We start from the raw sequence: 56,001 nt of genomic DNA, 5'->3' as shown, positions 1-56,001 counted from the left end.
GCCGCGAGCACCTGCGCGCGGGCGTCCAGGACCAGTGCCGCGGGGAGCAGACAGCGCAGGGTGCTGCCCACGATGTTCCCGCCGACCGTGGCGGTCCGGCGCACCGCCCCGGTGCCGATGCCGGACGCGGCCCGGCGCAGCACCTCCGGCACCCGCTCGTCGATCCGGTGCAGCAGGACCGCCGCGCCGAGCTTCCCGGCCCCGAGGACGTTCGCCTCCGGCACCTCGCGCAGCGACACGGCCTGCTCGGGGAAGCCGTCGCGTTGCCAGGCGGCCCACACGAGCGTGGCGCCGCCGACGGGTATCGCCCCGTCGGTCAGACACTCCTGAGCCTCGGAAAGGGACGTGGGCAGACGCAACAGCACGGTCTTCCTGCTTTCTCCGTACGGACTCGTGGCCACCGCCGCCTTCGAGGTCTTCGAACATACGTGGCAGCGAGCGCATTCTTCCCCGGGGTACGGGGGGAGCATGCAGGGCTCACCGCTTCATTCAGGGCGCCCTCATCGTCGAAAAGCCCTACGGCGTTGTCAGTGCACCGTCGTACCCTTGAAACCGCGAGGCCGCCTCCAGTTGTGCGGCCGTGACGAGGAGGAACCGCAGGCCTTAAGCGCCGGCCCATGACTCAGACACCCACAGGTCACAGCCCCGCGCAGGGGCAGGCGAGAGCACAGTTCACGGTCCCCGCCCAGCACCCCATGGTCACGGTCCTGGGATCCGGCGACTCCCTTCTGCGCGTGATCGAGAAGGCCTTCCCGGCGGCCGACATCCATGTCCGGGGCAACGAGATCAGCGCTACCGGCGAGGCGGCCGACGTCGCCCTCGTGCAGCGCCTGTTCGACGAGATGATGCTGGTGCTCCGCACCGGACAGCCGATGACGGAGGACGCAGTGGAACGCTCGATCGCCATGCTGCGAGCGAGTGAGAACGGGACGAGCGACGGCCAGGAGACCCCGGCCGAAGTGCTCACACAGAACATCCTGTCCTCGCGCGGCCGCACCATCCGCCCCAAGACCCTCAACCAGAAGCGGTACGTCGACGCGATCGACAAGCACACGATCGTCTTCGGCATCGGCCCCGCCGGTACCGGCAAGACCTACCTCGCCATGGCCAAGGCGGTGCAGGCCCTGCAGTCCAAGCAGGTCAACCGCATCATCCTGACCCGGCCCGCGGTGGAGGCGGGCGAGCGGCTCGGCTTCCTGCCGGGAACCCTCTACGAGAAGATCGACCCCTACCTGCGCCCGCTGTACGACGCGCTGCACGACATGCTGGACCCGGACTCGATCCCGAAGCTGATGGCTTCGGGGACGATCGAGGTGGCACCGCTGGCGTACATGCGTGGACGTACTTTGAATGACGCCTTCATCATTCTCGACGAGGCCCAGAACACCTCCCCCGAGCAGATGAAGATGTTCCTGACCCGGCTCGGGTTCGACTCGAAGATCGTCATCACCGGTGACGTGACCCAGGTCGACCTGCCGAACGGCACCAAGTCGGGGCTCCGGCAGGTCCAGGACATCCTGGAGGGTGTGGAGGACGTTCACTTCTCCCGCCTGTCGTCCCAGGACGTCGTACGGCACAAGCTGGTCGGCCGTATCGTCGACGCGTACGAGAAGTACGACACCGAGAACGGTACGGAGAACGGCACCCACAAGGGCGGCCGGAACAAGCGGAAGTAGACAAGCCAGCACCATGTCGATCGACGTCAACAACGAGTCCGGAACCGAGGTCGACGAGCAGGCGATCCTCGACATCGCCCGCTACGCGCTCGCGCGGATGCGCATCCACCCGCTCTCCGAGCTCTCGGTGATCGTCGTGGACGAAGATGCCATGGAGCAGCTGCACATCCAGTGGATGGACCTGCCGGGGCCCACCGACGTCATGTCCTTCCCGATGGACGAGCTCAGGCCGCCCAGCAAGGACGACGACGAGCCCCCGCAGGGCCTCCTCGGTGACATCGTGCTGTGTCCCGAGGTCGCCAAGCGGCAGGGCGAGGAGGCCGAGACGCAGCACTCCATGGACGAGGAGCTCCAACTCCTCACCGTCCACGGGGTGCTGCACCTGCTCGGCTACGACCACGAGGAGCCGGACGAGAAGGCCGAGATGTTCGGCCTCCAGGCCGCGATCGTGGACGGGTGGCGCTCGGAGAAGGGGCTGACCGGCCCGTCTCCCGCCCCGACCGTCTCATGAGCCTGTCCCTGGTCTCCGGCGCGATCGCCTTGGTCGTCGTCGCGTGGCTCGCCGCCTGCGCGGAGGCGGGCCTCGCGCGCGTCTCCAGCTTCCGCGCCGAGGAGGCCGTACGGAACGGCCGGCGCGGCAGTGCCAAGCTCGCGCAGGTCGCCGCCGACCCGACCCGCTATCTCAACCTGGCGCTGCTGCTGCGCGTCGCCTGCGAGATGGCCGCGGCCGCGTTGGTCACCTACGCCTGCCTCCAGGAGTTCCCGGGCACCACCCGCGCCCTGCTGGTCGCGATCGGCGTGATGGTGCTGGTGTCGTACGTCGCCGTCGGTGTCTCACCGCGCACCATCGGGCGTCAGCACCCGCTCAACACGGCGACCGCGGCGGCGTACATCCTCGTCCCGCTGGCCCGGGTCATGGGCCCGATCCCGTCGTTGCTGATTCTCATCGGCAACGCCCTCACGCCCGGCAAGGGCTTCCGCCGCGGCCCCTTCGCCTCCGAGGCGGAGCTGCGCGCGCTGGTCGACCTCGCCGAGAAGGAGTCCCTGATCGAGGACGACGAGCGCCGGATGGTGCACTCGGTCTTCGAGCTGGGGGACACGCTGGTGCGGGAGGTCATGGTCCCGCGGACCGATCTCGTCGTCATCGAGCGCTACAAGACGATCCGTCAGGCGCTCACGCTGGCGCTGAGGTCCGGGTTCTCGCGCATTCCCGTCACCGGGGAGAGCGAGGACGACGTCGTCGGGATCGTGTATCTGAAGGACCTGGTCCGCAAGACGCACATCAGCAGGGACGCGGAGAGCGAGCTGGTGTCCACGGCGATGCGGCCCGCCGCCTTCGTCCCGGACACCAAGAACGCCGGTGACCTGCTGCGGGAGATGCAGCAGGACCGCAACCACGTCGCCGTCGTCATCGACGAGTACGGCGGCACGGCCGGCATCGTCACCATCGAGGACATCCTCGAGGAGATCGTCGGCGAGATCACCGACGAGTACGACCGTGAACTCCCGCCGGTGGAGGAGCTCGGCGACGAGCGGCACCGGGTCACCGCGCGCCTCGACATCACCGACCTCGGTGAGCTGTACGGACTCGACGAGTACGACGACGAGGACGTGGAGACCGTCGGCGGGCTGCTCGCGAAGGCGCTGGGCCGGGTGCCCATCGCCGGGGCCTCCTCGGTCGTGGAGCTGCCGGACGGGCGTGGGCTGCGGCTGACCGCCGAGGCCGCCGCCGGGCGCCGGAACAAGATCGTGACGGTGCTGGTGGAGCCGGTGGACTCCGCGGCGGAGAAGGAGACGGAGGAAGAGTGACCCCCGAGGAGCTGCGTGCCCTGTGCCTGTCCTTCAACGCGGCGGTGGAGGACTTCCCGTTCAGCCCTGAGATCTCGGTCTTCAAGGTGCTCGGCAAGATGTTCGCCCTGAGCTGGCTCGACGCGCGGCCCCTGAAGGTCAACCTCAAGTGCGACCCGGAGGACGCGATCCGGCTGCGCGCCGACCACCCCGGGCTGATCATCCCCGGCTACCACATGAACAAGCGCCACTGGAACACCGTCACGGTCGACGGAGAGCTCCCGGACCGTGTGGTCCGGGAGCTCGTCGAGGACTCGTACGACCTGGTGGTGGCCGGTCTACCGCGCGCCGAGCGGCTCCGGCTCGACCGCCCCTGAGCGCACCCGGAGTCCTACCGCGACCAGGACCGCCGCCGCGAGGACGATCACCGCGTCCAGGGCGAGGACCGTGTGGACGCCGGTCAGCAGGTCGTGCGAGGTGGTGGCGAGGACGCCGAGCAGCGGGATGCCCACGGTGATGCCGACCTGCTGGGTGGAGGTGACCAGGCCGGTGGCCAGGCCCTGTTCCGCGTCCGGGACGCCGGAGGTGACCGTGACGCCGTACGAGATGATCGCGCCCAGGTGGCACATGCTGGCCAGGGAGACGGCGGCTGTGGCGAGCCACACCGACCAGCTTCCGGTGTCCAGGCCCAGCAGGGCGGCGATCAGGGCTCCCTGGCCGGCGAGCGAGCCGACGAGGGTGCGGCGGGGGCCGAAGCGGCCGATGACCTTCGGGGCGTAGGTGCCGGCGACCGCCGAGAGGACGCCCTGGACGCCGAAGACCAGGCCGGTCTCGAAGGCGGACAGGTGCAGGACCTCCTGGAGGTAGAGGGTCAGCACGAACACGACCGTCGACATCATCGAGAAGGTGACCAGACCGCCGATGTTGCCCCAGGCCACCGTGCGGCGGCGCAGCATCGGGAGGGAGACGAGGGGGGCTTCGGTGCGGGACTCGACCGTGACGAACGCGGCCAGGAGCAGGATGCCCGCGATCAGGGTCGTGATCACGTCGGCGCGGGCGAAGCCGTGGTCGGCGGCGGTCGAGAGGGCGTAGATCAGGGAGAGCAGGCCGCCGGTGACGGTGATCGCGCCGGGGACGTCCAGGCGGGGGCGGTCCGGGGTGCGGGACTCCGGGAGCAGGCCGGGGGCCAGGGGCAGCACGATCAGGGCGAACACGGTGAGCAGGCCCATCGTGGAGCGCCAGCCGAAGGCGTCGGTCAGGGTGCCGCCGGCCACCATGCCGGTGGTGAAGCCGAGCGAGAGCAGGGTGCCGGAGATGCCCAGGGCGCGGTCGCGCGCCGGGCCCTCCGGGAAGGTGGTCGTCAGCAGGGACATGCCGGTCGGCACGATCGCCGCCGCGCCGAGGCCCTGCAGGGCGCGTCCGACGAGGAAGGACGCCGGGTCCCACGCGAAGGTCGCGAGCAGGGAGGCCGCGCCGAACAGGGCGAGGCCGCCGAGGAACAGCTTCTTACGGCCGTACAGGTCGCCGATGCGGCCGAACAGGAGCAGGAAGCCGCCGGACGGGAGCGCGAACGCGGTGACCGCCCACTGGAGGGCGGACGGGCTCATGCCGAGGTCGGCGCCGAGGACGGGCAGGGCGACGTTCAGGACGGAGAAGTCCAGCGCGACCATGAACTGGGCGGCGCACAGGACGAAGAGGACGAGTTTGTCGCGCGTCGACAGCCGGGGGGTGTCGAGCGATTCGGTGGTGGGGCTTGGGGTGTCGATCGCCATGGGCAAGAGCCTGCGCGCGTCGGAATAGCCGTGGGGAGCGGCAGGTTGTGCTGGTGGTGGCACCACCAGGCAGACGAGGGGGATGCGTTCGTGCCCGAGGTCGTACCCAAGAGTGAACGGCACCGTGAGCTGCGGGAGTTCCTGATGAGCCGGCGGGCCCGGGTCTCGCCCGCCGAGGCGGGGCTGCCGGACGGCGGGGCGCGGCGGCGGACGCCGGGGCTCAGGCGCGAGGAGGTCGCGGTGCTCGCCGGGGTGGGCGCCTCCTGGTACCAGTGGCTGGAGCAGGGGCGGGACATCTCCGTCTCCCCGCAGGTCCTGGACTCCGTCGGGCGGGTGCTGCGGCTCAGCAACGCCGAGCGGCGGCATCTGTACGTCCTCGCCGGGCTGAACCCGCCCGCGCCGGAACCGGCCGCCGACCACGGTTGTGAGGGGCTGCGGCGGCTGATCGACGCGTGGATGCCGTATCCGGCGCACATCATGGACGCGTACTACAACTGCGTGATGTACAACGACGCCGCCGGCTGGGTGCTCGGCATGCGGCCGGAGAACACGCAGAACTGTCTGGTCGACTTCTTCCTCGACCCGTTGTACCGGTCGCGATCGCACAGCTGGGAACAGAACGCGCGCACCGTCGTCGCCCAGTTCCGGGCCGCGTCCTCCGCGCGCCCGGAGGACGAGGGCTTCCAGGAGATACTGGCCCGCCTCAAGGAGCTGAGCGCCGAGTTCACCGAGCTGTGGGAGCGGCGGGACATCGAGGACGCCGGGGTGATCCGCAAGGAGCTCGACCATCCGCTGGTGGGCCTGCTGTGCGTGGAGTCCACGGCGTTGAAGGTACCGGCCCGCCCCGACCTGACGGTCGTCCTGCACACCCCGCTGGACGAGGCGAACACCGCGGCCAAGCTGGAGTGGCTGGCCTCGCCGGAGGGACGGCGCGGGGCGATGTATCCGGTGGCGGGGTGACGTCCGGGGTGGCCCTCGTCGGAGGAGTGGTGCCTACCGGTCTCGGCGGGTGTCCCCCTGCTGGGTAGCGCCCCGGGCCGTGGTCGGGTCCCCGGCGTGGGCATGGCGCCTGTCCGTGACGGGCGGTGCCGCAGGGGCCGGTGGCCTGCCGTGATCGGGTTTCGCCTGGCGAGCGTGCCCCCAGCAGTGGACGGCGTACCCCATGGCGCGGCCACCCCGCCCACGCTTCGTATGCTCCTGTCATGACCGAGAACAGTGCGCTTGACCCCGAGGACCGCAAGATCGTCACCCTGGCCCGTTCGGCCCGGGCTCGGAACGGGGTGGCCGAGGGGGCCGCCGTACGGGACGACACGGGGCGCACGTATGTGGCGGGGAGCGTCGAGCTGGCGTCGCTGAAGTTGAGCGCGTTGCAGACGGCGGTTGCGATGGCGGTGGCGTCGGGGGCGAAGTCGCTGGAGGCGGCGGCCGTGGTGACGGATGCCGAATCGGCCGCCGCGCAGGACCTGGCCGCCGTGCGGGATCTCGGCGGGCCCGAGACCCCGGTGCTGGTGGCGGGGGTCGACGGCACCGTGCGGAGTACCGTGACCGCTGGCTGATACCCCCGGTAACACTTGGCCGGAATTCCGGCTTGCCGTTCCCCGTCCCACGCGTATCAATGGAACCGGAGATTCCGACGGACCGTCAGATTCCGGCTCGCGAGGCGTACCGCACCACGCTCCGTGAAGCCCGGCCGTCCGTCGGGACGCACCCCCCGTCCATCCCCACATGGCAGTCCCCACCACGGGAAGGGAACCGGATTCCATGAAAGGCAAGCGCATAGGCACTGGTGCGGCACTGGCCGTCGGCACGCTCGCGGCCGCCGGGCTCGCGTTCGCGCCCGCCGCCCTGGCCGTCACCCCGGACACCGCGACCATCGACGCGGACTGTGGCATCTACGGCAGCGGTCAGGCCACGCTCACCGCCACCCAGGACGGCACCGCCGCCACCGTCACCGTCACCTCGGCGATCAACGCGCCGCTCGCGCTCGACGAGGACTCGATCGCCTCGACCCTCACCTTCGTGAACGCGAACGGCGGCACCACCACCTTCACCGGCAACGAGAACCCCGCCACCGCCGCCGGCGATCCCGTCACCGTCGGTCCGCTCAGTGGCACCGTGAACTCCGGTGACAGCCTGGAGTCGTACGGCGGTTCGCTGCAGATCGTCGTCTTCGGGATCGCCGTGACCTGCACGGCGACCGGGCCGCAGTCGCCGGGTCCGTTCGTGTTCGACTGAGCAACTCACCGGACCGCCGCAGAAACTGATGAATCGTCAGTTTTCTGCGGCGGCTCCATTGACTTCTCACGCGATCCACACATCAATGCCCCCAGTGAGCACAGAAGAGAGGGGGCACACCCATGGGTTCGACAACCCGAAGACGCCGCTGGGCTTCGCTGCTCGGGGCGACCGCGCTCGCGGTCACGGCGGGTGGCGCCCTGGCCTGTCCGGCCGGGGCCGCCACCGACGTGGACTTCGCCACGCACTGCATTCCGCCCGCCGTCGCGGGTATTCCGCCGATCGACGGCACCACGACCGCGAAGATCACGGTCGACAACGCCGGCCCCAAGGTGGGCGACACCGTCACCGTGACCTACACGGTGGTCAAGCCCGCCGCCAGCAACCCGACGGCCATCGCGCTGCCGGCCGACATCATGACGCCGACCGGCAAGGTCACCCTCGGCGGCGCCCAGAGCGGTGCCGTGACGGTCGCCGGACCCAAGAAGAACGACCCGGTGCCCGGCAACGGCGCCTTCCCGTCGTTCTCCATGACCGGCACCTTCAAGGTCACCGCCCCCGGCGCGATCACCCTCTCGCCCGGCGACTACAACATCCACACCAGCTACATCCTCGAACTGGACACCCCCTGCACGGTGATCACCCCGCCCGCCCCGGTCTCCGAGACGGTCACCGCGACGGACGCGAACCCCGTCAACGAGCGCGACATCACGCTGGGTTCGGCCTCCGGGAAGCCCGGTGACAGCGTCACCGTCACCGGCAGCAAGTTCACCCCGGGCGCGACGGTCACCCTGGCCGGGCGGGCAGGCAGCGCCCAGACCGCGGACACCGCCACCGCGACCGCCGACTCCTCGGGCGCCTTCAGCGGCTCGCTGGTCGTCAACGACAAGACGACGACCGGTGTCGTGGCGTACGAGGGCAGCGCGTACAGCGACGCCAAGGGCGCCGGGCCCAAGGCGTACGTCGTCATCGACGACACGCCCGTTCCCGCCGGCAGCCAGAAGCTCACCACCACGGTGAAGGCGGGCACCCTGTCCATGTCCCAGGCCGGGGACACCGTCAGCCTCTCGGCGGTGGACTACGGCAAGGGCGGAGCCTCGACCGGTGACCTCAACACGGTGACCGTCAAGGACTTCCGCGGCGGCCCGGCCGGCTGGTCCCTCACCGGCAAGGTCACCGACTTCACCGGACCCGGCGCCAAGATCGACGCCGGTGCGCTGAGCTGGAGTCCCGCCTGCGCCACCAAGGCGGGCAGTCCGAGCACCTGCCAGGCCGGTTCCGCCGGCGCGGTCGGTTCCTCCGGAGCGACCCTCGCGTCCACCCCCAACTCCGCGCTCACCGGCGGTGAGTTCACCGTGGACGCCGGACTCTCCCTGAACGTGCCGGCGTTCACGCCCGTGGGCACCTACTCCGGCGTTCTCACCCTCACGCTCAGCTGACCGTACGGGCGCCCGCACCCGCCCGTCCGTCCTTCTCGCCAACGTGGGGGTCCGCACCCATGCGCAAGCTGTACGTCCTCCTCCTGAGCCTGTTCCTGGTCACCGCCGCCGCGCCCGCGTACGCCGCCGACAACGGCAGCTGGTCCGTGTACCCGGCCGCCTCGCGGATCGCCGAGCGGCCCTACTTCTATCTCTCCGCCGATCCCGGCCAGAGCATCGACGACAAGGTGGTCGTCACCAACAAGACCAGCGAGCCGCTGACCTTCCGGCTCTACGCCGCCGACGCCTACAACACCGCCCGCGACGGCGGTTTCGCCGTGCGTACGGTGGCCGAGAAGCAGCGCGGGGTGGGCGCCTGGGCGAAACCCGCGAAGTCCCGGGTGACCGTCCCCGCGCACGGCAAGGTCACCGTGCCCTTCACGCTCTCGGTGCCCGAGGGTGCCGAACCCGGCGACCATCCCGGTGCGTTGGTGGCACTGGACGAACGGGTCGACAAGGGCGACGGCGCGGTGGCGCTCGGCGTGCAACGGGCCGTCGCCGCCCGGATCTACCTGCGCGTCGGTGGGCCCACCGTCCCCGCGATCACCGTCGAGGACGTAAGCGTCAGCCATCACCAGCCGCTGGTACCGGGGTTGGGGGACAGCGACGCGACGATCTCGTACACCCTGCGCAACACCGGCAACGTGACGCTGAACCCGAAGGTGGAGCTGCGGGCGACGGGGTTGTTCGGGCGTACGCTGCTCGCCCGTGAACTCGCCAAGATCCCGGGGGAGTTGCTGCCCGGACAACGGGTACGGCTGACCGAGCCGTGGAGTGGGGCGCCCCAACTCGACTGGGGTGAAGTGAAGTTGACGGCGACCGCGAAGGACACGCGGGAGTCGTCGAGCGCGTCCTTCTTCGCGTTGCCGTGGCTGGTCGCGGTGGTGCTGGGGGCGGGGGCCACCGTGGGGACCGTGCTGTTCGTCAGGGCACGACGGGCACGGACACCGGTCGCCTAGTCACGGGCCCGGGGGCAGTGGCGGGGGTGTCGGTCGTTCGGTCGTGGCCCGGGCGTGGGGCTGGGGCGCCGGTTGTTCCGTCACCGGCCCGGGGGCAGTGGCGGGGATGTCCGTTGTTCTGTCACCGGCCCGGGGGCAGTGGCGGGGGTGTCGGTCGTTCGGTCGTGGCCCGGGCGTGGGGCTGGGGCGCCGGTTGTTCCGTCACCGGCCCGGGGGCAGTGGCGGGGATGTCCGTTGTTCTGTCACCGGCCCGGGGGCAGTGGCGGGGGTGTCGGTCGTTCGGTCGTGGCCCGGGCGTGGGGCTGGGGTGCTGGTTGTTCCGTCACCGGTCCGGGCGGGGTGGCGGGGATGCCGGCTGTCGAGTCACGGGCCCGGGCGGGCAGGTCGGTTCCTTAGTCACGGCCCAGGGCGCGGCGCAGGACGCCCTTCTTCGGGGCGGGGCGTTTCGCGGGAGGGGTTTCCTTCGAGGCGACGAGCTCGGCGACGGTCAGGCGGAAGTACTCGGTGAAGGTGTGCGGCTCTTCCCAGTCCGGGTGCCAGGCCTCCTCAGTGAGCTCCACCAGCCAGCTCGTCTCGGCGGTCCGGAACACGCGATGGCCGTTCTCCTTGGCGCGCCGGCCTCCCGGCCAGGTGAGGCTCAACTCCTCGGCGTGGGCCAGCGCCTGTTCCCGGCCGCCCTCCACATGGACCCTGTCCTTCAGGACCCAGTTACTTTCGCCGTACCCGGTGTTCCGCTCGACGAACACGTACCACTCGCCCACGAGACCTCCCTCAGAGCGCGTCCGGCCCGCGCTCGCCCGTCCGCACCCGGACGACCGTCTCCACGGGCAGCGCCCACACCTTGCCGTCGCCGATCTTGCCGGTCTGCGCGGCCTTGACGATGGCGTCGATGACCGTGTCGCAGTCGGCGTCGTCGACGACAACCTCGATACGGACCTTGGGGACCAGGTCGACCTGGTACTCGGCGCCGCGGTACACCTCGGTGTGGCCGCGCTGCCGGCCGTAACCGCTGGCCTCGGTCACGGTCAGGCCGTGGACGCCGATCTCCTGGAGCGCGGTCTTGATCTCGTCGAGGCGGTACGGCTTGACGATCGCGGTGATGAGCTTCATGCCTGGGACTTGACCTTCTGGGTGTGGGGGACGGAGGACGCGCCGACCGGGGCACCGTGGCCCAGGACGCCGTGATCGTATGCGGTCTCGGCGTGCACCGTAAGGTCCAGGCCGGTGTGCTCGTGCTCCTCGTCGGCCCGGAAGCCCATGGTCCTGTCGATCAGTTTCCCGATGCCGTACGTCACCCCGAAGGCGTACGTCCCCACGGCGGCCACGGCCACCAGCTGCTTGCCGAGCTGGGCGAGCCCGCCGCCGTAGAGGAGGCCCTCGGCGCCACCGGTCATCGACTCGACCGCGAAGACGCCGATCAAGAGCGTGCCGATGACTCCGCCGACCAGGTGGACGCCGACGACGTCGAGCGAGTCGTCGTAGTTCAGCTTGAACTTCCAGCCGACGGCGTACGAGCAGACGACGCCGGCGGCGAGACCGACGACGAGCGCGCCGAGGAGGGAGACCGAACCGCAGGACGGGGTGATCGCGACCAGGCCCGCGACCGCGCCGGACGCGGCGCCCAGCGTGGTCGGGTGGCCGTCGCGCTTCTGCTCGACGAAGAGCCAGCCGAGCAGGCCGGTGCACCCCGCCGCGAGGGTGTTGAGGAAGGCCGCGGCGGCGAGGCCGTTGGCGCCGAGGGCCGAGCCCGCGTTGAAGCCGAACCAGCCGAACCAGAGGAGCCCCGCGCCCAGGACGACCATGGGGAGGTTGTGCGGGCGCATGGCGTCCTTCTTGAAGCCAAGGCGCGGGCCGAGGACCAGCGCGAGGGCGAGACCGGAGGCGCCGGAGGTGATCTCGACCGGCAGACCGCCCGCGAAGTCGAGCGCGCCGAGCTTGTCGAGGATCCAGCCGCCCGGTCCCCACACCCAGTGGGCGACGGGAACGTATACGAGCAGTGCCCAGACCGGGACGAACACCAGCCATGCCCCGAACTTCGCGCGGTCCGCGATCGCGCCGCTGATCAGGGCCGCGGTGATGATCGCGAAGGTGAGCTGGAAGGTGGCGAAGAGGAGGGTCGGGACGGTGCCCTGGACGCTGTCCGGGCCGAGGCCGTTCATGCCGGCGTGGTCAAGGCCGCCGATGAGGCCGGCACCGATGTCGTCCCCGAAGGCCAGCGAGTAACCGGCCGCCAGCCACACCACCGTGACCAGGGCGATCGACACGAAGCTCATCATCAGCATGTTGAGGACGCTCTTCGTGCGGACCATGCCGCCGTAGAACAGGGCCAGGCCCGGGGTCATCAGCAGGACGAGGGCGGTGGCGGCGAGCAGCCAGGCGGTGTCGCCGGTGTCGATGCCTTGCGCGGCGAGAGGCATGGGGTCTCCAACGAGGTGGGGGCTCGTCAGAGGGTCACCGGCGTGCGTTTCCGGATGCGTACGACTGTGTTTCCGTGACGTTTCGTTGCGTGTGGGTTACCGAACCCTCACGATGCGGCGGAGCTTTGTGGATCAGGGAGAATGGGCCGCATGAGCGTTCGTAGTGAGTCATCCGAGCCGTCGGCCTCGTCGCAGGCACCCCACCGCGCCGGCTTCGCCTGCTTCGTGGGCCGCCCCAACGCGGGCAAGTCCACCCTCACGAACGCTCTGGTCGGCCAGAAGGTGGCGATCACCGCGAACCAGCCGCAGACGACGCGGCACACGGTCCGGGGGATCGTGCACCGGCCGGACGCGCAGCTGATCCTGGTGGACACCCCGGGGCTGCACAAGCCGCGCACGCTGCTGGGCGAGCGGCTGAACGACGTAGTCCGCACCACCTGGGCCGAGGTCGATGTGATCGGCTTCTGTCTGCCGGCGAACGAGAAGCTCGGGCCCGGTGACCGTTTCATCGCCAAGGAACTGGCGGGGATCAAGAAGTCCCCGAAGGTCGCGATCGTCACGAAGACGGACCTCGTCGACTCCAAGACACTCGCCGAGCAGCTCATCGCCATCGACCAGCTGGGCAGGGAGCTGGGCATCGAGTGGGCGGAGATCGTCCCGGTGTCCGCGACCGCGAACAAGCAGGTCGACCTGTTGGCTGACCTGCTGATCCCGATGCTTCCCGAGGGGCCGGCGCTCTACCCCGAGGGCGACCTCACGGACGAGCCCGAGCAGGTCATGATCGCCGAGCTGATCCGCGAGGCCGCGCTGGAGGGCGTCCGCGACGAGCTCCCGCACTCCATCGCGGTGGTCGTCGAGGAGATGCTCCCCCGCGAGGACCGCCCCGCCGACAAGCCCCTCCTCGACATCCACGCCTTCGTCTACATCGAGCGCCCCAGCCAGAAGGGCATCATCATCGGCCCCAAGGGCAAGCGCCTGAAGGAGGTCGGGATCAAGTCGCGGAAGCAGATCGAGGCGCTCCTGGGCACGCCGGTCTTCCTGGACCTCCATGTCAAGGTCGCGAAGGACTGGCAGCGGGATCCCCGGCAGTTGCGGAAGCTGGGGTTCTAGGGCGTCGCCTCCTGCGGGGACAGGTCCTGCAGGCCCACCACCCGCAGCAACTGCAGGCGTTCGTACGCCTCCGTCCCCGGGCGGGCCGTGTGGACGACCAGGAGGTGGTGGTGTTCGTGGCTGACCATGACCTCGCAGTCGAGCTCCAGTAGGCCGACCACGGGGTGCACGAAGCGTTTCGTGGCCTTGTTGCGCTGGGACACCTCGTGCTCGTCCCACAGGCGGGCGAACTCCGCGCTCGACGACCGGAGTTCGGCCACCAGCGCGGTCGGTTCCGGGTCGTCGGGGCGGGCCGCGGCCACCGCGCGCAGGGTGGCGACCTGGGTCCGCGCGTGGTCCGCGAGGTCCTCCTCGGGGAAGAGTGTGCGCGCGCCCGGGTCCAGGAAGAAGAGCCGGGTCAGATTGCGCTCGCGCCGCGGGCGGGACATCACATCGCGGACCAGCGCCCTCGCCATCGCGTTCTGCGCCAGCACCTCCCCGCAGTCGTTCACCACCTGCGCCGGGGTGTCGTGCAGCCGGTCCAGGATCAGCAGCAGCCCCGGCCGGACATGCGCCGACGCCGTCTCCCGGCGCGGCGGCTCCTCCCCGGCCAGATGGAACAGATGGTCCTGCTCCACGTCCGCCAGGCGCAGCGCGCGGGCCAGCGCCGTCAGCATCTGACGGGACGGGCGCGGGCCACGGGACTGTTCGAGACGGGTGTAGTAGTCCACCGACATCCCCGCCAGCTGCGCCACCTCCTCCCGGCGCAGCCCCGGTGTACGACGCCGGGCGCCCGGTGTCAGGCCCACGTCGGAGGGGTTCAGCCGGGCGCGGCCACGGCGCAGGAAGTCGGCGAGTTCGGCTCGGTTCACCCCTCCAGCGTGCGGCACCCCCGCCGGCTTATCCAGGGACTGTCGATCCCCTGATCAAGAGGTCTCTCCCGGTGCGTGCGCGGCCGTTCCACGCTGGTCCGGACGAGAGGAGCAGAACATGCTGACACTGGTGACAGGTACGACGGGACAGGTCGGCCGGCGCTTCGTACCGAGGCTGCTGGCGCAGTCCCGGCCGGGGGAGAGGGTACGGGTGCTGGTGCGGGACGCGGCCCGCGGTGAGCCCTTCGCCGCGCTCGGCGCCGAGGTCGTCGTAGGAGATCTCCGTGACACCGAGGTGCTCGGCAAGGCCGTCGCCGGCGTCGACGCGGTCGTGAACGTGCGGCGGCGTTCCGGGGCGTGCCGGACGAGGAGGCGCGGGCCGTCAACCGGGACGCCGCGGTGGAACTGAGGCGTGCCGCGGTGGCCGCCGGCGTTCGGCGGTTCGTGCAGGTCAGCACCGGTCTTGTGTACGGCACCGGGCGGGGGCGGCCGCTCACCGAGGACGACGAGTCCCTCCCGGGCGGATCGATGTGGGGCGCCTATCCGGAGTCGAAGGCGGAGGCCGAGCGGCGGTTGCTCGCGATGGAGGGGCTCGATGTGCGGGTCGGGCGGCTTCCCTTCGTGTACGGGGAGGGGGATCCGCATCTTGCGCAGTCCCTGATGTGGGCGAAGAACTGGGCGTCGGCGCAGCGGCTTCACGTGGGGCACCATGCGGATGTGGCCCAGGGGTTGCTGCGGATTCTGTACGCGCCGGGGATCTCGGGGCGGGTGTACAACATCGCCGACGACGCGCCGGTGACGGCGGTGGAGTTGCATCAGCTCAACGGGGTGGAGATTCCGGGGGAGTTGTACGAGCGGGTCGATCCCGATCCGTGGCTGGTGATCATGTCGACGGAGCGGATTCGCAGGGAGCTGGGGTATCGGCCCGTTTATCCGTCTGTTCATGCCGCGAGGGAGGCCGGAGCGTTGTGATCTGCGGGTCCGTTGTGGCTGGTCGCGCAGTTCCCCGCGCCCCTGGGTGGGTCTACTCGACGTTTCTTATGCGGCCTACCAGTAGCGCTCCCGCCAGACCCACCGCCGCCGCCAGTCCGTACAGGACCCTGTAACCCCCCAGGTGCGTCACGATCGGCGCGGCCAGTGCGGGGGCGGCCACTTGGGGCAAGGCGTTTGCCACGTTGATGACGCCCAGGTCCTTGCCGCGGTCCGCGGCCTTGGGGAGGACGTCGGTCATCAACGCGAAGTCGACCGACATGAACACCCCGAGCCCGACCCCCAGCAGGGCCGCCACGATGATCGCGCTCGGCCAGGTCTGCCAGACGGCCAGCAGTCCCGTGGCGGCCGCCATCAGCACTCCCGACCAGCGTACGAAGGGTTTGCGGCGGCCCAGCCGGTCCGACCAGATGCCGCCCACGACCACCGTGGCCAGCAGTGCCACGCTGTCCACCGCGGTGAGGATCAGGACGCCCTGTTCGGGGTCGTCGTGGTGGAGGCGGTCCCGCAGGTAGTAGAGGAGGTAGAGGATCACCAGCGCGTTGCTCAGGTTGATCAGGAAGCGGGTCAGCCACGCCCAGGCGAAGTCCGGGTGGCGGCGCGGGCTCAGCCAGAAGCCGCGTGTGAACGACCGCCAGGACCAGGGCGGCCGGTCCGTGGCCGCCAGTCTCAGGTCGCGGTGGCGGAGCACGTACGGCAGCACACCCGCCAGTGTGAACACCGCGCACGCCGCATAGCCCGCCGCGATGCCGCCCGCCGCCGTAGCGAGGCCCGTGCCGACGACCGCACCCAGGATCTGGGCCGCGCCGATCCAGCCGCCCACCGCACCCCGCTGGAGCCGCGGCACCCGGTCCGGCACGGACGCCGTGACCGCCGCGAAGGCCGCGTTCAGGGTGAGCTGGACCAGACACCAGCCGAGCGTCATCAGCCACAGCCCGTCCGCGCCCGCGAGCAGCAGCAACGACAGCGCGCCGCCCGCCGCACCGGCCACGATCCAGGGGCTGCGGCGGCCCCAGCGGGCCGTGGTGCGGTCCGACAGGGCGCCGAAGAAGGGGTTCGCCGCCAGCGACACCACCGCGCCCACGCCGGTCACCCAGGCCAGCAGGGTCTCCTTGGACATGCCGGTGCCGGGTGCGAAGTCCTCCGCCTGCCGGGCGAGCAGGATCTGGAGGGGGCCGTACCAGCCCACCCAGATCGCCACGTTGGCGAGGGAGAGGGACGTCGTCCAGCCCCTGCCCACCCGGTCGACGGGTTCGGCCAGAGCCGTGCTCACCTCTGGGCCCTGAGCAGGTCGCGGTACCAGTCGTACGACGCCTTCGGGGTCCTCGTGAGCGCCTCGAAGTCCACGTGCACCAGCCCGAACCGCTGCGCGTACCCCTCCGCCCACTCGAAGTTGTCCATCAGCGACCACACGAAGTACCCGCGTACGTCCACGCCCGCCTCGACCGCCTTGTGCAGGGCGCGGATGTGGCCGTCAAGGTAGGCGATCCTGGCCTGGTCGTCGATGCCCTCGTAGGAGCAGCCGTTCTCGGTGATGACGACGGGCGGGAGCCGGTCGCCGTAGCGCTCTTGCATGCCGGTGAGGAGTTCGGTCAGGCCCTCCGGGACCACCGGCCAGCCGAAGTCGGTCACCGGGACGTTCTCGATCTCCCGGACGGAGAAGGGGAGTTCGGCGGGGATCGTCAGGCCGCCGAACTCGATGTCCTCGCCCTGCGGGGCGCCGACGCGGGTCGGTGCGTAGTAGTTGACGCCGTAGAAGTCGAGCGGTTCGGAGATGACCTTGAGGTCGGCGGAGACGTCACCCGGCATCATGTCGCCCAGCCCTGAGGGGTATTCGCCCAGGAGGATGGGTTCGGCGAACAGACGGTTCAGCAGGAGGTCGTAGAAGTCGGCGGCCTCGACGTCCGGTTGGTCCTGGGACGCCGGCCAGGTCGGGCCGTGCGAGTTGGCGATCCCGACGTCCGTGGCACCGGCCGCGCGCAGCGCCTGTACGGCCAGGCCGTGGCCCAGGAGCTGGTGGTGGGCGGCGGGCAGCGCGTCGAACATCAGCTGCTTGCCGGGGGCGTGGGCACCCAACGCGTGGCCGAACAGGGTGTGTTCGGCGGGCTCGTTGATGGTGATCCACTTCTTGACGCGGTCGCCGAGCCGGTCGGCCACGAGGGACACGTACTCGGCGAACCGGGACGCCGTGTCCCGGTCCAGCCAGTCCAGCGTGACCGGCAGATCCCAGTGGAAGAGGGTCGGGACCGGACGTACGCCCGCCGCGACCAGTTCGTCCACGAGACGGTCGTAGAAGTCGAGGCCCTTCTCGGAGCGCACCCGCGGCCAGGAGATCGAGAAGCGGTACGCGTCCACGCCCAGGCCTGCCAGCAGGGACACGTCCTCGCGGTAGCGGTGGTAGTGGTCGCAGGCCACCGCCGCCGTCGAGCCGTCCTTCACCCGGCCCGGCTCGGCCGTGAAGGCGTCCCACACGGACCGCTCGCGCTCGTCCGCCGCGCCCTCGATCTGATGGGCCGAGGTCGAGACACCCCACAGGAAGCCGGCCGGGAACCGCGGGATCGCATGCTCTTGAGTCGCCATGCGCCGGATCATCGGTACCGGCGGGTAGGGAAGTCAACGGGCAGGCCTGAACAAGCAGTTACGCGCCCTCTTTGAGTACCTTCGAGATCAGTTTCCGCTGCTCTTCCGTCAACCGGGGATCGGCCGCGTACACCGTCTTCCCGTCCACCGTGATCTCGTAGCTGAAGCCGTCCGGCACCCCGATCGGGCGGGTGCCCCGACCGGCGGCGACCGCCTTCTCGGCCAGGGCCTGCCATTCGTGGGCATCGGGCCGCCCGGAGGTGTCGACCTCCTTGTGCCGCTCGATGCCCGCGAACCCGCCCGTGCGCCTCACCTGAATACGCATGGGTCCCTGTCTAGTACGGACTCAGAGGATCCGCACCCCGACCTGCTCCCAGGCTTTCGACACGGCCTGGAGTTCGTCGCCCTCGTTGAAGCGGGCCTTCGCCGCCGCGACCGTGAGCTTCGCGAAGTCGGTGAACAGGGCCCGGTCGGAGAGCTCGCCGCCGGTCAGGACGTCGTACCAGATCTGGCCCGCGCGCTCCCAGGCGTGGCCGCCGAGGGCGGTCGCGACCAGGTAGAACGCGTGGTTGGGGATGCCGGAGTTGATGTGCACGCCGCCGTTGTCGCGGCCGGTGCGGACGTAGTCGTCCATGGTCGCGGGCTGCGGGTCCTTGCCGAGCACGTCGTCGTCGTACGCGCTGCCCGGCTCCTTCATGGACCGCAGGGCCTTGCCGGAGACGCTGGGCGCGAGCAGGCCCGCGCCGATCAGCCAGTCGGCCTCGGCGGCGGTCTGGCCGAGCGTGTACTGCTTGATGAGCGAACCGAAGACGTCGGACATCGACTCGTTGAGGGCGCCCGGCTGGCCGTAGTACGTGAGGTTCGCCGTGTACTGCGTGACGCCGTGGGTGAGTTCGTGGCCGATGACGTCGATCGGGATGGTGAAGTCGAGGAAGATCTCGCCGTCGCCGTCGCCGAACACCATCTGCTCGCCGTTCCAGAAGGCGTTGTTGTAGTTCTCGTCGAAGTGCACGGTCGCGTCGAGCGGGAGTCCGTCGCCGTCGATCGAGTGGCGCGTGTAGGCCTTCAGGTAGAGGTCGAAGGTGGCGCCGAGGCCGGCATAGGCGCGGTTGACGGTGGCGTCCTGGCCGGGCTGTGAGCCCTCGGCGCGGACCTTCGTGCCCGGCAGGTCGTTCCTGTGCTCGGCGTCGTAGATGGTGCGCAGCGGCTGGTCCGACGGTGCCTTCGCCGTCGGCGCGGCCGCGAGGCCGAACTCGGTGGTGACGCGGCGGCGGCCGCGCAGCTCGCTGTCGCGCATCAGGGTGCGCTGGGCGGGACCGGAGAGTGCGGGGTCGTCGTTCCGGGCCAGCTTGTCGAGGACATGCGGCGGAATGACGGTGCAGAAGACGGGCTCGAAGCCCCCGTGGGTGGTCATGCCCGGCACCCTTGCACTGGGTCATGGCCGTGTCACTACCCGCAACCATGATTGGTGAAATATACGGACAGGGATGCACACGCTCCGTGACGAAGTGGTATGGCGCACTTTTTGTCCCATTCGCTCCCCGGGTCCCGCATACTGATACGGCGCCTCGCACCCGAACCGGCTCGGCTAGCATGCTTCGCATCATGCGTTTCGGGCTGCTTCTTCTTAGCTGCCGCGGCGAGGGCCTGTAGTCCAGGTCGACTCCCTCCCCGCGGAGCTTCGCGTTGCGTGTCGGCCGTCCTTTCCGGACATCCCTAGGAGCCCCGCAATCATGGCGAACCGCCAGCAGCCCAGCACCATGCCGATCCACAAGTACGGCCAGTACGAGCAGGTCGACATCCCGGACCGCACCTGGCCGAACAACCGGATCACCGTCGCCCCCCGCTGGCTCTCCACCGACCTGCGTGACGGCAACCAGTCCCTGATCGACCCGATGTCGCCCGAGCGCAAGCGCCGGATGTTCGACCAGCTGGTCAAAATGGGCTACAAGGAGATCGAGGTCGGCTTCCCCGCGTCGGGACAGACGGACTTCGACTTCGTACGGTCGATCATCGAGGAGCCGGGCGTCATCCCGGACGACGTCACCATCTCCGTACTGACCCAGGCCCGTGAGGACCTGATCGAGCGGACCGTGGAATCGCTGAAGGGCGCCAAGCGGGCGACCGTCCACCTGTACAACGCCACCGCCCCCGTCTTCCGCCGGGTCGTCTTCCGGGGCTCCAAGGACGACATCAAGCAGATCGCCGTCGACGGCACGCGTCTCGTCATGGAGTACGCGGAGAAGCTGCTGGGCCCGGAGACGGAGTTCGGCTACCAGTACAGCCCCGAGATCTTCACCGACACCGAGCTGGACTTCGCGCTGGAGGTCTGCGAGGCGGTGATGGACGTCTACCAGCCGGGTCCGGGCCGCGAGATCATCCTCAACCTGCCCGCCACGGTGGAGCGTTCGACCCCCTCCACACACGCGGATCGCTTCGAGTGGATGCACCGCAACATCTCCCGCCGCGAGCACGTCGTCATCTCGATCCACCCGCACAACGACCGCGGTACGGCGGTGGCGGCGGCCGAGCTGGCGCTGATGGCCGGCGCCGACCGCGTCGAGGGCTGTCTGTTCGGGCAGGGCGAGCGCACCGGCAACGTCGACCTGGTGACCCTCGGCATGAACCTGTTCTCGCAGGGCGTCGACCCGCAGATCGACTTCTCCGACATCGACGAGATCCGTCGTACGTGGGAGTACTGCAACCAGATGGAGGTCCACCCGCGCCACCCGTACGTGGGCGACCTGGTCTACACGTCCTTCTCCGGCTCCCACCAGGACGCCATCAAGAAGGGCTTCGACGCCATGGAGGCCGACGCGGCCGCGAAGGGCGTCACCGTCGACGACATCGAGTGGGCGGTGCCGTACCTGCCCATCGACCCGAAGGACGTAGGCCGTTCGTACGAAGCCGTGATCCGGGTCAACTCGCAGTCCGGCAAGGGCGGAATCGCGTACGTCCTGAAGAACGACCACAAGCTGGACCTGCCCCGCCGGATGCAGATCGAGTTCTCGAAGATCATCCAGGCCAAGACGGACGCCGAGGGCGGCGAGGTCACCGGCTCCGACATCTGGGCGACCTTCCAGGACGAGTACCTGCCCAACCCAGAGAACCCCTGGGGCCGTATCCAGGTCAGGAACGGGCAGTCGACGACCGACACCGACGGCGTGGACACGCTGCGGGTCGAGGCGACGGTCGACGGCGAGGACACCATCCTGACCGGGTCCGGCAACGGCCCGATCTCGGCCTTCTTCGACGCGCTGGCCAAGGTCGGCATCGACGCCCGGCTGCTGGACTACCAGGAGCACACGATGAGCGAGGGCGCCTCCGCGCAGGCCGCCTCCTACATCGAATGCGCGATCGACGGCAAGGTTCTGTGGGGAATCGGCATCGACGCGAACACGACGCGTGCGTCGCTGAAGGCGGTTGTCTCCGCCGTCAACCGAGCCGCTCGATAATCCCTCTGAGCGGGGGTTTTGGGGCCTTGATCGCTGTATACGGCGATCAAGGCCCCGTCGTTTATCGGCCATCGGCGCGTGGAGGTCACGGGTAGGTCTCGTCGGGGGGCTGACTCCGCCCCGCTGATGTGGCTAACATCACGCAAGCGCGGCGATGTTGCCGCCGGGTTACGCGGAGGTGTGACGTGCTGCCAGGACGGGGACGAAACGGCCGTGCTGCCAGGCCTGCGCGCCTCCTTGGCACCCGTACCGCGTGGACCACCGTCGGCGACGGCGAGTTCTTCTGCCCCGGCTGCGGGGGCGACCGCAACTACCAGCGTCTGAGCGGCCGCCGCCGTTTCACGCTCCTCGGCGTCCCGGTGCTGCCGCGCGGCGACACCGGGCCGGTGGTGGAATGCGCGGCCTGCCAGCGCCACTTCGGCGCGGACGTCCTCGACCACCCCACGACCACCCGCTTCTCCGCGATGCTCCGTGACGCCGTCCACACGGTCGCCCTCGCGGTCCTCGCGGCGGGCGGCACCTGCTCCCGCACCTCCCTGGAGACCGCGGCCACCACGGTCCGCGCGGCCGGCTTCGACGACTGCACCGAGGACCAGCTGGAGGCCCTCGTCGAGGCCCTGGCCCAGGACACCGGCCGCGTCTACGACCGCCCCTGCGGAGCCGGCCTGGCCATAGAGCTCCACGAGGCCCTCGACCCCCTGGCCCCCCACCTCGCCCCCGCGGGCCGCGAGTCGATCCTCCTCCAGGCGGCCCGCATCGCCCTCGCGGACGGCCCGTACACCCCGGCGGAGCGAGACGTCCTGTCGACGGTGGGCACGGCCCTGACGATCTGCGCGGACGACGTGACCCGCCTGCTGGCGGCGGCCCGGACGCCGTCCTGATACTCCCGGGGGAGTAACGCGCGCTGCCGGGCCACCCCCGGCAGTAACCCCCAACTCGCCCTCCGGCCCGACGATTCGACCCCTCCCCGCCGGGAGTCTGGAAGCGATCCAGACATCCGAACCGGAGGGGGGCCCGTCATGGGGGCCGCAAATATGAGCGCACGGCGGCGGGCCGTGCCCTGGCTTGTGCTGGGGTTGTGGATCGTGGTGCTGGCGGCCGTGTCGCCGTTCGCGTCGAAGCTCGCGGACGTGCAGCGGGACCGGGCCGTGGACTATCTGCCGGCGAGCGCCGACTCGACGCAGGTCGCGAAGATCCAGGAGGAGCTGCCCGGGGGCGGGGCCACACAGATGGTCGTCGTCTACCACCGGGACGGTGGGCTGACCGCGGCCGACAAGGCCACCGCCGCCGGGCAGATCGGGCGGATCGCGGACACGCACACACTCACCGCCGAGCCGCGGGGCATTCCGTCCAAGGACGGGACCACCGTGATGTATCCCGTCTCCAGCACCGAGCCGGGCACGGATGAGAAGGCCCGCGACCTGCTCGTCAACGACGTGCGGGACATCGCGAAGGGCGGGGACGGCCTCGCTGTCGAGGTCGGCGGGGAAGGGGCCCTCGCGACCGACGCCGCCGAGGTCTACAACTCGCTCGGCGGACCGCTGCTCTACACCACCGCCGCGGTGGTCGCCCTGCTGCTGATCGTCATCTACCGCAGTCCGCTGCTGTGGCTGGTGCCGCTCGGGGTCGCGGGCATGTCGGAGTTCCTGGCGCGGGCTGTCGCCTACGGGCTCAACCAGGGGTTCGGGACCTCCGTCACCGGCCAGAGCGGCGGCATCATGACGATCCTGGTGTTCGGCGCCGGCACCGACTACGCGCTGCTGCTCGTCTCCCGGTACCGCGAGGAGCTACGGCGCATTGAGCGGCCGTACGACGCCATGGCGGCCGCGCTGAAGGGCTGCGGGCCCGCCGTGCTCGCCTCCTCCGGGACCGTGGCCGCGGGCCTGCTGTGCCTGCTCGCCGCCGACCTCAACAGCAGCCGCGGGATGGGGCCGTTGGGGACGGTCGGGGTGCTGGTCGCGCTCGCCGCGATGATGACGCTGCTGCCCGCGGTCCTGATGCTGCTCGGCCGCAGGGTGTTCTGGCCGCTCGTCCCGCGCTACGGCAGCACACCCAAGGTCCGCCGGTCGCTGTTCGCCGCGATGGGCAGCTCCGCCGGGCGGCGGCCGCTCACCGTGCTGGCCGGCGGGGCCGTGCTGCTCGGGGCGCTCGCGCTGGGCACGCTGAACCTGCCCGGCAGCATCAAGCAGGAGGACTCCTTCACCAGCAGGCCCGAAGCCGTCGCCGCCATGCAGACGCTGGCGAAGGCGTATCCGGAGCGGGGCACCCAGCCCATCAGCGTCATGACCCCGGCCGACCGCGCCGACGCCACCCTCGCCGCGATCCGGGGCACGGACGGGGTCGACAGCGCCCAGCGGGGCCGTACCGGAGACGGCTGGACCGAGATCGCCGTCATGGCCAAGAGTGCTCCCCAGTCCGCGGGGGAGACCGCGACCATCGAGGCACTGCGCGACGAGCTGGACGGGTCCTACGTCGGCGGGCCCAGCGCCCAGCAGATCGACCTGAAGGACACCAACGCGCGGGACCGCTCGATCGTCGTGCCGATCGTCCTCGTCTCCGTGCTGCTGATCCTGATCGCGCTGCTCAGGTCGCTGGTCGCACCGCTGATCCTGGTGGCCGCCGTGGTCGCCGTGTGGGGCGCCGCCCTCGGTATCGGCGGACTGGTCTTCGGGCCGGTGTTCGGGTTCGAGGGCACCGATCCCGGGCTCGGGCTGCTGTCCTTCGTGTTCCTGGTCGCCCTCGGCGTCGACTACGGCATCTTCCTGATGCACCGGATGCGCGAGGAGTCCCTGTCCGGAGCCGAACCCGTCGACGCGGCCCTCACCGCGCTGCGCTCGACCGGCGGGGTCATCGCCTCGGCGGGCCTGGTCCTCGCGGCCACCTTCGCGGTGCTCACCAACATGCCGTTGGTCCAACTCGTCGAGCTGGGCTTCGTGATCGCGGTGGGCGTGCTCCTCGACACCTTCCTCGTGCGGACCTACCTGGTCACCAGCGCGGCCGTCGCCCTGCGCCGCAAGGTGTGGTGGCCGGGGCCGCTGTCCCGGGCGCCCGAGCCGCCCGTACGCACCGAACGGCAGCGGGAAACGGTGTGACGAGGTCACTCCTGGGCGCCCTTCCCTCCCGGAAGGGCGCCCTCCGCCCCGAAGATGAGACCGTGCAGCAGATCACCGGACCCCGACTCGGCGAGCGGATCATGGCGGCGGTCAACCGGGACCCCCGCACCGCCCCGCACGGCACCCGCAACGACGCGCTGCTCGCCGCCGTGCTGGCGGTGGCGGCCGTGTGCGTCGGCCTCCTCACCGACGAGGCCCGCCGCCCCGACGCCCTCGGCTGGACGCTGCTGCTGGCCGCCCATGTGCCGATCGTGTGGCGGCGCCGCCGCCCGCTCCTGGTACTGGCCGCGATGGTGGCGCTGATCGTGCCGTACCACGCCCTCGACTACAACCACATCGCCCCCACCCCGGCCGCGTACGTCGCCCTCTACACGGTCGCCGTCACCGGCCGCCCGCTGCGGACGGTCCTGACGGGCGCCACCGTCCTGACCGTCTCCACGAGCGTCATGCTCACCGTCAGCACCCACCAGGCCGTCGAACTGCTGCGGATCTCCGGCTGGGTCATCGCCGTCCTGTTCTGCGGCATCGACGTCCGCTACTACCGCGAGTACGTCAGAGCGATCGTCGAGCGCGCCGAAAAGGCGGAACGCACCCGTGAGGAGGAAGCCCGCCGCCGGGTCGCCGAGGAACGCCTGCGGATCGCCCGCGACCTGCACGACCTGCTCGCCCACACCATCACCCTGATCGGCGTGCAGACCTCGGTCGCCGCACATGTCCTGGCCGCCGACCCCGAACGCCTGGACCGGGAGACGGTCGCCAAGTCCCTCGACGACATCTCCGAGACCTGCCGGACCGCGCGCGGTGAACTCCGTACGACCCTGGAGGTGCTGCGCGAACACGGCCTGCCCGACGCCCGCGGCCCGCTGCCCGGCCTCGACGGTCTGTCCGACCTCGTCGCGGCGGCCCGGCTCGCGGGCGCCCGCGTCGAAGAGGACCTGCGCGTGCGCACCCCGCCGCCGCCCGCCGTCGGCGCCGCCGCCTACCGGATCGTCCAGGAGGCACTGACCAACGCGGTCCGGCACGCGGGACCGGAACCCGCCGTACGCCTCAGGCTGTACGACGAACCGGGCGCCCTGCGGGTGTCGGTGACCGACGACGGCACCGGGCCCGTCCCCGGCGGCACCCCCGGCTTCGGACTGGTCGGAATGCGGGAGCGGGCCCGCAGCGTCGGTGGCACACTCGACGCCGGACCACGCCCTGACGGCGGGTTCGAGGTGACGGCGGCACTGCCGCTCACCGTGGGGGAGGGAACCGTATGACCATCCGCGTGCTGCTCGCCGACGACCAGACCCTGGTGCGGGCCGCGTTCGCCATGCTCGTCGAGTCCGCGCGGGACATGGAGGTCGTGGGAGAGGCCGGGAGCGGCCGGGAGGCCGTGGGGGCCGCCCGGGAGGTGCGGCCCGACCTGGTGGTGATGGACATCCGCATGCCCGACCTCGACGGCATCGAGGCGACCCGGCTCATCGCGGCCGACGAAGCGCTCGCCGGGGTGCGGGTGCTGGTCCTGACCACCTACGACACTGACGAGAACATCGTCGAGGCACTGCGCGCGGGGGCCTCCGGCTTCCTCGTCAAGGACACCCGGCCGGCCGAACTCCTCGACGCCATCCGCACGGTGGCGGCCGGTGAGGCGCTGCTGTCCCCGGGGCCCACGGCCCGGTTGATCGAGCGGTTCCTGCGCAGCCCGTCCATGCCGGTGGCGGTGGCGGCGGGCGGCCCCGACTGCCTCTCCGACCGGGAGCGCGAGGTGCTGGCCCTGGTCGCGCGGGGCCTGAACAACACGGAGATCGGCGAGGCGCTGGGCCTGAGCCCGCTCACCGCGAAGACGCACGTCAGCCGGATCATGGGGAAGTTGGGGGCGCGGGACCGGGCGCAACTGGTGATCGTGGCGTACGAGTCGGGGATGGTGACTCCGGGGATGACGTGACCGGGGTGGCTTTCTCGCCCCCGCCGCCCCTTCCCGTCCCGTCCTTGGGGGCTGCGCCCCCAGACCCCCCATCGGCCCGAAGGGCCTCGTCCTCAAACACCGGACGGGCTGGAATCAGCCCCTGCTGAGCCCCCTGGGGACGGGACGGGAAGCAGCGGCGGGGGCGGAGAAACGGCTCTACAGCAGCCCCGCGCGGGCCAAGAACCTGCCCACTCGCTCCACCTCGCCCTCTGACAGCGGCACCTGGGGCTCCGCCGTCACCGGGCAGTCGATGACGCCCCGCAGATGCAGCGCCGCCTTGAAGGCGCCCAGGGCCGACGACGAGGCGCCCATACGGGCCGGGTCGCCCACGGACACCATGCCGAACAGGGTGCACAGGCGTTCCTGTTCGGCGCGGGCCGCCTCCCGGTCGCCCGCGCGGAACAGGCGGTCGAGACGGACGTACCCCTCGGGGTCGACGTTGGCGAGACCGGGCACCGCCCCGTCGGCGCCGACCGCGAGGGCCGCGTCGACGAGGAGTTCGGAGCCGGTCACGACGCTGAAGCCGGTGATGTCGGGGCGGGACCGGGCGCCGGAGACGACCCTGCGGAAGCCCGCGAGGTCCCCGCTGGAGTCCTTGAGGCCGGCCAGCACGCCCTCGGCGGCCAGGTCCAGGACCACGTCCGAGGAGAGCTTGGTGTGGACGCCCGACGGGAGGTCGTAGGCGACGACCGGGACGGGGCTCGCGGCCGCGACCAGGCGGTAGTGGCGGGCGATTTCCACCGGATGGGTGGCGGCGTAGAAGGGGGCGGTGGCAACGACCGCGTCGGCGCCCGCCGCGGTGACGGCCCGCACATGGTCCAGGACCCGGGCCGTCGTCATGTCGATCACCCCGGCCAGCAAGGGCAGTTGACCCCCGACATGCCCGGCGACCGCCTCCACCACCAGCCTGCGCTGGGTGTCCGTCAGGAAGGCCGCCTCCGACGACGTACCGAGGACGAACAGCCCGTGCACCCCGCCCGCGACCAGATGGTCGACGAGCCTGAGCAGGGAGGGGACGTCCACCTCGCGGTCCGGTGTCAGCGGCGTGCAGACGGGCGGGACGACACCGGTCAGTGGGGCGGGAAGGGTCATCGGGGCTCCTCGGGATCGGCCGTCCACTGATCCTCCCGCAAAGGGTGAGGGGGCGCCGACCCCTGTACGGCGCCCCCTGTCCCCGAGCTGACTCACTACTGCACCTGTTGGTACGTCTCGTCCTCGTCCGAGTCGTAGATCAGCTTGCCGCCCTTGTCGTAGCCCTTGACGTGCGGGTTCCTGGTGACCTGTTCGGTCAGGGTGCCGGCGGCGGCGAACCAGCCGTGGTCGAGGACGGCCTCGCTGGTGGAACCGCCGTAGGAGACGGTCACCTTGGCCACCGTCGGATCGACCTCGCCGATGAAGCCCCAGCTGAACGGCAGCTTCCAGTTGCCCTTGTTCAGGAAGGACTGCTGGTAGAGCTTGTTGGCGTTGATGTCGGCCACCACGGGCGGCGAGTCCGGCTGCCGGTCGCTGCCGCCGCTGATGTTGGCGCCGGAGGCCTCGCCGTCCTTGATGTTGCAGGCCAGCCGGATCTGCGTCGGCTGCTCCTTCACGGCCACCACCCAGATGCCGTCACCGGGGGCGTTGAGATCACCGGTGCTGTTCAGCGCCAGGATGATCCGGTACTCGTCGGCCTTGCCCAGGTGCGAGTCCCGGGCGCCCATGGCCACGTTCTCCCGCTCCCAGGCGAGACACTTGTGGAGCCCCTCCACCGCCTGCTCGCGCGTGATCCCGTCCCGCAGCTGTTCTGCCGTGGCGGGCCCCGCCGGTCCACTGGGGGTGGGGGAGGGCGTGGCCGTCGGCGTGGGGCTCGCGGACGCGCTGGGTGTCGTCGCCGTGTCCGCCACCCCCGTCCCCCCGCCGCCCACCGCGAACGCCCCCACCGGCACCGCGGCCAGCGTCACCAGGGCGGCCCCGGCCACCGCCACCCGCCGACGCCGCTCGACCACGCCCTGGCGGCGGATCCGCGGATACGGCGCCGGCGACGGCCGGATCGTGTACGCGTCCTCGGAGAGCAGCTCCCGCAGTTGCTCCTCGAAGTCCCGCTCCTCTTCGCTCGTGTCGCTCACTTCGTGCCTCCCTGCGGGGCGCGGTCCATGACCTGCGCGAGCCCCGGATACGTACGCAACTTCGCCAGCCCCTTGGACGCCTGGCTCTTGACCGTGCCCGGCGAGCAGCCGAGTACCTCGGCGACCTCCGCCTCCGACAGGTCCTCCCAGTAGCGCATGACGATCACCGCCCGCTGCCTCGGCGGCAGCCCGGCCAGGGCGCCCAGCAGCACACCCCGCTCGTCGACCCGGGCCACCGCCTCGTCCCGGCCCGCCCGCTCCGGCGGCGCGTCCGTCAGCGACTCCCGCACGCGCCGCTTGCGGAAGCGGTCGCTGTTGCAGGTGACGAGCATCCGCCGGACGTACGCTTCCGGGTTGTCACTGCCCGCGACGCGCCGCCAGGAGCGGTACGCCTTCGCCAGCGCCGTCTGCGTCAGATCCTCGGCGTGATGAGCGTCGCCGGTGAGCAGATAGGCGGTCCGCACGAGGTGCGACCATCTCGCTCTGACGAATTCCTGGAACCGATCCTCTAGTTCGGCCTGCATCAAGCACCCTCCCTCGCCCTCCAGACCACCCTGGGGGCGGAATCGGTTGCCCCGGATTCGGTGACGGGTTCGAATGGGGCCATGCAGGGATGGGACGAACAGGACGCGGGCGTCCTCCGGCTGCCGTCGGGACGCCTGGTACGGGGCCGGGGCCTGCGGCGACGAGTGGACCCGAGCGCGCCGACACCGTCGTACGGCGTCTATCTGCTCGGCGGGAGGCCTCCGGAGGTCCCCTGGCCCTCCGACTGGCTCCGCTGGCCGGACTTCCGGCTGCCGGCCGACCGGGAGGAGTGCCGCGCGGTGCTCACCGAGGCGTGGCGGCGGGCGGCCGGGGAACGGATCGAGATCGCCTGCGGCGGAGGCAAGGGCCGTACGGGAACGGCCCTTGCCTGTCTGGCGGTTCTGGACGGCGTGCCCCCTGAGGAGGCGGTGGCCTACGTCCGCGCGCACTACGACCGACGAGCGGTGGAGACGCCCTGGCAGCGCCGGTACGTCCGGCGCTTCTGACCGGTCAGCCCAGGGTGTCGGCGACCACCGCGGCCGCGTCGGCGACCAGGCGGTCGTCCCGTACGGCGTTCGGCGTGGGCATGGTCGACAGGACGGACAGGGCGATCGGGGCGCCGGCCTCGGTCCAGACGACACCCACGTCGTTGGCGGTGCCGTAGGAGCCGCTGCCGGTCTTGTCGGCGATCGTCCAGGTCTTCGGCAGGCCCGCGTGGAAGCGGTTCACGCTGGTGGTGTTGGACAGCAGCCAGTGGGTGAACAGCTCGCGGTCCCGGCGGTTCAGCGCGTCGCCGAGGACGAGACGGCCGTAGGTGCGACCGATGGCGTACGGGCTCGTCGTGTCCGTGAGCCGCCACGGCTCGGCGGTGTTGAGCTCGGGCTCCCAGCGGTCGAGGCGGGTCACGCCGTCGCCGAGGGAGCGGGCGAAGCGGGTGATGGCGGTGGGGCCGCCGAGTTCGCGCAGGAGGAGGTTGCCGGCCGTGTTGTCGCTGTAGGTGATGGCCACCTCGGCGAGTTCGGCGATCGTCATGCCCTCGGCCAGATGCGCCTTGGTCTGGTCCGAGCCCGGCATCACCAGGTCGGCCTCGGTGTAGTGGATCCGGCGGGCGAGCACCTCGCCGTGCCGGTCCAGGTCGCGCAGGACGGCCGCGGCGGCGAGGGCCTTGAAGACGGAGCACATCGGGAAGCGCTCGTCGGCGCGGAAGCGGACGGACCGCCTGGTGGCGAGGTGGTGGGCGTAGACGCCGAGCCGGGCGTCGTACTGGACCTCCAGTGCGCGCAGGCGGGCGGAGACGTCGTCGGCCGCGTAAGCGGTCGTGCCGGTCAGGAGGGTGGCCGTACCGGCGGCGAGGAGCGTGCGTCGGGACAGCTTTCCGGAGCCTAAGATCTTGCTCTCCTTCGAACGGGGACAGATACCGATCTCTTCAATGATCGACGTCGGCGCTCATCCCTTGGTTGCACGGTCGTAGACCATCGGCGGACGGACAGGGCCGCCCGCGGCCGAGACAGTGGCGGCATGGAGAAGACAACGGGGATCAACCGGGCGCGGTTTCTGGCGGGAGCGGCGGGGATCGGGGCCGCCGCGCTCCTGTCGGCGGGCCGCGCGGAGGCGACCGCACGAAAGCCGGGACTCACACGCCACGGCGTCGTCTACACCGTCGGCGAGGGCGAGACGCCCGGCACCGCCTGGAGCGCGGTCCGGATGCGTCGCGACATCCGGGCCATCCGGGACGACCTGCACGCCGACACCGTCGACGTCACCGGCGACGGTGTCGAACGCCTCACCGCCACCGCCGCCGAGGCGGCCGAACGCGGGCTGCACGTCTGGCTCCAGCCGACCCTCGGGGACGTCCCGCCGCGGGACATCCTCGAACACCTCGCGGAGACCGGCCGGTTCGCGGAGCGGCTGCGGAGGCAGGGCGCGAGCGTGGAGTTCAGTGTGGGCTGCGAGTTCTGGCTGTTCGTGCCGGGCATCCTGCCGGGCGCGACCGTCATGGAGCGCATCGAGAACCTGCAGAAGGGCAACGTCGACTGGGCCGGTATGCAGCGCCGTCTCGCCGACTTCACGGCGCGGGCGGCGGGGCTCGGCCGTTCCGTCTTCCACGGCCGGCTCAGCTACGCGTCCGCTCCCGAGATCGACCAGGTCGACTGGGGCCTGTTCGACGTGGTCGGCGTCGACTACTACTCCTACCACCGCGAACCCGCCGCCCATGTCCGGGAGTTGAAGCAGCACCTGCGCTGGGGCAAGCCGCTCGCGATCACCGAGTCCGGCACCTGCACCTACGTCGGCGCCCCCGAGGCGGGCGGCATGGGCTGGGACATCGTCGACTACGACAAGGACCCGCCGGAGATCAAGGGGAACGTCGTCCGCAGCGAGCGCACCCAGGCACGCCATCTCACCGGTCTCCTCGACGTCTTCGAGTCGATGGGCCTCTACGCCGCGATGGCCTTCGAGTTCCTCACCGCGGACGCCCCTCACCGCCCCGACGACCCCCGCCACGACCTCGACATGGCGAGCTACGGGATCGCCAAGGCGATCAAGGACCGCCCCGACGACCCGCGTTCGGACTGGCACTGGGAACCGAAGGAGGCGTTCCAGGCGCTGGCGGCGCGCTACCGCGGGGCGTGTCAGCGGCAGTAGGTGTCCTGGGCCGGACGCACCCCCGTGGCCAGGAAGCGGGACACGAGGGCGTCCCCGCACGCGGTGCCGTTGTCGAGGTAGGCGTCGTGGCCGGTGGAGTCGTTGACGACCATGACGGCACGTCGGCCGAACGCCTCGCGCAGCTTGAGGGCGCCGCTGAGCGGGGTGGCCACGTCCCGTGCGTTCTGCACCATCAGGATGTCGGACCGGCCGCGGTCGGTGACGTGCACCGGTGCCTCCTTCGGCTCCCACGGCCAGGCGGCGCACGCCATCGCGTTCCTCGGCATGCCCCCGGTCAGCGGGTACTTGGCCCGGCTCTCGGCCACGCCCTTGGCGTACACCGCCGGGTCGCTCGGCCAGTCGGCGTCGTTGCAGATCGTGGCGGCGCCGACCGCGGTGACGTTCTGGAGGACGGCCTCGGGCGGTGCGGCCGGGGCGGGCGGCACGGTGCCCTTCCGCGCGGCGAGGATGAGCCTGGCCAGGGCCGGGTAGTCGTCCGGGTCGTAGAAGGCGTCGAGCATGGACTGGCGCAGGACGTTGCCGTTCAGCTCCGCCGGGTTGGCGCCGGGCCAGGGGATCGGCTCGCGGTCGAGGCGGGCGGCGAGGTCCAGGAAGAGGGGGCGCACCTCGGCGGCCGTGTCGGCGAGGCGGTCCGGATTGCCGGGCGCGGCGGCCCACTTGGCGAACTCCGGGAAGTTGTCCTCGGCGCCCTGCTCGAACGCGGCGAGCCAGGCGCGCTCCGCGAGGACGGGGTCCGCGTTGTCGTTGCTGTCCAGGACGATGCGGTCGGTGCGCTGCGGGAACAACTGGAGGTAGGCGTCGGCGACATAGGTGCCGTACGACACGCCCCACGCGGACACCCTGCGCTCGCCGAGGGCGGCGCGGACGCGGTCGAGGTCGCGGGCCTCGTTGAGGGTGCTGATGTGCCGGATCAGTTCGCCGCCGTTGCGTGCGCATGCCTCGGAGACGCGCTTGCCGGCGGCCATGGTGGCGTCGACGGAGCCGTCCGGGGCGGGCCAGGGCAGCAGGGTCGTGCGGGCCAGGTCACGCTGTTCGAGCCCGCAGTCGACGGCCGTCGAGGGTGCCATCCCGCGCGGCGCGAACCCGATCAGGTCGTAGGCCTCGCGGACCTTCTTCGGCAGCTTCTGCCCCTTCCTGGAGGGGTCGTTCATGCTGTCGCCGCCGGGGCCGCCGGGGATCAGCAGCAGGGCGCCGCGCCGGGCGGCCGGGTTCTCGCTGGGGATACGGGAGACGGCGATCTCGATCTTCGGGCCGTCCGGGTCGGCGTAGTCCATGGGTACCGGCACGGTCGCGCACTGCTGGCGCGGATCGAGGCCGCCGCCCTCGCACTTCGTCCATTCCAGCGCCGGGGTCCGGGCGGCGGCGGAGGCGGTCAGCGGCGTCACGACACCGAAGACGACACCGGAGGCGGCGGCGATCAGGGCGAGGCTTTTCGTCATCTGCTTCATACCAGGAGCCTCTCGAATCCTCCGTCGCGGCCCCATCCGGTCAACTGCCGGATTTCCACGGGGGTTTACCCCCTTACCGGGCTCGGGAACGGTCGTAGCCGGTGATCGGCGCCGGGGTCTCGGGCCTGACCGCGGCGGTACGGGATGCGACTCCGGCCGAGCGGGCGGGCCCGGCGACGGCCCGGGTCTCGTCGCCCACGGACGACCACAGGTCCGCGTAGGCGAGAATGGGGCCATGAGTCTGTTCCGCGACGACGGCATCGTGCCGCGCACCCAGAAGCCGGGTGAGGCGGACCGGATCATGCTGTGCTTCTCCGGGGGGCGACCCCCGGGCCCCCAGCCGGACACCCGTGGGGGTGTGCGATGAGTCTCTTCCGGGACGACGGGGTCGTGCTGCGGACGCAGAAGCTGGGTGAGGCGGACCGGATCATCACGCTGCTCACGCGTGGGCACGGACGTGTGCGGGCCGTGGCCCGTGGGGTGCGGCGGACCAAGTCGAAGTTCGGCGCCCGTCTCGAACCCTTCTCCCATGTCGACGTGCAGTTCTTCGCACGGGGGAGCGAGCTGGTGGGGCGTGGGCTGCCGCTGTGCACACAGAGCGAGACCATCGCTCCGTACGGTGGCGGGATCGTCTCCGACTACGCCCGCTACACCGCCGGGACGGCCATGCTGGAGACCGCCGAGCGGTTCACCGACCATGAGGGCGAGCCGGCTGTGCAGCAGTACCTGTTGCTCGTCGGCGCCCTGCGGACCCTCGCCCGGGGCGAGCACGCGCCCCACCTCGTGCTCGACGCCTTCCTGCTGCGCTCCCTCGCCGTCAACGGCTACGCCCCCAGCTTCAGCGACTGCGCGAAGTGCGGCATGCCGGGCCCGAACCGCTTCTTCTCCGTGGCCGCCGGAGGCTCGGTCTGCGTGGACTGCCGGGTGCCCGGCAGCGTCGTACCGTCGTCGCAGACCCTGGAACTCCTCGCCGCGCTGCTTACGGGAGACTGGGAGACCGCGGACGCGAGCGAGCCGCGGCATGTCCGGGAGGGCAGCGGTCTTGTGTCCGCCTACCTGCACTGGCATCTGGAACGCGGGCTCCGATCCCTGCGTTACGTAGAGAAGCAACCCTGAGAGGGAGACGAGAACCACCATGGTCGTACGCGGGATCCTCGGCCGTCAGCGCCGCGAGTACAAGGCGCCCGAGCCGCACCCGTCCGGCGCCCGCGCGCCGAAGCTCCCCGGTGAGCTGATCCCCGAGCACGTGGCGATCGTCATGGACGGGAACGGCCGGTGGGCCAAGCAGCGCGGCCTGCCCAGGACCGAGGGGCACAAGGTCGGCGCCGAGCGGGTGCTCGACGTGCTCCAGGGCGCGGTCGAGGTCGGCGTGAAGAACATCTCCCTCTACGCCTTCTCCACCGAGAACTGGAAGCGCTCGCCCGACGAGGTCCGCTTCCTCATGAACTTCAACCGCGACTTCATCCGCAAGACCCGGGACCAGCTCGACGAGCTCGGCATCCGGGTGCGCTGGGTGGGCCGGATGCCCAAGCTGTGGAAGTCCGTCGCCAAGGAGCTCCAGGTCGCCCAGGAGCAGACCAAGGGGAATGACAAGCTCACGCTGTACTTCTGCATGAACTACGGCGGGCGGGCCGAGATCGCCGATGCCGCGCAGGCTCTCGCCGAGGATGTGAAGGCGGGTCGGCTGGATCCGTCCAAGGTCACCGAGAAGACCCTCGCGAAGTACCTGTACTACCCCGACATGCCCGACGTGGACCTCTTCCTGCGCCCCAGTGGCGAGCAGCGCACCTCCAACTACCTGCTCTGGCAGAGCGCCTACGCCGAGATGGTCTTCCAGGACGTCCTGTGGCCCGACTTCGACCGCCGTGACCTGTGGCGGGCCTGCGTCGAGTTCGCCTCCCGGGACCGCCGCTTCGGCGGAGCCGTCCCGAACGAGGAACTGCTCGCCATGGAGGAAGCGATGAAGGGCGAGCCGGAGGACTGACCTCCGCTCCGCCCCCGCCGGTGGCCGCGTGCGTGCGGCCGCCGGCGTACGTGCCCGGTGCGTCAGCCCTGGGCGGTCGCGCACTCCGCGCAGGTGCCGAAGATCTCCACGGTGTGCGCCACGTTGACGTATCCGTGCTCGGCCGCGATGGCGTCGGCCCACTTCTCCACGGCCGGACCCTCGACCTCGACCGCCTTGCCGCAGAGCCGGCAGACCAGGTGGTGATGGTGGTCGCCGGTGGAGCAACGGCGGTAGACGGACTCGCCGTCCGAGGTGCGCAGGACGTCGACCTCGCCCGCGTCGGCGAGGTTCTGGAGGGTGCGGTAGACCGTGGTCAGACCGACGGCGTCGCCCTTGTGCTTGAGCATGTCGTGCAGTTCCTGCGCGCTGCGGAACTCGTCGACCTCGTCGAGGGCCGCCGCCACGGCGGCCCGCTGCCGGGTGGCACGGCCCTTCACGGGCGGTCCTGCGGTCGTCACGAAATGCCTCCTTGCTTCGGCGCCTGCCGGGCCATTGTGCCAGCCCGGCCTGGGCCGGGTCAGACGCCGACCGTGCCGTCGGCTTCCCGAGTGGCCGGAATCGCACACTCCGCGGGGTCCCCGGCAGGCTGCCGCGCGGCGGCCGCGCGGGCGCGGCGGCGGGCCAGCGGCGTGGCCAGCGCCGTCAGCAGGATGAAGGCCGCGATGGTCAGGAGCACGATCGTCGCGCCGGGCGGCACGTCCTGGTAGTACGAGGTCACGGTGCCGCCGATGGTCACCGTCACCCCGATCGCCACCGCGATCGCGAAGGTCGCCGCGAAACTCCGGCTGAGCTGCTGCGCCGCCGCCACCGGCACCACCATCAGGGCGCTGACCAGCAACAGTCCGACCACGCGCATCGCGACGGTCACCGTCACCGCGGCCGTGACCGCCGTCAGCAGGTTGAGCGCGCGCACCGGAAGGCCGGTGACCCGGGCGAACTCCTCGTCCTGGCTGACCGCGAAGAGCTGCCGGCGCAGACCGAGGGTGACGAGCACCACGAACGCGGCCAGCACACAGATCGCCGTCACGTCCGACTCGGAGACCGTGGACAGCGAACCGAACAGGTACGACGTGAGGTTGGCGTTGGAGCCGCCGGGCGCGAGGTTGATGAACATCACGCCGCCGGCCATACCGCCGTAGAAGAGCATCGCGAGGGCGATGTCGCCGCGGGTCCTGCCGTACCAGCGGATCAGCTCCATGAGGACCGCGCCGAGGACGGAGACCAGGGTCGCCATCCACACCGGCGACCAGGAGAGCAGGAAGCCGAGGCCGACGCCGGTCATCGCGACATGGCCGATGCCGTCGCCCATGAGGGCCTGGCGGCGCTGGACCAGGTAGATGCCGACGGCGGGGGCGGTGATGCCGACCAGGACGGCGGCGAGCAGGGCCCGCTGCATGAAGGCGTAGTCGAGGAAGTCCATCAGCTCAGCAGTCCTGTGCGCAGCGGCTCGTGGTCGTGGGGGTGGATGTGGTCGTGGCCGGGCAGGGCATGCTGACCGACCGCGCGCGGGGGAGGACCGTCGTGCAGAACGCAACCGTCCCGCAGGACGACCGCGCGGTCGATCAGCGGCTCGAGGGGGCCCAGCTCGTGCAGGACGACCAGGACCGTGGTGCCCTGGGCCACCTGTTCCCGCAGGGTCTGGGCGAGCACCTCCTGGCTGGCCAGGTCCACGCCCGCCATCGGCTCGTCCATGATCAGCAGTTCGGGTTCGGCGGCGAGCGCGCGGGCGATCAGCACCCGCTGGTGCTGGCCGCCGGAGAGGGCGTTCACGGAGTCCTTCGCCCGGTCCGCCATGCCGACCAGCGCCAGGGCCCGCCGTACGGCCTCGTGGTCGGACTTGCGGAGCATGCCGAAGCGGGCGCGCGACAGACGGCCGGAGGAGACGATCTCGGTGACGGTCGCGGGGACCCCGCCGGCGGCGGTGGTGCGCTGCGGGACGTACCCGACCCGCGCCCAGTCCCGGAACCGGCCGCGCGGGGTGCCGAAGAGCCCGATCTCACCGGCGGACGTGGGCACCTGGCCGATGATCGTGCGGATCGCGGTGGACTTTCCGGAGCCGTTGGCGCCGAGCAGCGCGACGACCTCACCGCGGTTCACGGTGAGGTCGATGCCGCGCAGGACGGGCCGCGAGCCCAGGTCGGCGCGGACGCCGCGCAGGGATATGACAGCCCCTTCGAGGCGCTCGGTCATGCCGTCCTCCCACAACGTCATTTCGCTCCCAGGGCGGCTTGCAGCGCCTTGAGGTTGGCTTCCTGGACCGCGAAGTAGTCCTTGCCGCGGGACTTCTCGGTGATGCCCTCGATCGGGTCGAGGACGTCCGTCTTCAGCCCGGCGTCGGAGGCGATGGTCTTCGCGGTCTTGTCGCTGACGAGCGTCTCGTAGAACACGGTGGTGACGCCGTCGGCCTTCGCCATCTTCTCAAGGTCCTTGACGCGGTCGGCGCTGGGCTCGGACTCGGGGTCGAGGCCGTTGATGGCCTCCTCGGTGAGGCCGTAGCGCTCCGCGAGGTAGCCGAAGGCGGCGTGCGTGGTGATGAAGACCTTGGTGTCGGTGTTCTTCAGCCCTGTCTCGAACTTCGTGTTGAGCGCGCCGAGCTTCTTCACCAGGGCAGCGGTGTTGGCCTTGTAGTCGGCCGCGTGGTCCGGGTCGGCCTTCTCCAAGGCCTTGCCGACGCCCTCGGCGACCTCGGAGTAGCGCACCGGGTCCAGCCAGATGTGGGGGTCGAGGCCTTCGAGCTCCTCGTCGGCGTGGTCGTCGTGCTCGGCCGCGTGGCCGCCGACCTCGTTGCCGTGCTTCTCCAGCTCGGTGAGGGAGGAGGCGTCGATCTTCGTCTTGATGTCGGACTGGGCCACCGCGTCGTCGACGGAGGGCTGGAGGCCCTTGAGATAGAGGGCCGCGTCGGACTCCTGGAGCTGCGCGGTCTGCTTGGCGCTGATCTCCAGGTCGTGCGGCTCCTGGCCGGGCTCGGTCAGGCTGGTGACGCTCACGTGGTCCCCGCCGATCTGTTCGGCGAGGAAGGCCATCGGGTAGAAGGAGGCAACGACGTCGAACTTGTCGGTGTTGCCCGCGGCGGCGCTGTCGGTGGAGCAGGCGGAGAGGCCGGCGAGGCCGAGGAGGGCGACCGCGGATATCAGGTGACGTCGTGCTTTCATGACAGTCATTTTCAACAAATGTGGAAACCGTTGTCAACAAGGGTCGTGGGTCCGGCACCGATTTGATACGGGGGGTGGCGCCGCCGGTAACCTGAGGCATTCGCCGCTGTCCATCCGTCATGAAGAGAGCACCGTGGCCGCCGACAAGATCGACACCATCGTCAGCCTGAGCAAGCGCCGTGGCTTCGTTTTCCCCTGTAGTGAGATCTACGGCGGTCAGAAGGCCGCCTGGGACTACGGACCGCTGGGTGTCGAGCTCAAGGAGAACCTGAAGCGTCAGTGGTGGCGTTACATGGTGACCTCGCGCGAGGACGTGGTCGGTCTCGACTCGTCCGTGATCCTTGCCCCCGAGGTCTGGGTCGCCTCCGGTCACGTCGCCACCTTCTCCGACCCGCTCACCGAGTGCACCTCCTGCCACAAGCGGTTCCGCGCGGACCACCTGGAGGAGGCCTACGAGGCCAAGCACAAGCGCGCGCCGGAGAACGGCCTGGCGGACATCAACTGCCCCAACTGCGGCAACAAGGGCCAGTTCACCGAGCCCAAGCAGTTCTCGGGTCTGCTCTCCACCCACCTCGGCCCGACCCAGGACACCGGCTCCATCGCCTACCTGCGCCCGGAGACCGCGCAGGGCATCTTCACCAACTTCGCCCTGGTGCACACCGCTTCGCGCAAGAAGCCGCCGTTCGGCATCGCGCAGATGGGCAAGTCCTTCCGCAACGAGATCACGCCCGGCAACTTCATCTTCCGCACCCGCGAGTTCGAGCAGATGGAGATGGAGTTCTTCGTCAAGCCGGGCGAGGACGAGAAGTGGCAGGAGTACTGGATGGAGCAGCGCTGGAACTGGTACACGGGCCTGGGCATGCGCGAGGAGAACATGCGGTGGTTCGAGCACCCGAAGGAGAAGCTCTCCCACTACTCCAAGCGCACCGCTGACATCGAGTACCGCTTCCAGTTCGGCGGCAACGAGTGGGGCGAGCTGGAGGGTGTGGCCAACCGCACCGACTACGACCTCACCGCGCACTCCAAGGCCTCGGGCCAGGACCTCGTCTACTACGACCAGGAGGCCGGCGAGCGCTGGACGCCGTACGTCATCGAGCCCGCGGCCGGTGTCGGCCGCGCGATGCTGGCGTTCCTGCTCGACGCGTACGTCGAGGACGAGGCGCCCAACGCCAAGGGCAAGCTGGAGAAGCGCACCGTGCTGCGTCTCGACCACCGCCTCGCCCCGGTGAAGGTCGCGGTCCTGCCGCTGTCCCGCAACCCCGAGCTGTCCCCGAAGGCCAAGGGCCTCGCCCAGGCGCTGCGCCAGAACTGGAACATCGAGTTCGACGACGCGGGTGCGATCGGGCGCCGTTACCGGCGTCAGGACGAGATCGGTACGCCGTACTGCGTGACGGTCGACTTCGACACCCTCGAGGACAACGCGGTGACGGTTCGTGAGCGGGACTCCATGAAGCAGGAGCGCATTTCGCTGGACCAGATCGAGGGGTACCTGGCCGGGCGGCTCGTCGGCTGCTAGGTCTTCGGTCGGCCTGTCTTATTGGTCCCCGGCACAGGGCTCGCTTTGGCCCTGTATCGGGGACCGTTCCGTTCACCAGGCTTGCTCCCATGAGCCTCGCCTTTCTCCTCACCACCCTCGTCGTGGTCGCCACCCCCGGTACCGGGGTCGTCTACACGCTGGCCGCCGGTCTCTCCCGCGGTCCTCGCGCGAGCGTCGTCGCCGCTTTCGCCTGCACGCTCGGGATCGTGCCGCATGTGCTGGCCACCGTCACCGGGCTCGCCGCGCTGCTGAACGCGAGTGCGGTGGCCTTCCAGGCGGTCAAGTACGCCGGGGTCGCCTACCTCCTCTACATGGCCTGGGCGACCGTCCGGGACAAGGACGCGATCGACGTCGAGCCGGGCGGTACGCCCAGGTCCGCGGGCCGGGTGATCGTCCAGGGCGTGCTGATCAACCTCCTCAACCCGAAGCTGACGATCTTCTTCCTCGCGTTCCTGCCCCAGTTCGTCGACCCGTCCGAGCCGCACGCCCTGCCGCGGATGCTGGGGCTGAGCGGCGTCTTCATGCTGGCGACCTTCGTGGTGTTCGCCGGGTACGGGGTGCTCGCCGCCTCGGTGCGCAGCCATGTGATCTCACGGCCCCGGGTGATGGCCTGGCTGAGGCGGAGTTTCGCGGGGTCCTTCGTGCTGCTCGGGGCCAAGCTGGCCACGACTGACGGATGACGACGACTGACGGATGACGGCTGACAGATATTGAAATCTGTCAGTCGTCATGGCAGGGTGGGTGGCATGACGATGCGAACCCGAACCCTCGGCACCACCGGCCCCCAGGTCTCCGCCCTCGGCCTCGGCTGCATGGGCATGTCCGGTATGTACGGCGAGACGGACCGCGCCGAATCGATCGCCACCATCCACGCCGCCCTGGAGGCCGGTGTCACCCTGCTGGACACCGGCGACTTCTACGGCATGGGCCACAACGAACTGCTGATCAGCGAGGCGCTGCGCACCGCTCCGGCCGCCCTGCGCGAGAAGGTGCTGCTCAGTGTGAAGTTCGGCGCCCTGCGCGACCCGGAGGGCGGCTGGTCCGGCTTCGACGGCCGCCCCGCCGCCGTGAAGAACTTCGCCGCGTACTCCCTCCAGCGCCTCGGCGTCGGCCACATCGACGTCTACCGCCCCTCCCGGCTCGACCCCCAGGTGCCGATCGAGGAGACCGTCGGCGCGATCGCCGAACTGGTCGAGAAGGGCTGGGTCCGGCACATCGGCCTCAGCGAGGTCGGCGCCGACACCATCCGCCGGGCCGCCGCCACCGCCCCGATCGCCGACCTCCAGATCGAGTACGCGCTCATATCCCGCGGCCCCGAGCGGGAGATCCTGCCCACCCTGCGTGAGCTGGGCATCTCCGTCACCGCGTACGGAGTGCTCTCCCGCGGCCTGATCTCCGGCCACCTCACGGCCGACCGGCGACTGGCCGCGAACGACTTCCGCGCCCACTCGCCCCGCTTCCAGGGCCAGAACCTCCAGCACAACCTCGCGCTGGTCGAGTCCCTGCGCAAGATCGCCGAACAGAAGGGCGTCACGGTCGCGCAGATCGCCATCGCCTGGGTGGCCTCCCGGGGCGACGACATCGTGCCGCTGGTGGGTGCGAAGACCCGTGAGCGGCTCGGTGAGGCCCTGGGCGCGCTGGACGTGACCCTGGACGCCGCCGACCTCGCCGCCCTTGAGGAGGCCGTACCGGCGGACGCGGTGGCCGGTGAGCGGTATCCGGCGCCGCTGATGGCCATGCTGGACAGCGAGCGGTGAACACCGTGCCGGGTACCGTCTAGGCCATGGCAGCCACCTCCGAGACCCTGACCGCCGAGCGCATCCTCGAAGCCACCGAGGAGGTGCTGCGGCGGTACGGCCCTGCCAAGGCCACCGTGGTCGACGTGGCCCGCGCGCTCGGCGTCAGCCATGGCAGCGTCTACCGGCACTTCCGGACCAAGGCGGCGCTGCGCGAGGCGGTCACCAAGAGGTGGCTGGACCGGACGACGGAGATGCTGGTCGCCGTCGCCGTAGCGGACCGTGATCCGCAGACCCAGCTGCGGGACTGGTTCGCCACCCTCTTCGAGGCCAAGCGCCGCAAGGCGGGCGACGATCCCGAACTGTTCGCCACCTACTCGGCGCTGGCGGGCGAGAGCGGCGGAGTCATCGAGGAACATCTCGCCGAGCTGACCGGCCAGTTGACCCGGATCGTCCGGGCCGGCGTCGAGGCGGGCGTCTTCGTCTCCGACGACCCGGCGACCACCGCCCGCGCCCTCTTCCAGGCCACCGGCCCCTTCCACTCTCCCGCCTACGCCTCCGAGTGGGAGAAGCCGGGCGCCGACGAGGACTTCTCGGCACTGCTGGCCCTGCTGCTGAGGGGACTGCGGGCGGGCTAGAGTGTGCGAGCCCGCCAGGGTGACGATGTGACCGTGTGAGACGAGGGAGACCCGATGCCCCCGACGATCCGACGGGCCGTGATCCCCGCCGCCGGACTCGGCTCCCGACTGCTGCCGCTGACCAAGGCGACGCCGAAGGAGATGCTCCCGGTCGGCGACAAGCCGGTCATCGAGCACACCGTGCGGGAGCTGGTGGACTCCGGCATCACCGACATCACCATCGTCGTCTCCGGCGGCAAGTCCCTGATCCAGGACCACTTCCGCCCCAACCCCGCCCTGGTCGAGCAGCTGCGCGCCGACGGCAAGCACGCCTACGCGGACGCCGTCGAGGAGATCGCCGAGCTGGCCCGCCGCGGCCACATCACCTACCTCGACCAGCACGGCCCCTACGGCAACGGCACCCCGGTCCTCAACGCCGCCCGCTCCTTCGGCGACGAGCCCGTCCTGGTGCTGTGGCCGGACGACGTGTTCGTGGCCGAGGTACCGCGCGCCCAGCAGCTGATCCGCGCCTACGAGCAGACCGGCTGCCCGGTGCTGGCCCTCCTGCCGATGGACCCCACGGAGTCCCAGCGCTACGGCGTGCCCCTCGTGAAGGAGGACCTCGGCGGCGGCACCCTGCGCATCACCGGCCTGGTCGAGAAGCCCGAGCCCGCCGCCGCCCCGTCGGCGTACGCGGCCATCGGCGGCTATGTCATCACCCCGGGCATCATCGACGAACTGCGCGAGCGGACCCGCCGCTGGTACGAACACCGCACCGGCGAGATCTACCTGACCGACGCCATCAACGCCTACGCCGCCGACCGCGCGGTGTACGGCCAGGTCATCCAGGGCCGCTGGTACGACACCGGCAATCCGGCCGACTACCTGGTGGCCCAGATGGCGCACGCCCTGGCCCACCCCGAGTACGGCCCGCTGCTGCGGCGCCTGGTCGGCGACCTGGACACCGGCGAGGGTTCCTGACCGTCAGGTTCCCGACGGGTCCACCGTCGCCTGGTGTTCCTCCGCCAGGTGTTCCTCGGCCTTCAGCCACGGCAGGAACTGCGCGGGTCTGCGCCAGCCGCAGGTCTCGCATCTGATCATGCGCTGCGGGCCCTTGCGCAGGACCTGGACGACGTGCTCGCGCCCGTGCTGGTCCCACCGGCTCACCTTGCTGGTGTTGGTCTGCAACATGTGCCTCGCCTCCGGCAAGGAGTGTGCAGCAAGAACAACATCAACAGCAGTATCTTCACGGGGCGTTCGCCGATACTTGAGCCGCGTCAGCTGATCGTGCGCGGCAGCCGCAGGCTCAGTACCCCCGTCAGGACCACCCCGGCCAGCTGCACGAGCAGGGTCGTCATCAAGGCGTCCCGCATGCCCATCCCCGGGACGAGCGCCAGGAAGAGGGTGCCCAGGGTGGCCACGCCGAGGGCCAGGGCGGACTGCTGGGTCGTGCCCATCACACCGCTGCCCACACCGGCCCGCGCGGGCGGCACCTCGGACAGCACGAGCCGCATGACGACGGGGAGTTGGAGGGCCTGCCCGACTCCGGCGATCGCGCCGCCGGGCAGGAGCGGGAGCAGACCGAGGTCCGGCCACGAGGAGCGGACGGCCAGCACGATCAGCACCAGTCCGATCCCCTGCAGCACCGTGCCCGCGGTCACCACCCGGGTGCCGTACCGGGCGATCAGCCGCGGCCCGGCGATCGACGTGAACAGGAAGGTCACCGCCAGCGGGGCCAGCGCGAGGCCCGCCTGGACGGCACCCAGCCGCGCACCCTCCTGCAGGGCCACCGCGATCACGAACATGAAGCCGGAGAAGCCCATCGAGAACGGCAGCATCAGCACCAGCCCGCGCCGCAGCGACACCAGCCGGAACAGGCTCGGCGGCACCAGCGGCGTACGGCCGGCGCGGTCCGCCCGGCGCTCCACGACGTAGAACGCTCCTGCAAGGAACGGGAACGCCCCCAGCGACAGCCAGGTCCACAGCGGCCAGCCCGCGGCCCTGCCCTCCGTCAGCGGGGCCAGCAGGGCGATCAGGGCTGCGGCCAGCAGGAGGGTGCCGGGACCGTCCACCGGCTCCGGGCGGGACGAGCGGGTCTCCGGGACCGTACGGGCCGCGAAGAGCAGTCCCACCAGCACGACCGGCACGTTGACCAGGAACACCGCGCGCCAGCCGGTGCCCGCAATGTCGGCGGCGACCAGGACCCCGCCGAGGATCTGGCCCGCCACCATGGCCAGCCCGGCCGTCGCGCCGTACAGGCCCATCGCCTTCGCGCGGCGGGCCCCGGCGGTGGTCGACTGGATCGTGGCCAGGACCTGCGGCAGCATCGCGGCCGACGCGGCGCCCTGCGCGACCCGTGCCGCGACCAGGGACCACGCGGTCGGCGCGAGCCCGCAGGCCAGCGAGGCCAGTCCGAAGGCCGCCATGCCGCCGATGAAGAGCCGGCGGCGGCCGAACAGGTCGCCGAGCCGGCCGCCGAGGACCAGGAGGACGGCGTACGCCACCCCGTAACCGGCGACGACGAGTTCGAGGACCGACTCGCTCGCCGAGAGATCCGCGCCGATGGTGGGCAGCGCGACGTTGACGATGAAGAAGTCGATGAGGGGGAGTGCCGCGGCGAGCAGCACCGTGAACAGTCCGAGGCCGCCCAGCTCGGGTGGAGCGGCGGCGCGGACGGGGTGTCGAGTCGTGGTTTCGGTGGTCACGTCCACGAGCCTGCGCCCGCTCCCAGACGGGTACCAGAGTGTCCTTATCCTGGTAGAAGAACCACCTGGCAACAGGGTCCCGATGGCGGCAGGCTGGAGGCATGACGACCATGGTCCAGGAGACAGCCGTACCGGTGACCGCGTCCGCGGCGGCGGTCCGGCGCCATGAACTCGCCGCCTTCCTGCGCCACCGCCGCGAGCACATCACCCCCGAGCAGGTCGGCCTGCCCCGCGGCCGTCGGCGCCGCACCCCGGGCCTGCGCCGGGAGGAGGTCGCCCACCTCTCCGCGGTCGGCGTCACCTGGTACACCTGGCTGGAGCAGGCCCGCGACATCCAGGTCTCCGTGCAGGTCCTGGACGCCCTGGCCCGCACCCTGCTCCTCGACCCCGTCGAGCGGGCCCACCTCTTCCAGCTCGCCGGCGCGGTCGACCCGACACCGGCCACCACCTGCCCGTCGATCACGCCCGGACTCCGGCTCGTCCTCGACCAGTTGGGGCCGATCCCGGCCTGTGTGTCCAACAGCCGCTACGACATCCTCGCCTACAACCGCACCTACGGCCTGCTGCTGTGCGACCTGGACACGGTGCCGCCCGAGGACCGCAACGCCATGCTGCTGTCCTACACCCACGAGGAGTGGCGCTCCTCGATCGTGCACCTGGAGGAGGTGCACCGGCTCATGGCCGCCCGCTTCCGCGCCGGCATGGCCGGGCATCTCGCCGAGCCCGCCTGGAAGACGCTCCTGAAGCGGCTGCGCTGCGAGTCCGCGGAGTTCCGCGAGGTCTGGGACCGCCACGAGGTCGGCGCCTCCCGGCCGCGCCGCAAGGAGTTCGTCAACCGCTACGTCGGCCGGATCGCCGTCGACCACACCGACCTGTGGCTCGGCCCCGAGACGGGCTCCCGCATGGTGACCTACGCCCCCGCCGACGAGGAGTCCCGCCGGCGCCTGGAGAAGCTGCACGCGATCGCCCTGGAGAGGGTCCCCGCCGGGCAGCCGTGAGCGGGATCTCAGTGCGTCCTCCCCTACGGCGCCGACCTCGTCGTATGCGATGAATGGATGCGAGATACCGCTGACGTATTGGCCCCGGCGCGCGTCGGCTCGCTGTACTGCCTTCCGTTGATCACGGCCGCACGACCGGTGCGGCCCCGCCAGAGGGAGGCAACCCGTGCCGGGGGAGTTCCGCCGCGTCCACATCCTCGTCCTGGGCGCCTTCGCGCTCGGCCTCGACGCCTACGTCATGGCCGGACTGCTGCCCGAGGTAGCGGCCGACCTGCACACCAGCGAGTCCGCGGCCGGGCAGATGGTGACCCTCTTCACCCTCTGCTACGCGCTCGCCGCCCCCGTGTTCGCGACCGCCCTGGCCGGACGGCCCGCCCGTACGATCCTGACCGCGGCCCTGCTGCTGTTCACCGCGGCCAACGCGCTCACCGCCCTCGCGGGCAGCCTGCCCGTGCTGCTCGTCGCCCGTGCCCTCGCGGGTGTCGGCGCGGGTGTCTACTCGCCCATGGCCGCCGCCACCGCCGCCTCCCTCGCCGGTGCGCAGCGGCGCGGCCGGGCCCTCGCCCTGGTCATGGGCGGGATGAGCGTCGGCACGGTCGTCGGCGTGCCGGTGGGCGTGCTGCTCGCCGACCAGGTCGGCTGGCGCGGCACGCTCTGGCTGATCACCGCGCTGGGTGCGGTGGCCGTCGTGGGCATCCTCCTCGGGCTGCCCCGTCTGGAGGCCGCCCCGCCGCCGCCCCTGCGCGAGCGGGTCCGCGTCCTGGCCCGGCGGCCCGTGGCCGCGATCGCCGGGGTGTCCCTCATCGCCGGGATCACCAGTCTGGGTCTCTACACCTACCTCGTGCCGTTCCTCACCGATGCCGACGGCGGCGGGACCGTCGGGACGCTCGGCGCGATGTGGGCCTGGGGCGTGGGAGGCGTCGCCGGAAGCCTGGTGATCGGGCGGATCGTCGACCGCACCGGGCGCCCGTACGTCCTCGTCTCCGTCGTGCTGCTCCTGCTGTGCCTGTCCCACCTGCTGCTGCCGGGCGCGGCCCGCGCCTCCTGGGCCCTGGTGGTTCCGCTGGTGGTGTGGGGCGCGGCCGGGTGGGCCCTCCAGGTGCCCCAGCAGCACCAGCTCATCGCCGCCCGCCCGGAGCAGGCGTCCGTCGCGGTCTCCCTCAACAGTTCGGCCGTCTACCTCGGCAGCGCGCTCGGCTCGGCCCTCGGCGGAGTCACCCTCGCCGCCGGAGTGGCCCCCGCGGACCTGCCGTACTGGACGGGCGCGCTCGTGGCCGTCGGCCTGCTGCTGCACCTGGTCCTGGTCCGTACGCCGGAACGGGCCACCGCCGGGGAAGCAGTACGGTCGTGACAATGGACGTAGGACTGCGACAACTGCGCTGCTTTCTCACCCTGGCGGAGGAACAGCACTTCACCTGGGCCGCGGAACGGCTCGGCATCCCCCAGCCCACGCTCAGCCGCACCATCCGCCGACTGGAGGACCACGTCGGCCACCAACTGCTCGACCGGACCACCCGCCACCCCCGGCTGACCCCGGACGGCGAACGCCTGCGCGCCGAGCTCCAGGTCCTGCTGCCCCGTCTCGAAGCGGCCCTGCGTCCCGTCCCGCAGGAGGAGCCCCTCAGCCTCGGCTACACCTGGGGCTTCCCCCGGCGCCACGGCCGTGACGCGATCGACCTCGTCGAACGCCGGCACCACATCCTGGTCCGGCCGGTCCGCCGCGACGAGCGCCTGGCCGGTGTCCACACCGGGGCGGTGGACGCGGCGCTGCTGTGGGGCGCGGTCGACGACCCCCGTCTCCACACGGTGGAGATCGCCCGCGAGGAGCGGGTCGCCGCGGTGTCGGCCCGCTCGACGCTCGCCACCCGCTCCGGCGTCGGCTGGCGCGACCTGGGCCGCCGCTGCCTGGTCCTGAACACGGTCAGCGGCACTCTGACGCCCGGCGACTGGCCCGCCGATGCCCGGCCCGAGACCGGTGCCGAGGCCGCCAACCTGGACGAGTACCTGCACGCCGTGGCGGCCCGCCGGGGAGTGGGCGTGCTCCCGGCCTCGGTGGCCGCCCAGCACCCGGACCCCGACGTCCTCTACCTCCCGCTCACCGGCGCCCCACCGGCCGTCCTCCACTACGCCTACCCGCGCACCAACCCGCACCCGCACGCGGAGAACCTGGCGGCGGCCCTCCGGGACGCGGCGCGGGCGGTGCCGCAAAGCGTGTGAGCGGTTGTCCCCGACAGCGTGGATGACCCTCCGAAGTGCGGGAACCCGGGTGGTCCGAAGTCGAGACCCCCCCACAGGCGAGGAAGTCGGGCGAGGCGAGCCATGGCCGAGCAGAAATCGTCACAGTCGCAGGAACTCCCGCAGCCGCTGCGGGCGGCCGCATCGGTGCTGGGGCACATTCCCGGTGCCGGGACGGTGGGCCGGATGGCCGGGGGAGCGCTGGACCGGGTCGGGGCGGTGTCACCGCGCGGCCGGCGGCTCGCGGTGTACGCCGGGGCCGGAGTGCTCGGCGTCGCGGGCATCGTGGAGTGGCCCGTCGCGGTCACCGGGGCGGCGGTGGCGTGGCTGACGCAGCCGCGGCCGGGGGAGCGGGAGGAGGTGGGTGAGTCGGGTGAGCCGGGTCAGGAGAGCCGGCCCACACCCCGCGTACTGGCGTCCTCCCACGGCACACCGTCCTCGCCGTCGCTCCGCACGCCCTCCGACAAGCTGCCTCCGCACGAGACGGCGTCGCCGCCGGGCCTGCGCGGCCCAGGGGGCTCCACAGCAGGCCGTACCCGATCCGGCACCTGAGGACGAGCAGTGAACCGAGCACTCACGACAGCCGCCGCGGGCCTGGTCCTGGCCGGCCCGCGCCTGCTCGCCCGGGGTGCGCCCGCCGCGGTCGGCGCGGCCGCGGGAGCGGTGGCCGGAACGGCACGGGCCGGCGTACGCACCGCGGACTTCGCGGCCCGGGCGACGAGGGCCGCCCGGGCAGCCCTGCCGGGAGCACCCCAGGACTGGCGAGCGGGTCAACGGGCCCATGTGGCACTGCGCGCGGAGGGGGACGCCGAGCACGGCGCCGATACGGACGTCAGTGCCGTCCGCCCGGCCGCGCCCCACTCCGCCTCCACCGGACACCGCGCCCGCCGGCTCGTCACCGCCCTCGCCGAGCATCCCGACATCGCTCTGGCCTACTGGGACCAGGGCCTCGGGCGGCTCGTCGTGACCGCGGCCGAGGGAGTGGCCACCGAGCGGGTGGTGGAGCGGGTCTCGGTGCTCGCCGAGCGGTACGGGCTGGTGGCGGCCGGCCAGGACGTCGAGGAGCTCGCCCACCCCGGTGACCCCGGCTCCGTGCGCACCGCCGCCCTGGCGCTCGGCGCCGACGCCGTGGGAGTCGCCGCCGCGTTCGCCGGGTCCGCGCTGCGGCTGCCGGCCTCACCGCGGCCGGTGACGGCGGTGGTGACGTTGCTGCGGGAGAACCCCCGCTTCCGGGGCTGGCTGCGGAGCCGGCTCGGCAGCGCGCGGATGGACGTGGCGCTGGCCGTCGTGAACGCCGCCGTGCACGGCGCCGGCCACAGCCCCACCTCCCTGCTGCTCGACGGAACCCTGCGCACCTGCCAGCTGGCGGAGGCACTCGTACGGACGGCCACCTTCGAGGCCGTCCACGACGACCTGTGCGTACCGGACCGGGAGAGCGTGGCCGGCGACCTGGCCCTGCGCCCGCCCCCGCGCCCCTCGCCCGCCCAGGAGTACGCGGGCCACGCCTCGGCCGGAAGCGTCGCGGGCGCGGTCGCCGCGCTGCTCGTCAAACACGACGTGACCGAGGCCGCGGAGGCGGTCCTCGCGGGCTCCCCCAAGGCCGCGCGCTACGGCCCCGCCGCCTTCCATGCCGGACTGAGCGCGGCCCTGTGCCGTTCCGGCGCCCTGGTGCGCGACCCGGACCGACTGCGGCAGCTGGAGACCGTCGGCACCGTCCTGCTGCACCCGAGCGCCCTGCGCACCCCGGGCGCGGGCGCCGACCCCTGGGCCGAGCCCGTCCTGGACGCGGCCCGGCGCGCCGGGCTCCGGGTCGTCGTCCTGGACGATCCCGCGCTGGCCGACTTCACCGGTCTCGCCGACCAGGTCGTGAGCGCCGAACGGCCGTTGGCGGAGATCGTCGACGAACTGCGCGAGGACGGGGACGGCGGCGTCCTCACGATCGCCCGCCCCCAGGACGCCGACGCCGTCGCCGGACTGCTGCGCGGCGACGTGGCCGTCTCCCTCACCGACGGCGGCTGCGCGGTCGCCTGGGGCGCCGACGTCCTCGCCCCGCACGGACTGCCCGACGTCTGGCGGCTGTTGACCGCCGTCCCGGCCTCCCGCGCGGTCGGCCGCCGCTCCCAGACCCTGGCCCGCTCGGGCGCCGCCCTGTCCGGACTCCTCGTCGCCGTCGGCGAGTCCGGCCGCGGCCGACGCCGTACGGCACTCCCCGGCCTCCGGCACGCGCCCGTCGACGCGGCCGCGGCCGCCGCCCTCTTCATCGGCGCCCGCGCCGCCCTCCGGGTGGCCGCCGTGAGCCCCCCGCACCCGCGTCCCCGGGTGGCCTGGCACGCCCTGGACCCCGACGGCGTGCGGGACCGTCTGGAGCGGCAGGCACCCCCGGAGCCGACGCTCGTCGAACAGACGGCCACGCGCGTCCGCGAGGCCGCCGACACCGTCGTACGCCTGCCCGTGCTGGCCCCCGCCAGGTGGTCGGCGCAGCTCGCCCGGGCCGTGCGCGGGGAGCTGGACGACCCGCTCACCCCCGTCCTCGCGGTCGGCTCGGCCGCGTCCGCGATCCTCGGGTCCGCCCTGGACGCCCTGCTGGTGGTCGGGGCCCTCGACCTGAACGCGCTCGTCGGCGGCCTGCAGCGGCTGCGCGCCGAGCGGGCCCTGTCCGGGCTGCTCGCGCAGCAGAAGCAGAAGGCACGGGTCGCCGAGGAGGACGCGGAACCGCATGTCGTCGACGCCGCCAAGCTGCGCCCCGGTGACGTCATCGAGCTCACCCTGGACGACGTCGTGCCCGCCGACGCCCGGCTGCTGTGGGAGGAGGGCCTGGAGGTCGACGAGTCCGCGCTGACCGGCGAGTCCCTCCCGGTGGGCAAGTCCACCGACCCGAGCCCGCGTGCCCCCGTCGCCGAACGGCACTGCATGGTCTTCGAGGGGACGACCGTGGTGGCCGGACAGGCCCGCGCGGTCGTCGTGGACACCGGCGACCGCACCGAGTCCGCCCGCGCCGTCGCCCTCGCCGCCCGCACCCCGCCCGCCGCCGGGGTCCAGGCCCGGCTCCAGGAACTGACCCGCAAGGCACTGCCGCTGACGATGGCGGGCGGCGCCGCGGTCACCGGCCTCGCCCTGGTGCGCGGCACCCCGCTGCGGCAGGCGGTCAGCGGCGGAGTCGCGGTCGCGGTGGCCGCCGTGCCCGAGGGACTGCCGCTGGTGGCCACGGTCGCGCAGCTGGCGGCTGCCCGCCGGCTCAGCGCGCACGGTGTCCTGGTCCGGGCCCCGCGCACCCTGGAGGCCCTGGGCCGGATGGACACCATCTGCTTCGACAAGACCGGCACCCTCACCGAGAACCGGCTGCGCCTGGTCCGGGTCACCGGCCCGGACGGCACGCCCCACACGCTCGACGAACCCGAGGCGGCCGGCCCCCTGCGCATCGCGGCCCGCGCCTGCCCGCAGCTCAACGGCGACTCCGAGCAGCGCCCGGCCCACGCCACCGACGAGGCCGTCCTGGACGCGGCCGCCCCCGACGAGGAGTGGACCCAGCTGGAGGGCCTCCCCTTCGAGGCCGCCAGGGGTTACGCGGCCGCCGTAGGTGAGCGGGACTCCGACGAGGCCCCGGTCCTCGTCGTCAAGGGCGCGCCGGAAACCGTCCTGCCCGCCTGCGCCGACCTCCCCGCCGACGCGTCCGACCGAGCCCAGTCCCTGGCCCGCGACGGCCTGCGCGTCCTGGCGGTGGCCCGCCGTCGCCTCGACGATGACGAGAAGGCCGTACTCGAAGAGCCCTTGCGGGACCTGGAGTTCGTGGGCCTGCTGGCCCTCGCCGACGTCCCCCGGGAGACCTCCCCGGCCCTCGTCCACGGACTGCGCGAGGCGGGCGTACGGCCGGTCGTGCTGACCGGCGACCACCCGCAGACCGCCCACGCCATCGCCACCGACCTCGGCTGGCCCGAGGACGCCACGGTCGTCACCGGCGACGAACTGGCCGCCGCCGACCGCTCGGCCCGCGCCCGGATGCTGCGCGACGCCGATGTCGTTGCCCGGGTCGCGCCCGAGCAGAAACTCCAGGTCGTCGAGGCCCTCAGGGACGCGGGCCGGGTCGTCGGCATGGTCGGCGACGGCGCCAACGACGCGGCCGCCATCCGCGCCGCCGACATCGGCGTCGGCATCAACGCCCGCGGCTCGGCAGCCGCCCGCAACGCAGCCGACCTCGTCCTCACCGGCGACGACCTCTCCGCCCTGATCGAGGCCGTCCACGAGGGCCGCGCCCTGTGGCACAGCGTGGCCGACGCCATCGCCATCCTGATCGGCGGCAACGCGGGCGAGGTGTCCTTCGGCATCCTCGGCACCCTCCTGTCGGGCGCCGCGCCCCTGTCCACCCGCCAGATGCTCCTGGTGAACCTCTTCACGGACCTGTTCCCGGCGATGGCGGTGGCGGTCACGCCGACGGAGAAACCCACGGAGGACGAGCCCTCGGTCGACACGGTCCTGGGCACCGCTCTGACCGACCAGATCCGCGACCGCGCCGTCACCACCTGCCTCGGCGCCACCGTGGCCTGGCTGATAGGCCGCTTCACCCCGGGCACGGCCCGCCGCTCGACGACGATGGCGTTGTGCGCGGTGGTGGGCACACAGCTGGCCCAGACCTGGGCGGACCGCAGGGAGAGCCCACTGGTCCGCGTGACGTCTTTGGGCTCCGCTGCGGTGCTGTTCGCTGTGGTGGAGATCCCGGGCGTGAGCCAGCTGTTCGGCTGCACGCCGTTGGGGCCGTTGGCGTGGGCGGGGGTGGCGGCGGCGATCGGGCTGGCGGTGGCGGGTCAGAGGTTTGTGCCCGCGCTGGAGCGAACGGTACTGAGCGGACTGAGGTTGAGCTGACCCACCCAGGGGCGCGGGGAACTGCGCGACAAGCCCCCACCGGCCGATAGCCGCCGAACTACGCGCTGACCCCCGCCGCCTCGCGCACCTCGACGGACTTCAACCGCTCAGCCGTACGCTCAGCAGAACGCCGGGCCCACGGCCCAGTCGTCACCGCGCCCAAAGTCAGCACCGCGACCCCGCACCCGGTCAGAATCCACCACCCCGGCACCGCGGCCGACACGAACCTCTCCTTGTACGACGAGGAACTCACCCCGGACGCCAGCACCGCCCCGATCACCGCGACCCCCAGCGTCTGCCCCAACTGACGGCTCGTGGAGGCGACGGCGGCCGCAACCCCCGCCTGGGCGCGCGGCATCCCCGACACCGCCGTGTTCGTGATCGGCGCGTTCACCAACCCGAACCCGATCCCGAACAGCACGTACCCGAGGAACAACGTCACATTCGAGGTCTCCGCCTCGAACGCGGCGAACAACACCCCGCTCGCGGTGATCATGACTCCCGCCGCGACCAACGGCAGCCGCGGCCCCCGACTCCCCACCAGCCGCCCGGCGAGCGGCGCGAACACGAACATCGGCACCGCCATCGGCAGCATCCACAGACCGGCGTGCAGCGCGTCAAGGCCCCGTACGTTCTGCAGATACAGCGTCGACAGGAACAGGAACCCGCCCAGACCCGCGAACGCACTGATCGCGATCACCGTGGCCCCGCTGAACGGCGCCGACCGGAAGAACCGCAGGTCGATGAGGGGTTCGTCGCGCCGGGGCTCATACCAGAGGAGCCCGGCCAGCGCGACGACAGCCACCACTGCGAAGGGCAGTACGTACGAGAACCCCGAGGCCGGCGCCTCGATGATCGCGTACGTCAGCGAGCCGAACAGGGCGATCACCAGGAGCTGTCCGACCGGGTCGGGGCGGCGGGCCCTGGGCGCCCGGGACTCGGGGACGTACCGCAGGGTGAGCAGCAGGGCCGCGATGCCGACGGGGAGGTTGACCCAGAAGATCGAGCGCCAGCCGACGGAGTCCACGAGCACTCCGCCCACCAGCGGCCCCGCCGCCATGGAGATGCCGACGACCGCGCCCCACACCCCGATCGCCCGGGCCCGCTCGCGCGGGTCCGTGAAGGTGTTGGTGATGATCGACATGGCGACCGGGTTGAGCATCGAACCGCCGACCGCCTGCACCATGCGGAAGGCGACCAGCGCCTCCAGGTTCGGCGCGGCGGAGCAGAGCGCGGAGCCGATCGTGAAGACGACCAGGCCGGCCATGAAGACGCGCTTGCGGCCGATCCGGTCCGCGGTGGAGCCGGCCAGCATCAGCAGCGAGGCGAGGACCAGGGTGTACGCGTCAATCGTCCACTGGAGACCGGCGGTACTCGCGTCCAGGTTCCGCTGCATGGCGGGCAGGGCGACGTTGAGAGCGGTGGTGTCGAGGCTCACGATCAGCAGGCTCATGCAGCAGATCGCAAGGACCAGCATCCGGCGGCGATGGGTGAGCTCGGGCATGCGTGTCAGCGTACGCCGATTTCGATAGTGCGTCTAACTAATGGTTATTGCATGATCATTGCCGGGGTGGTCGGAGGGATGCGTGACAGATGCGTGACAATGGGGGAATGCAGATCGGCCCTCACCTCGTCCAGCCCCCCGTCGTCCTGGCCCCCATGGCCGGCATCACCAACGCGCCCTTCCGCACGCTGTGCAGGGAGTTCAGTGGCGGCAAGGGCCTGTTCGTCAGCGAGATGATCACGACCCGGGCGCTGGTCGAGCGCAACGAGAAGACCATGCAGCTGATCCACTTCGACGCGACCGAGAAGCCGCGCTCGATCCAGTTGTACGGCGTCGACCCGGCCACCGTCGGCAAGGCCGTCCGCATGATCGCGGAGGAGGACCTCGCCGACCACATCGACCTGAACTTCGGGTGCCCGGTGCCGAAGGTGACGCGGAAGGGGGGCGGGTCCGCGCTGCCGTACAAGCGTCCTCTGCTCCGGGCGATCCTGCGGGAGGCTGTGAGTGGGGCGGGGGATCTGCCGGTCACGATGAAGATGCGCAAGGGTATCGACGACGACCACATCACGTACCTCGACGCGGGGCGGATCGCGGTCGAGGAGGGGGTCACCTCCATCGCGCTGCACGGCCGTACCGCCGCCCAGCACTACGGCGGCACCGCGGACTGGGACGCGATCGCGCGGCTCAAGGAGCATGTGCCGGAGATCCCCGTGCTCGGCAACGGGGACATCTGGTCGGCGGAGGACGCGCTGCGGATGGTGCGTGAGACCGGGTGCGACGGGGTGGTCGTGGGGCGGGGGTGTCTGGGGCGGCCTTGGCTGTTCTCGGATCTGGTGGCGGCGTTCGAGGGGCGTACGGACGACATCTCGCGGCCGTCGTTGCGTGAGGTGGCGGATGTCATGGTCCGGCACGCGACCCTGCTCGGGGAGTGGATCGGGGACGAGTCCCGTGGGGTCATCGACTTCCGTAAGCATGTGGCCTGGTATCTCAAGGGGTTCGCGGTCGGGAGCGAGATGCGCAAGCGGCTTGCGGTCACGTCGTCGTTGGCGGAACTGCGGTCGGGGCTGGACGAGTTGGACCTCGACCAGCCGTGGCCGACGGGGGCGGATGGGCCGCGGGGGCGTACGTCGGGGAACAACCGGGTGGTGCTGCCGGATGGGTGGCTGAAGGACCCGTACGACTGTGCGGTGGGGGTCGGGGAGGACGCGGAACTGGACACGTCGGGGGGATGAGGCTGCCGGTTGGGTGCGGGCCGGTGGGGGCGGGGGTTTTGCGCAGTTCCCCGCGCCCCTGAGGTGCCTGCGGGTTGCCTCCGGCGGTTGGGCGGGGTTCGGTTGTTGGTTGGGTGCGGGGTGGGTGGGGGCTGGTGTTTTTGCGCAGTTCCCCGTGCCCCTGGATGCCTGCGGCGGCCTGTTGCGGTTCGGTGGGGGCGTGTGTAGCGCGTGTGGTTCGGTGGGTGGGTCGGGGCCGGGGTGGGGGGTATCCGTCCTCGGTCCGGCGGCTCGGCTGCTTGAGCAGGGCTCGGTGATGGACGCCGGCCG

53 protein-coding genes and 1 pseudogene (1 of these 54 only partly in view) are annotated in these 56,001 nt (G+C 71.4%); 32 read left to right on the top strand and 22 right to left on the bottom strand.

Features of this window, described 5'->3' with window-relative positions; all coding sequences use genetic code 11:
- Positions 1-365: the 5' portion of an FAD binding domain-containing protein gene (locus tag AB0D34_RS34065; RefSeq protein ID WP_362668690.1), read on the bottom strand. Its footprint begins 361 nt before the window's first position; the window shows 365 of its 726 coding nt (coding positions 1-365); its start codon is at positions 363-365; its stop codon lies beyond the left edge, outside the window.
- A gap of 252 nt (positions 366-617) precedes the next feature.
- On the opposite strand from AB0D34_RS34065, the gene AB0D34_RS34060 reads away from it, so the two are divergent.
- Genes AB0D34_RS34060 through AB0D34_RS34045 form a run of 4 tightly spaced genes read left to right on the top strand, consistent with a single transcriptional unit; the run spans position 618 to position 3,841 of the window.
- On the top strand, positions 618-1,676 hold the full coding sequence (locus AB0D34_RS34060) for a PhoH family protein (protein ID WP_362668688.1): 1,059 nt from the start codon (positions 618-620) through the stop codon (positions 1,674-1,676).
- 13 nt (positions 1,677-1,689) lie between these two features.
- A complete protein-coding gene (gene ybeY, locus AB0D34_RS34055) occupies positions 1,690-2,187 on the top strand; it encodes an rRNA maturation RNase YbeY (protein ID WP_362668686.1) in 498 nt (165 codons plus the stop codon).
- Positions 2,184-3,485: a hemolysin family protein gene (locus AB0D34_RS34050; protein WP_362668865.1), complete on the top strand. Its 1,302-nt coding sequence runs from the start codon at positions 2,184-2,186 to the stop codon at positions 3,483-3,485. Before ybeY ends, AB0D34_RS34050 begins: the two co-directional genes overlap by 4 nt.
- Entirely contained in the window at positions 3,482-3,841 is a 360-nt protein-coding gene (locus AB0D34_RS34045) for an MmcQ/YjbR family DNA-binding protein (protein ID WP_362668684.1), read from the top strand. The genes AB0D34_RS34050 and AB0D34_RS34045 overlap by 4 nt, the downstream gene beginning before the upstream one ends.
- On the opposite strand, the gene AB0D34_RS34040 is transcribed toward AB0D34_RS34045, so the two are convergent.
- Positions 3,803-5,236, bottom strand: coding sequence for an MFS transporter (locus AB0D34_RS34040; RefSeq protein WP_362668682.1), 1,434 nt, complete (start codon positions 5,234-5,236; stop codon positions 3,803-3,805). The two genes, AB0D34_RS34045 and AB0D34_RS34040, sit on opposite strands and share 39 nt — an antisense overlap.
- A gap of 144 nt (positions 5,237-5,380) precedes the next feature.
- Between AB0D34_RS34040 and AB0D34_RS34035 the strand changes: the two genes are divergently transcribed.
- From AB0D34_RS34035 to AB0D34_RS34015, 5 genes are all read left to right on the top strand, one after another.
- Positions 5,381-6,196: a helix-turn-helix transcriptional regulator gene (locus tag AB0D34_RS34035; protein ID WP_362668863.1), complete on the top strand. Its 816-nt coding sequence runs from the start codon at positions 5,381-5,383 to the stop codon at positions 6,194-6,196.
- Between the two features lie 242 nt (positions 6,197-6,438).
- Positions 6,439-6,792: a cytidine deaminase gene (locus AB0D34_RS34030; RefSeq protein ID WP_362668680.1), complete on the top strand. Its 354-nt coding sequence runs from the start codon at positions 6,439-6,441 to the stop codon at positions 6,790-6,792.
- 205 nt (positions 6,793-6,997) lie between these two features.
- A complete protein-coding gene (locus AB0D34_RS34025; protein ID WP_362668678.1) occupies positions 6,998-7,471 on the top strand; it encodes a hypothetical protein in 474 nt (157 codons plus the stop codon).
- A 122-nt stretch (positions 7,472-7,593) separates the two neighbouring features.
- Positions 7,594-8,910 (top strand): beta-xylosidase, encoded by a 1,317-nt coding sequence (locus tag AB0D34_RS34020; RefSeq protein ID WP_362668676.1) that lies wholly within the window; start codon positions 7,594-7,596, stop codon positions 8,908-8,910.
- A gap of 59 nt (positions 8,911-8,969) precedes the next feature.
- Positions 8,970-9,908 carry a DUF916 domain-containing protein gene (locus AB0D34_RS34015; protein ID WP_362668674.1) on the top strand — a complete coding sequence of 313 codons (939 nt, stop codon included), beginning with the start codon at positions 8,970-8,972 and terminating at the stop codon, positions 9,906-9,908.
- Between the two features lie 392 nt (positions 9,909-10,300).
- On the opposite strand, the gene AB0D34_RS34010 is transcribed toward AB0D34_RS34015, so the two are convergent.
- Genes AB0D34_RS34010 through AB0D34_RS34000 form a run of 3 tightly spaced genes read right to left on the bottom strand, consistent with a single transcriptional unit; the run spans position 10,301 to position 12,325 of the window.
- Complete coding sequence (locus AB0D34_RS34010) at positions 10,301-10,669, bottom strand: hypothetical protein (RefSeq protein ID WP_362668672.1); 369 nt, start codon at positions 10,667-10,669, stop codon at positions 10,301-10,303.
- 10 nt (positions 10,670-10,679) lie between these two features.
- Positions 10,680-11,018 carry a P-II family nitrogen regulator gene (locus AB0D34_RS34005; RefSeq protein WP_362668671.1) on the bottom strand — a complete coding sequence of 113 codons (339 nt, stop codon included), beginning with the start codon at positions 11,016-11,018 and terminating at the stop codon, positions 10,680-10,682.
- A complete protein-coding gene (locus AB0D34_RS34000; RefSeq protein ID WP_362668669.1) occupies positions 11,015-12,325 on the bottom strand; it encodes an ammonium transporter in 1,311 nt (436 codons plus the stop codon). The genes AB0D34_RS34005 and AB0D34_RS34000 overlap by 4 nt, the downstream gene beginning before the upstream one ends.
- Before the next feature lie 141 nt (positions 12,326-12,466).
- Here AB0D34_RS34000 and era point away from each other — a divergent pair, with 141 nt between their 5' ends.
- Entirely contained in the window at positions 12,467-13,435 is a 969-nt protein-coding gene (gene era / locus AB0D34_RS33995; protein ID WP_362668666.1) for a GTPase Era, read from the top strand.
- On the opposite strand, the gene AB0D34_RS33990 is transcribed toward era, so the two are convergent.
- The gene (locus AB0D34_RS33990; protein WP_362668663.1) at positions 13,432-14,286 is read right to left on the bottom strand and encodes a helix-turn-helix transcriptional regulator; all 855 of its coding nucleotides are present in this window, start codon (positions 14,284-14,286) and stop codon (positions 13,432-13,434) included. The genes era and AB0D34_RS33990 overlap by 4 nt on opposite strands.
- Positions 14,287-14,404: 118 nt before the next feature.
- Between AB0D34_RS33990 and AB0D34_RS33985 the strand changes: the two are divergent.
- Positions 14,405-15,258 (top strand): annotated as a pseudogene (locus AB0D34_RS33985) (NAD(P)-dependent oxidoreductase).
- A 52-nt stretch (positions 15,259-15,310) separates the two neighbouring features.
- On the opposite strand, the gene AB0D34_RS33980 reads toward AB0D34_RS33985, so the two are convergent.
- The 4 genes from AB0D34_RS33980 to AB0D34_RS33965 are packed head-to-tail and all read right to left on the bottom strand — an operon-like array spanning position 15,311 to position 19,270.
- Positions 15,311-16,549, bottom strand: a complete 1,239-nt coding sequence (locus tag AB0D34_RS33980) for an MFS transporter (protein WP_362668660.1) — start codon at positions 16,547-16,549, stop codon at positions 15,311-15,313.
- Positions 16,546-17,856 (bottom strand): GH1 family beta-glucosidase, encoded by a 1,311-nt coding sequence (locus tag AB0D34_RS33975; RefSeq protein ID WP_362668657.1) that lies wholly within the window; start codon positions 17,854-17,856, stop codon positions 16,546-16,548. Before AB0D34_RS33975 ends, AB0D34_RS33980 begins: the two co-directional genes overlap by 4 nt.
- Before the next feature lie 58 nt (positions 17,857-17,914).
- Positions 17,915-18,181, bottom strand: coding sequence for a protealysin inhibitor emfourin (locus AB0D34_RS33970; RefSeq protein ID WP_362668655.1), 267 nt, complete (start codon positions 18,179-18,181; stop codon positions 17,915-17,917).
- Positions 18,182-18,202: 21 nt separating this feature from the next.
- A complete protein-coding gene (locus tag AB0D34_RS33965; RefSeq protein ID WP_362668653.1) occupies positions 18,203-19,270 on the bottom strand; it encodes a M4 family metallopeptidase in 1,068 nt (355 codons plus the stop codon).
- A gap of 319 nt (positions 19,271-19,589) precedes the next feature.
- On the opposite strand from AB0D34_RS33965, the gene leuA reads away from it, so the two are divergent.
- The 5 genes from leuA to AB0D34_RS33940 all read left to right on the top strand — a co-directional run bounded on the left by leuA (position 19,590) and on the right by AB0D34_RS33940 (position 26,351).
- Positions 19,590-21,311 carry a 2-isopropylmalate synthase gene (leuA, locus tag AB0D34_RS33960; RefSeq protein ID WP_362668651.1) on the top strand — a complete coding sequence of 574 codons (1,722 nt, stop codon included), beginning with the start codon at positions 19,590-19,592 and terminating at the stop codon, positions 21,309-21,311.
- Between the two features lie 185 nt (positions 21,312-21,496).
- Complete coding sequence (locus AB0D34_RS33955) at positions 21,497-22,192, top strand: TerB family tellurite resistance protein (RefSeq protein WP_362668649.1); 696 nt, start codon at positions 21,497-21,499, stop codon at positions 22,190-22,192.
- A gap of 138 nt (positions 22,193-22,330) precedes the next feature.
- Positions 22,331-24,403, top strand: coding sequence for an MMPL family transporter (locus AB0D34_RS33950; RefSeq protein ID WP_362668646.1), 2,073 nt, complete (start codon positions 22,331-22,333; stop codon positions 24,401-24,403).
- A gap of 101 nt (positions 24,404-24,504) precedes the next feature.
- Positions 24,505-25,683: a histidine kinase gene (locus tag AB0D34_RS33945; protein ID WP_362668861.1), complete on the top strand. Its 1,179-nt coding sequence runs from the start codon at positions 24,505-24,507 to the stop codon at positions 25,681-25,683.
- Positions 25,680-26,351, top strand: coding sequence for a response regulator transcription factor (locus tag AB0D34_RS33940; RefSeq protein WP_362668643.1), 672 nt, complete (start codon positions 25,680-25,682; stop codon positions 26,349-26,351). The genes AB0D34_RS33945 and AB0D34_RS33940 overlap by 4 nt, the downstream gene beginning before the upstream one ends.
- Positions 26,352-26,528: 177 nt before the next feature.
- Here AB0D34_RS33940 and AB0D34_RS33935 read toward each other — a convergent pair whose 3' ends face one another.
- The 3 genes from AB0D34_RS33935 to AB0D34_RS33925 all read right to left on the bottom strand — a co-directional run bounded on the left by AB0D34_RS33935 (position 26,529) and on the right by AB0D34_RS33925 (position 29,001).
- Positions 26,529-27,464, bottom strand: a complete 936-nt coding sequence (locus tag AB0D34_RS33935; protein WP_362668641.1) for a dihydrodipicolinate synthase family protein — start codon at positions 27,462-27,464, stop codon at positions 26,529-26,531.
- A gap of 95 nt (positions 27,465-27,559) precedes the next feature.
- Complete coding sequence (locus tag AB0D34_RS33930) at positions 27,560-28,477, bottom strand: hypothetical protein (protein WP_362668638.1); 918 nt, start codon at positions 28,475-28,477, stop codon at positions 27,560-27,562.
- Positions 28,474-29,001 (bottom strand): SigE family RNA polymerase sigma factor, encoded by a 528-nt coding sequence (locus tag AB0D34_RS33925; protein ID WP_362668636.1) that lies wholly within the window; start codon positions 28,999-29,001, stop codon positions 28,474-28,476. Before AB0D34_RS33925 ends, AB0D34_RS33930 begins: the two co-directional genes overlap by 4 nt.
- An 81-nt stretch (positions 29,002-29,082) precedes the next feature.
- On the opposite strand from AB0D34_RS33925, the gene AB0D34_RS33920 reads away from it, so the two are divergent.
- Positions 29,083-29,508 carry a protein phosphatase gene (locus AB0D34_RS33920; protein ID WP_362668634.1) on the top strand — a complete coding sequence of 142 codons (426 nt, stop codon included), beginning with the start codon at positions 29,083-29,085 and terminating at the stop codon, positions 29,506-29,508.
- Between the two features lie 4 nt (positions 29,509-29,512).
- Here the strand turns inward: AB0D34_RS33920 and bla are convergent, their stop codons facing one another.
- Positions 29,513-30,418: a class A beta-lactamase gene (gene bla, locus AB0D34_RS33915; RefSeq protein WP_362668859.1), complete on the bottom strand. Its 906-nt coding sequence runs from the start codon at positions 30,416-30,418 to the stop codon at positions 29,513-29,515.
- A 102-nt stretch (positions 30,419-30,520) separates the two neighbouring features.
- Between bla and AB0D34_RS33910 the strand changes: the two genes are divergently transcribed.
- Positions 30,521-31,645 carry an abortive phage infection protein gene (locus AB0D34_RS33910; protein WP_362668631.1) on the top strand — a complete coding sequence of 375 codons (1,125 nt, stop codon included), beginning with the start codon at positions 30,521-30,523 and terminating at the stop codon, positions 31,643-31,645.
- Here the strand turns inward: AB0D34_RS33910 and AB0D34_RS33905 are convergent.
- Positions 31,633-33,114 carry an alpha/beta hydrolase gene (locus AB0D34_RS33905; RefSeq protein WP_362668629.1) on the bottom strand — a complete coding sequence of 494 codons (1,482 nt, stop codon included), beginning with the start codon at positions 33,112-33,114 and terminating at the stop codon, positions 31,633-31,635. The genes AB0D34_RS33910 and AB0D34_RS33905 overlap by 13 nt on opposite strands.
- Positions 33,115-33,349: 235 nt before the next feature.
- On the opposite strand from AB0D34_RS33905, the gene AB0D34_RS33900 reads away from it, so the two are divergent.
- The 3 genes from AB0D34_RS33900 to AB0D34_RS33890 are packed head-to-tail and all read left to right on the top strand — an operon-like array spanning position 33,350 to position 35,098.
- Entirely contained in the window at positions 33,350-33,481 is a 132-nt protein-coding gene (locus tag AB0D34_RS33900; RefSeq protein ID WP_362668884.1) for a hypothetical protein, read from the top strand.
- Positions 33,478-34,230, top strand: coding sequence for a DNA repair protein RecO (recO, locus tag AB0D34_RS33895; RefSeq protein WP_362668627.1), 753 nt, complete (start codon positions 33,478-33,480; stop codon positions 34,228-34,230). Before AB0D34_RS33900 ends, recO begins: the two co-directional genes overlap by 4 nt.
- Before the next feature lie 19 nt (positions 34,231-34,249).
- Positions 34,250-35,098: an isoprenyl transferase gene (locus tag AB0D34_RS33890; RefSeq protein WP_362668624.1), complete on the top strand. Its 849-nt coding sequence runs from the start codon at positions 34,250-34,252 to the stop codon at positions 35,096-35,098.
- Between the two features lie 62 nt (positions 35,099-35,160).
- Here AB0D34_RS33890 and AB0D34_RS33885 read toward each other — a convergent pair whose 3' ends face one another.
- From AB0D34_RS33885 to AB0D34_RS33870, 4 genes are read right to left on the bottom strand one after another with little or no spacing between them, the layout of a single operon-like run.
- Entirely contained in the window at positions 35,161-35,577 is a 417-nt protein-coding gene (locus AB0D34_RS33885) for a transcriptional repressor (RefSeq protein WP_362668622.1), read from the bottom strand.
- A 59-nt stretch (positions 35,578-35,636) separates the two neighbouring features.
- Positions 35,637-36,539, bottom strand: a complete 903-nt coding sequence (locus AB0D34_RS33880; protein WP_362668620.1) for a metal ABC transporter permease — start codon at positions 36,537-36,539, stop codon at positions 35,637-35,639.
- Entirely contained in the window at positions 36,539-37,330 is a 792-nt protein-coding gene (locus tag AB0D34_RS33875; protein WP_362668617.1) for a metal ABC transporter ATP-binding protein, read from the bottom strand. Before AB0D34_RS33875 ends, AB0D34_RS33880 begins: the two co-directional genes overlap by 1 nt.
- Positions 37,327-38,271: a metal ABC transporter substrate-binding protein gene (locus tag AB0D34_RS33870; RefSeq protein ID WP_362668614.1), complete on the bottom strand. Its 945-nt coding sequence runs from the start codon at positions 38,269-38,271 to the stop codon at positions 37,327-37,329. Before AB0D34_RS33870 ends, AB0D34_RS33875 begins: the two co-directional genes overlap by 4 nt.
- A 133-nt stretch (positions 38,272-38,404) precedes the next feature.
- Between AB0D34_RS33870 and AB0D34_RS33865 the strand changes: the two genes are divergently transcribed.
- The 5 genes from AB0D34_RS33865 to AB0D34_RS33845 all read left to right on the top strand — a co-directional run bounded on the left by AB0D34_RS33865 (position 38,405) and on the right by AB0D34_RS33845 (position 43,142).
- Complete coding sequence (locus AB0D34_RS33865; RefSeq protein WP_362668612.1) at positions 38,405-39,787, top strand: glycine--tRNA ligase; 1,383 nt, start codon at positions 38,405-38,407, stop codon at positions 39,785-39,787.
- An 89-nt stretch (positions 39,788-39,876) separates the two neighbouring features.
- Positions 39,877-40,488 (top strand): LysE family translocator, encoded by a 612-nt coding sequence (locus tag AB0D34_RS33860; protein WP_362668610.1) that lies wholly within the window; start codon positions 39,877-39,879, stop codon positions 40,486-40,488.
- A 66-nt stretch (positions 40,489-40,554) separates the two neighbouring features.
- Complete coding sequence (locus tag AB0D34_RS33855; protein ID WP_362668608.1) at positions 40,555-41,565, top strand: aldo/keto reductase; 1,011 nt, start codon at positions 40,555-40,557, stop codon at positions 41,563-41,565.
- Positions 41,566-41,591: 26 nt separating this feature from the next.
- Positions 41,592-42,182 (top strand): TetR family transcriptional regulator, encoded by a 591-nt coding sequence (locus AB0D34_RS33850; protein WP_362668606.1) that lies wholly within the window; start codon positions 41,592-41,594, stop codon positions 42,180-42,182.
- Between the two features lie 54 nt (positions 42,183-42,236).
- A complete protein-coding gene (locus AB0D34_RS33845; RefSeq protein WP_362668604.1) occupies positions 42,237-43,142 on the top strand; it encodes a sugar phosphate nucleotidyltransferase in 906 nt (301 codons plus the stop codon).
- 3 nt (positions 43,143-43,145) lie between these two features.
- Here the strand turns inward: AB0D34_RS33845 and AB0D34_RS33840 are convergent, their stop codons facing one another.
- Positions 43,146-43,352, bottom strand: coding sequence for a hypothetical protein (locus AB0D34_RS33840; RefSeq protein WP_362668602.1), 207 nt, complete (start codon positions 43,350-43,352; stop codon positions 43,146-43,148).
- Between the two features lie 86 nt (positions 43,353-43,438).
- Entirely contained in the window at positions 43,439-44,866 is a 1,428-nt protein-coding gene (locus AB0D34_RS33835) for an MFS transporter (protein WP_362668600.1), read from the bottom strand.
- Between the two features lie 101 nt (positions 44,867-44,967).
- On the opposite strand from AB0D34_RS33835, the gene AB0D34_RS33830 reads away from it, so the two are divergent.
- The 5 genes from AB0D34_RS33830 to AB0D34_RS33810 all read left to right on the top strand — a co-directional run bounded on the left by AB0D34_RS33830 (position 44,968) and on the right by AB0D34_RS33810 (position 52,956).
- The gene (locus AB0D34_RS33830; RefSeq protein WP_362668598.1) at positions 44,968-45,864 is read left to right on the top strand and encodes a helix-turn-helix transcriptional regulator; all 897 of its coding nucleotides are present in this window, start codon (positions 44,968-44,970) and stop codon (positions 45,862-45,864) included.
- 166 nt (positions 45,865-46,030) lie between these two features.
- Entirely contained in the window at positions 46,031-47,215 is a 1,185-nt protein-coding gene (locus AB0D34_RS33825) for an MFS transporter (protein ID WP_362668596.1), read from the top strand.
- A 2-nt stretch (positions 47,216-47,217) separates the two neighbouring features.
- Positions 47,218-48,081, top strand: coding sequence for a LysR family transcriptional regulator (locus AB0D34_RS33820; RefSeq protein WP_362668593.1), 864 nt, complete (start codon positions 47,218-47,220; stop codon positions 48,079-48,081).
- Positions 48,082-48,183: 102 nt separating this feature from the next.
- Positions 48,184-48,651 (top strand): hypothetical protein, encoded by a 468-nt coding sequence (locus AB0D34_RS33815; RefSeq protein WP_362668591.1) that lies wholly within the window; start codon positions 48,184-48,186, stop codon positions 48,649-48,651.
- Between the two features lie 9 nt (positions 48,652-48,660).
- Positions 48,661-52,956: a cation-translocating P-type ATPase gene (locus tag AB0D34_RS33810; protein WP_362668589.1), complete on the top strand. Its 4,296-nt coding sequence runs from the start codon at positions 48,661-48,663 to the stop codon at positions 52,954-52,956.
- Positions 52,957-53,014: 58 nt separating this feature from the next.
- Here the strand turns inward: AB0D34_RS33810 and AB0D34_RS33805 are convergent, their stop codons facing one another.
- Positions 53,015-54,460 (bottom strand): MFS transporter, encoded by a 1,446-nt coding sequence (locus AB0D34_RS33805; RefSeq protein ID WP_362668587.1) that lies wholly within the window; start codon positions 54,458-54,460, stop codon positions 53,015-53,017.
- A gap of 107 nt (positions 54,461-54,567) precedes the next feature.
- Between AB0D34_RS33805 and dusB the strand changes: the two genes are divergently transcribed.
- Positions 54,568-55,692 carry a tRNA dihydrouridine synthase DusB gene (dusB, locus tag AB0D34_RS33800; RefSeq protein ID WP_362668585.1) on the top strand — a complete coding sequence of 375 codons (1,125 nt, stop codon included), beginning with the start codon at positions 54,568-54,570 and terminating at the stop codon, positions 55,690-55,692.
- The last annotated feature ends 309 nt before the right edge of the window (positions 55,693-56,001 follow it).

Source organism: Streptomyces sp. NPDC048420 (assembly GCF_040651535.1).
Taxonomy (GTDB): Bacteria; Actinomycetota; Actinomycetes; order Streptomycetales; family Streptomycetaceae; genus Streptomyces.
This window is presented reverse-complemented; position numbering and strand designations above follow the sequence as displayed.

Coding starts and splice junctions, on each gene's coding strand:
- AB0D34_RS34060 (WP_362668688.1), top strand. CDS start 618: ATGACTCAGACACCCACAGGTCACAGCCCCGCGCAGGGGCAGGCGAGA.
- ybeY (WP_362668686.1), top strand. CDS start 1,690: ATGTCGATCGACGTCAACAACGAGTCCGGAACCGAGGTCGACGAGCAG.
- AB0D34_RS34050 (WP_362668865.1), top strand. CDS start 2,184: ATGAGCCTGTCCCTGGTCTCCGGCGCGATCGCCTTGGTCGTCGTCGCG.
- AB0D34_RS34040 (WP_362668682.1), bottom strand. CDS start 5,236: ATGGCGATCGACACCCCAAGCCCCACCACCGAATCGCTCGACACCCCC.
- AB0D34_RS34035 (WP_362668863.1), top strand. CDS start 5,381: ATGAGCCGGCGGGCCCGGGTCTCGCCCGCCGAGGCGGGGCTGCCGGAC.
- AB0D34_RS34030 (WP_362668680.1), top strand. CDS start 6,439: ATGACCGAGAACAGTGCGCTTGACCCCGAGGACCGCAAGATCGTCACC.
- AB0D34_RS34025 (WP_362668678.1), top strand. CDS start 6,998: ATGAAAGGCAAGCGCATAGGCACTGGTGCGGCACTGGCCGTCGGCACG.
- AB0D34_RS34020 (WP_362668676.1), top strand. CDS start 7,594: ATGGGTTCGACAACCCGAAGACGCCGCTGGGCTTCGCTGCTCGGGGCG.
- AB0D34_RS34015 (WP_362668674.1), top strand. CDS start 8,970: ATGCGCAAGCTGTACGTCCTCCTCCTGAGCCTGTTCCTGGTCACCGCC.
- AB0D34_RS34005 (WP_362668671.1), bottom strand. CDS start 11,018: ATGAAGCTCATCACCGCGATCGTCAAGCCGTACCGCCTCGACGAGATC.
- AB0D34_RS34000 (WP_362668669.1), bottom strand. CDS start 12,325: ATGCCTCTCGCCGCGCAAGGCATCGACACCGGCGACACCGCCTGGCTG.
- era (WP_362668666.1), top strand. CDS start 12,467: ATGGGCCGCATGAGCGTTCGTAGTGAGTCATCCGAGCCGTCGGCCTCG.
- AB0D34_RS33975 (WP_362668657.1), bottom strand. CDS start 17,856: ATGGCGACTCAAGAGCATGCGATCCCGCGGTTCCCGGCCGGCTTCCTG.
- AB0D34_RS33970 (WP_362668655.1), bottom strand. CDS start 18,181: ATGCGTATTCAGGTGAGGCGCACGGGCGGGTTCGCGGGCATCGAGCGG.
- AB0D34_RS33965 (WP_362668653.1), bottom strand. CDS start 19,270: ATGACCACCCACGGGGGCTTCGAGCCCGTCTTCTGCACCGTCATTCCG.
- leuA (WP_362668651.1), top strand. CDS start 19,590: ATGGCGAACCGCCAGCAGCCCAGCACCATGCCGATCCACAAGTACGGC.
- AB0D34_RS33950 (WP_362668646.1), top strand. CDS start 22,331: ATGGGGGCCGCAAATATGAGCGCACGGCGGCGGGCCGTGCCCTGGCTT.
- AB0D34_RS33945 (WP_362668861.1), top strand. CDS start 24,505: ATGGCGGCGGTCAACCGGGACCCCCGCACCGCCCCGCACGGCACCCGC.
- AB0D34_RS33940 (WP_362668643.1), top strand. CDS start 25,680: ATGACCATCCGCGTGCTGCTCGCCGACGACCAGACCCTGGTGCGGGCC.
- AB0D34_RS33935 (WP_362668641.1), bottom strand. CDS start 27,464: ATGACCCTTCCCGCCCCACTGACCGGTGTCGTCCCGCCCGTCTGCACG.
- AB0D34_RS33925 (WP_362668636.1), bottom strand. CDS start 29,001: ATGCAGGCCGAACTAGAGGATCGGTTCCAGGAATTCGTCAGAGCGAGA.
- AB0D34_RS33920 (WP_362668634.1), top strand. CDS start 29,083: ATGCAGGGATGGGACGAACAGGACGCGGGCGTCCTCCGGCTGCCGTCG.
- AB0D34_RS33910 (WP_362668631.1), top strand. CDS start 30,521: ATGGAGAAGACAACGGGGATCAACCGGGCGCGGTTTCTGGCGGGAGCG.
- AB0D34_RS33905 (WP_362668629.1), bottom strand. CDS start 33,114: ATGAAGCAGATGACGAAAAGCCTCGCCCTGATCGCCGCCGCCTCCGGT.
- AB0D34_RS33900 (WP_362668884.1), top strand. CDS start 33,350: ATGAGTCTGTTCCGCGACGACGGCATCGTGCCGCGCACCCAGAAGCCG.
- recO (WP_362668627.1), top strand. CDS start 33,478: ATGAGTCTCTTCCGGGACGACGGGGTCGTGCTGCGGACGCAGAAGCTG.
- AB0D34_RS33890 (WP_362668624.1), top strand. CDS start 34,250: ATGGTCGTACGCGGGATCCTCGGCCGTCAGCGCCGCGAGTACAAGGCG.
- AB0D34_RS33880 (WP_362668620.1), bottom strand. CDS start 36,539: ATGGACTTCCTCGACTACGCCTTCATGCAGCGGGCCCTGCTCGCCGCC.
- AB0D34_RS33875 (WP_362668617.1), bottom strand. CDS start 37,330: ATGACGTTGTGGGAGGACGGCATGACCGAGCGCCTCGAAGGGGCTGTC.
- AB0D34_RS33870 (WP_362668614.1), bottom strand. CDS start 38,271: ATGAAAGCACGACGTCACCTGATATCCGCGGTCGCCCTCCTCGGCCTC.
- AB0D34_RS33860 (WP_362668610.1), top strand. CDS start 39,877: ATGAGCCTCGCCTTTCTCCTCACCACCCTCGTCGTGGTCGCCACCCCC.
- AB0D34_RS33855 (WP_362668608.1), top strand. CDS start 40,555: ATGACGATGCGAACCCGAACCCTCGGCACCACCGGCCCCCAGGTCTCC.
- AB0D34_RS33850 (WP_362668606.1), top strand. CDS start 41,592: ATGGCAGCCACCTCCGAGACCCTGACCGCCGAGCGCATCCTCGAAGCC.
- AB0D34_RS33845 (WP_362668604.1), top strand. CDS start 42,237: ATGCCCCCGACGATCCGACGGGCCGTGATCCCCGCCGCCGGACTCGGC.
- AB0D34_RS33840 (WP_362668602.1), bottom strand. CDS start 43,352: ATGTTGCAGACCAACACCAGCAAGGTGAGCCGGTGGGACCAGCACGGG.
- AB0D34_RS33830 (WP_362668598.1), top strand. CDS start 44,968: ATGACGACCATGGTCCAGGAGACAGCCGTACCGGTGACCGCGTCCGCG.
- AB0D34_RS33820 (WP_362668593.1), top strand. CDS start 47,218: ATGGACGTAGGACTGCGACAACTGCGCTGCTTTCTCACCCTGGCGGAG.
- AB0D34_RS33815 (WP_362668591.1), top strand. CDS start 48,184: ATGGCCGAGCAGAAATCGTCACAGTCGCAGGAACTCCCGCAGCCGCTG.
- AB0D34_RS33805 (WP_362668587.1), bottom strand. CDS start 54,460: ATGCCCGAGCTCACCCATCGCCGCCGGATGCTGGTCCTTGCGATCTGC.
- dusB (WP_362668585.1), top strand. CDS start 54,568: ATGCAGATCGGCCCTCACCTCGTCCAGCCCCCCGTCGTCCTGGCCCCC.